The organism is Rhizobium freirei PRF 81, from assembly GCF_000359745.1.
Lineage (GTDB): Bacteria > Pseudomonadota > Alphaproteobacteria > Rhizobiales > Rhizobiaceae > Rhizobium > Rhizobium freirei.
The window spans coordinates 1-56,867 of record NZ_AQHN01000054.1; the positions used below are offsets into that span (position 1 = coordinate 1).

General features: G+C 60.2%; 56 protein-coding genes (1 of these 56 running past the window's edge). 39 read left to right on the top strand and 17 right to left on the bottom strand.

What is annotated here, in order from left to right:
* Positions 1-394 precede the first annotated feature (394 nt).
* The 6 genes from RHSP_RS08710 to RHSP_RS08735 form a co-directional block, all read right to left on the bottom strand.
* Entirely contained in the window at positions 395-817 is a 423-nt protein-coding gene (locus RHSP_RS08710; RefSeq protein ID WP_200863247.1) for a DoxX family protein, read from the bottom strand.
* A gap of 278 nt (positions 818-1,095) precedes the next feature.
* On the bottom strand, positions 1,096-2,370 hold the full coding sequence (locus tag RHSP_RS08715; RefSeq protein WP_004115007.1) for a D-tagatose-bisphosphate aldolase, class II, non-catalytic subunit: 1,275 nt from the start codon (positions 2,368-2,370) through the stop codon (positions 1,096-1,098).
* Positions 2,367-3,323: a tagatose kinase gene (locus tag RHSP_RS08720; RefSeq protein ID WP_004115009.1), complete on the bottom strand. Its 957-nt coding sequence runs from the start codon at positions 3,321-3,323 to the stop codon at positions 2,367-2,369. Before RHSP_RS08720 ends, RHSP_RS08715 begins: the two co-directional genes overlap by 4 nt.
* Before the next feature lie 2 nt (positions 3,324-3,325).
* Positions 3,326-4,249, bottom strand: coding sequence for an ABC transporter permease (locus RHSP_RS08725; protein WP_240535401.1), 924 nt, complete (start codon positions 4,247-4,249; stop codon positions 3,326-3,328).
* A 68-nt stretch (positions 4,250-4,317) separates the two neighbouring features.
* Complete coding sequence (locus tag RHSP_RS08730) at positions 4,318-5,862, bottom strand: sugar ABC transporter ATP-binding protein (protein ID WP_004115012.1); 1,545 nt, start codon at positions 5,860-5,862, stop codon at positions 4,318-4,320.
* A 143-nt stretch (positions 5,863-6,005) separates the two neighbouring features.
* Positions 6,006-6,908 (bottom strand): substrate-binding domain-containing protein, encoded by a 903-nt coding sequence (locus RHSP_RS08735; protein WP_037150703.1) that lies wholly within the window; start codon positions 6,906-6,908, stop codon positions 6,006-6,008.
* 355 nt (positions 6,909-7,263) lie between these two features.
* Between RHSP_RS08735 and RHSP_RS08740 the strand changes: the two genes are divergently transcribed.
* Complete coding sequence (locus RHSP_RS08740) at positions 7,264-8,292, top strand: LacI family DNA-binding transcriptional regulator (protein ID WP_037150860.1); 1,029 nt, start codon at positions 7,264-7,266, stop codon at positions 8,290-8,292.
* A gap of 37 nt (positions 8,293-8,329) precedes the next feature.
* On the opposite strand, the gene RHSP_RS08745 is transcribed toward RHSP_RS08740, so the two are convergent.
* From RHSP_RS08745 to RHSP_RS08760, 4 genes are all read right to left on the bottom strand, one after another.
* Positions 8,330-9,181 (bottom strand): sigma-70 family RNA polymerase sigma factor, encoded by an 852-nt coding sequence (locus RHSP_RS08745; protein WP_037150866.1) that lies wholly within the window; start codon positions 9,179-9,181, stop codon positions 8,330-8,332.
* 85 nt (positions 9,182-9,266) lie between these two features.
* The gene (locus RHSP_RS08750; RefSeq protein WP_004115026.1) at positions 9,267-10,079 is read right to left on the bottom strand and encodes an alpha/beta fold hydrolase; all 813 of its coding nucleotides are present in this window, start codon (positions 10,077-10,079) and stop codon (positions 9,267-9,269) included.
* Between the two features lie 95 nt (positions 10,080-10,174).
* Positions 10,175-10,837: an EthD family reductase gene (locus RHSP_RS35955; protein ID WP_167332646.1), complete on the bottom strand. Its 663-nt coding sequence runs from the start codon at positions 10,835-10,837 to the stop codon at positions 10,175-10,177.
* Positions 10,838-10,994: 157 nt separating this feature from the next.
* Positions 10,995-11,807 carry a helix-turn-helix transcriptional regulator gene (locus RHSP_RS08760; RefSeq protein WP_004115032.1) on the bottom strand — a complete coding sequence of 271 codons (813 nt, stop codon included), beginning with the start codon at positions 11,805-11,807 and terminating at the stop codon, positions 10,995-10,997.
* 151 nt (positions 11,808-11,958) lie between these two features.
* Between RHSP_RS08760 and RHSP_RS08765 the strand changes: the two genes are divergently transcribed.
* The 7 genes from RHSP_RS08765 to RHSP_RS08795 all read left to right on the top strand — a co-directional run bounded on the left by RHSP_RS08765 (position 11,959) and on the right by RHSP_RS08795 (position 18,908).
* Positions 11,959-13,083 carry an ABC transporter ATP-binding protein gene (locus RHSP_RS08765; RefSeq protein ID WP_004115033.1) on the top strand — a complete coding sequence of 375 codons (1,125 nt, stop codon included), beginning with the start codon at positions 11,959-11,961 and terminating at the stop codon, positions 13,081-13,083.
* Positions 13,084-13,105: 22 nt separating this feature from the next.
* Positions 13,106-14,269 carry an ABC transporter substrate-binding protein gene (locus tag RHSP_RS08770; RefSeq protein ID WP_037150705.1) on the top strand — a complete coding sequence of 388 codons (1,164 nt, stop codon included), beginning with the start codon at positions 13,106-13,108 and terminating at the stop codon, positions 14,267-14,269.
* A gap of 86 nt (positions 14,270-14,355) precedes the next feature.
* Positions 14,356-15,222: an ABC transporter permease gene (locus tag RHSP_RS08775; RefSeq protein WP_037150707.1), complete on the top strand. Its 867-nt coding sequence runs from the start codon at positions 14,356-14,358 to the stop codon at positions 15,220-15,222.
* Positions 15,222-16,034, top strand: a complete 813-nt coding sequence (locus RHSP_RS08780) for an ABC transporter permease (RefSeq protein WP_037150709.1) — start codon at positions 15,222-15,224, stop codon at positions 16,032-16,034. Before RHSP_RS08775 ends, RHSP_RS08780 begins: the two co-directional genes overlap by 1 nt.
* A gap of 13 nt (positions 16,035-16,047) precedes the next feature.
* On the top strand, positions 16,048-16,809 hold the full coding sequence (locus RHSP_RS08785; protein ID WP_037150712.1) for an SDR family NAD(P)-dependent oxidoreductase: 762 nt from the start codon (positions 16,048-16,050) through the stop codon (positions 16,807-16,809).
* A gap of 342 nt (positions 16,810-17,151) precedes the next feature.
* A complete protein-coding gene (hmpA, locus tag RHSP_RS08790) occupies positions 17,152-18,360 on the top strand; it encodes an NO-inducible flavohemoprotein (protein WP_004115039.1) in 1,209 nt (402 codons plus the stop codon).
* A 74-nt stretch (positions 18,361-18,434) separates the two neighbouring features.
* Complete coding sequence (locus tag RHSP_RS08795; RefSeq protein WP_004115041.1) at positions 18,435-18,908, top strand: RrF2 family transcriptional regulator; 474 nt, start codon at positions 18,435-18,437, stop codon at positions 18,906-18,908.
* Between the two features lie 41 nt (positions 18,909-18,949).
* On the opposite strand, the gene RHSP_RS08800 is transcribed toward RHSP_RS08795, so the two are convergent.
* From RHSP_RS08800 to RHSP_RS08810, 3 genes are read right to left on the bottom strand one after another with little or no spacing between them, the layout of a single operon-like run.
* On the bottom strand, positions 18,950-19,573 hold the full coding sequence (locus RHSP_RS08800; RefSeq protein WP_037150872.1) for a glutathione S-transferase family protein: 624 nt from the start codon (positions 19,571-19,573) through the stop codon (positions 18,950-18,952).
* A 13-nt stretch (positions 19,574-19,586) separates the two neighbouring features.
* Entirely contained in the window at positions 19,587-20,066 is a 480-nt protein-coding gene (locus RHSP_RS08805; protein WP_004115046.1) for an SRPBCC family protein, read from the bottom strand.
* Entirely contained in the window at positions 20,063-20,392 is a 330-nt protein-coding gene (locus tag RHSP_RS08810) for an ArsR/SmtB family transcription factor (protein WP_004115048.1), read from the bottom strand. The genes RHSP_RS08805 and RHSP_RS08810 overlap by 4 nt, the downstream gene beginning before the upstream one ends.
* Positions 20,393-20,902: 510 nt before the next feature.
* On the opposite strand from RHSP_RS08810, the gene ctlX reads away from it, so the two are divergent.
* From ctlX to RHSP_RS08845, 7 genes are all read left to right on the top strand, one after another.
* Positions 20,903-21,865, top strand: coding sequence for a citrulline utilization hydrolase CtlX (gene ctlX / locus RHSP_RS08815; protein WP_004115050.1), 963 nt, complete (start codon positions 20,903-20,905; stop codon positions 21,863-21,865).
* Between the two features lie 41 nt (positions 21,866-21,906).
* Entirely contained in the window at positions 21,907-22,710 is an 804-nt protein-coding gene (locus RHSP_RS34600) for a dimethylarginine dimethylaminohydrolase family protein (RefSeq protein WP_037150715.1), read from the top strand.
* A 29-nt stretch (positions 22,711-22,739) separates the two neighbouring features.
* Complete coding sequence (locus RHSP_RS08825) at positions 22,740-23,540, top strand: transporter substrate-binding domain-containing protein (RefSeq protein ID WP_037150717.1); 801 nt, start codon at positions 22,740-22,742, stop codon at positions 23,538-23,540.
* Positions 23,541-23,724: 184 nt separating this feature from the next.
* Positions 23,725-24,438, top strand: coding sequence for an ABC transporter permease (locus RHSP_RS08830; RefSeq protein ID WP_004115054.1), 714 nt, complete (start codon positions 23,725-23,727; stop codon positions 24,436-24,438).
* A complete protein-coding gene (locus tag RHSP_RS08835) occupies positions 24,438-25,139 on the top strand; it encodes an ABC transporter permease (protein ID WP_004115055.1) in 702 nt (233 codons plus the stop codon). Before RHSP_RS08830 ends, RHSP_RS08835 begins: the two co-directional genes overlap by 1 nt.
* Before the next feature lie 26 nt (positions 25,140-25,165).
* Positions 25,166-25,930: an ABC transporter ATP-binding protein gene (locus RHSP_RS08840; protein WP_004115058.1), complete on the top strand. Its 765-nt coding sequence runs from the start codon at positions 25,166-25,168 to the stop codon at positions 25,928-25,930.
* 8 nt (positions 25,931-25,938) lie between these two features.
* The gene (locus tag RHSP_RS08845) at positions 25,939-27,090 is read left to right on the top strand and encodes a M20 aminoacylase family protein (RefSeq protein ID WP_037150720.1); all 1,152 of its coding nucleotides are present in this window, start codon (positions 25,939-25,941) and stop codon (positions 27,088-27,090) included.
* Between the two features lie 92 nt (positions 27,091-27,182).
* Here RHSP_RS08845 and RHSP_RS08850 read toward each other — a convergent pair whose 3' ends face one another.
* Positions 27,183-27,641 (bottom strand): MarR family winged helix-turn-helix transcriptional regulator, encoded by a 459-nt coding sequence (locus RHSP_RS08850; protein ID WP_037150723.1) that lies wholly within the window; start codon positions 27,639-27,641, stop codon positions 27,183-27,185.
* 81 nt (positions 27,642-27,722) lie between these two features.
* Here RHSP_RS08850 and RHSP_RS08855 point away from each other — a divergent pair, with 81 nt between their 5' ends.
* The 12 genes from RHSP_RS08855 to RHSP_RS08910 all read left to right on the top strand — a co-directional run bounded on the left by RHSP_RS08855 (position 27,723) and on the right by RHSP_RS08910 (position 39,415).
* Positions 27,723-28,133, top strand: a complete 411-nt coding sequence (locus tag RHSP_RS08855; RefSeq protein WP_004115066.1) for a DoxX family protein — start codon at positions 27,723-27,725, stop codon at positions 28,131-28,133.
* 23 nt (positions 28,134-28,156) lie between these two features.
* Positions 28,157-28,840 (top strand): glutathione S-transferase family protein, encoded by a 684-nt coding sequence (locus RHSP_RS08860; RefSeq protein ID WP_004115067.1) that lies wholly within the window; start codon positions 28,157-28,159, stop codon positions 28,838-28,840.
* A gap of 547 nt (positions 28,841-29,387) precedes the next feature.
* A complete protein-coding gene (locus RHSP_RS08865) occupies positions 29,388-29,915 on the top strand; it encodes a GNAT family N-acetyltransferase (RefSeq protein ID WP_004115070.1) in 528 nt (175 codons plus the stop codon).
* Between the two features lie 131 nt (positions 29,916-30,046).
* Positions 30,047-30,868: a DeoR/GlpR family DNA-binding transcription regulator gene (locus tag RHSP_RS08870; RefSeq protein WP_004115073.1), complete on the top strand. Its 822-nt coding sequence runs from the start codon at positions 30,047-30,049 to the stop codon at positions 30,866-30,868.
* Positions 30,861-32,396 (top strand): alkaline phosphatase family protein, encoded by a 1,536-nt coding sequence (locus RHSP_RS08875; protein WP_037150726.1) that lies wholly within the window; start codon positions 30,861-30,863, stop codon positions 32,394-32,396. Before RHSP_RS08870 ends, RHSP_RS08875 begins: the two co-directional genes overlap by 8 nt.
* Positions 32,397-32,530: 134 nt before the next feature.
* The gene (locus tag RHSP_RS08880; protein WP_037150729.1) at positions 32,531-34,171 is read left to right on the top strand and encodes an ABC transporter substrate-binding protein; all 1,641 of its coding nucleotides are present in this window, start codon (positions 32,531-32,533) and stop codon (positions 34,169-34,171) included.
* Positions 34,172-34,238: 67 nt separating this feature from the next.
* The gene (locus RHSP_RS08885; RefSeq protein ID WP_004115102.1) at positions 34,239-35,102 is read left to right on the top strand and encodes a metallophosphoesterase; all 864 of its coding nucleotides are present in this window, start codon (positions 34,239-34,241) and stop codon (positions 35,100-35,102) included.
* Positions 35,095-36,111 (top strand): ABC transporter ATP-binding protein, encoded by a 1,017-nt coding sequence (locus RHSP_RS08890; protein ID WP_004115104.1) that lies wholly within the window; start codon positions 35,095-35,097, stop codon positions 36,109-36,111. The genes RHSP_RS08885 and RHSP_RS08890 overlap by 8 nt, the downstream gene beginning before the upstream one ends.
* Entirely contained in the window at positions 36,108-37,103 is a 996-nt protein-coding gene (locus tag RHSP_RS08895) for an ABC transporter ATP-binding protein (protein WP_004115107.1), read from the top strand. The genes RHSP_RS08890 and RHSP_RS08895 overlap by 4 nt, the downstream gene beginning before the upstream one ends.
* 2 nt (positions 37,104-37,105) lie before the next feature.
* Entirely contained in the window at positions 37,106-38,041 is a 936-nt protein-coding gene (locus tag RHSP_RS08900) for an ABC transporter permease (protein ID WP_004115110.1), read from the top strand.
* Positions 38,042-38,052: 11 nt separating this feature from the next.
* On the top strand, positions 38,053-38,949 hold the full coding sequence (locus RHSP_RS08905) for an ABC transporter permease (RefSeq protein WP_004115113.1): 897 nt from the start codon (positions 38,053-38,055) through the stop codon (positions 38,947-38,949).
* A 46-nt stretch (positions 38,950-38,995) separates the two neighbouring features.
* Complete coding sequence (locus RHSP_RS08910) at positions 38,996-39,415, top strand: hypothetical protein (protein WP_157385327.1); 420 nt, start codon at positions 38,996-38,998, stop codon at positions 39,413-39,415.
* A 283-nt stretch (positions 39,416-39,698) separates the two neighbouring features.
* Here the strand turns inward: RHSP_RS08910 and RHSP_RS08915 are convergent, their stop codons facing one another.
* Complete coding sequence (locus RHSP_RS08915) at positions 39,699-41,465, bottom strand: methyl-accepting chemotaxis protein (RefSeq protein ID WP_004115119.1); 1,767 nt, start codon at positions 41,463-41,465, stop codon at positions 39,699-39,701.
* A gap of 513 nt (positions 41,466-41,978) precedes the next feature.
* Here RHSP_RS08915 and RHSP_RS08920 point away from each other — a divergent pair.
* The 5 genes from RHSP_RS08920 (at position 41,979) to RHSP_RS08940 (ending at position 48,482) form a co-directional block, all read left to right on the top strand.
* On the top strand, positions 41,979-42,977 hold the full coding sequence (locus tag RHSP_RS08920; protein WP_004115122.1) for a LacI family DNA-binding transcriptional regulator: 999 nt from the start codon (positions 41,979-41,981) through the stop codon (positions 42,975-42,977).
* A complete protein-coding gene (locus RHSP_RS08925) occupies positions 42,967-44,748 on the top strand; it encodes an adenine deaminase (protein WP_004115125.1) in 1,782 nt (593 codons plus the stop codon). The genes RHSP_RS08920 and RHSP_RS08925 overlap by 11 nt, the downstream gene beginning before the upstream one ends.
* 257 nt (positions 44,749-45,005) lie before the next feature.
* A complete protein-coding gene (locus RHSP_RS08930) occupies positions 45,006-46,532 on the top strand; it encodes an HAL/PAL/TAL family ammonia-lyase (RefSeq protein WP_004115128.1) in 1,527 nt (508 codons plus the stop codon).
* Between the two features lie 120 nt (positions 46,533-46,652).
* The gene (locus tag RHSP_RS08935) at positions 46,653-47,657 is read left to right on the top strand and encodes an ornithine cyclodeaminase family protein (protein ID WP_004115130.1); all 1,005 of its coding nucleotides are present in this window, start codon (positions 46,653-46,655) and stop codon (positions 47,655-47,657) included.
* Positions 47,658-47,663: 6 nt separating this feature from the next.
* On the top strand, positions 47,664-48,482 hold the full coding sequence (locus RHSP_RS08940; RefSeq protein ID WP_240535399.1) for a phosphate/phosphite/phosphonate ABC transporter substrate-binding protein: 819 nt from the start codon (positions 47,664-47,666) through the stop codon (positions 48,480-48,482).
* Between the two features lie 64 nt (positions 48,483-48,546).
* Here the strand turns inward: RHSP_RS08940 and RHSP_RS08945 are convergent, their stop codons facing one another.
* Entirely contained in the window at positions 48,547-49,128 is a 582-nt protein-coding gene (locus RHSP_RS08945; protein ID WP_037150740.1) for a nucleoside 2-deoxyribosyltransferase, read from the bottom strand.
* Positions 49,129-49,337: 209 nt separating this feature from the next.
* Between RHSP_RS08945 and RHSP_RS08950 the strand changes: the two genes are divergently transcribed.
* From RHSP_RS08950 to pepT, 3 genes are all read left to right on the top strand, one after another.
* Positions 49,338-50,585, top strand: a complete 1,248-nt coding sequence (locus RHSP_RS08950) for an adenylate/guanylate cyclase domain-containing protein (RefSeq protein WP_037150891.1) — start codon at positions 49,338-49,340, stop codon at positions 50,583-50,585.
* Between the two features lie 250 nt (positions 50,586-50,835).
* A complete protein-coding gene (locus RHSP_RS08955; RefSeq protein WP_004115139.1) occupies positions 50,836-51,360 on the top strand; it encodes a DUF992 domain-containing protein in 525 nt (174 codons plus the stop codon).
* A 247-nt stretch (positions 51,361-51,607) separates the two neighbouring features.
* Positions 51,608-52,840, top strand: coding sequence for a peptidase T (gene pepT, locus RHSP_RS08960; RefSeq protein WP_037150745.1), 1,233 nt, complete (start codon positions 51,608-51,610; stop codon positions 52,838-52,840).
* Positions 52,841-52,922: 82 nt separating this feature from the next.
* Here the strand turns inward: pepT and RHSP_RS08965 are convergent, their stop codons facing one another.
* A complete protein-coding gene (locus RHSP_RS08965) occupies positions 52,923-53,537 on the bottom strand; it encodes a hypothetical protein (RefSeq protein ID WP_004115144.1) in 615 nt (204 codons plus the stop codon).
* Between the two features lie 284 nt (positions 53,538-53,821).
* Between RHSP_RS08965 and RHSP_RS08970 the strand changes: the two genes are divergently transcribed.
* From RHSP_RS08970 to RHSP_RS08985, 4 genes are all read left to right on the top strand, one after another.
* Positions 53,822-54,727 carry a hypothetical protein gene (locus RHSP_RS08970; protein ID WP_240535402.1) on the top strand — a complete coding sequence of 302 codons (906 nt, stop codon included), beginning with the start codon at positions 53,822-53,824 and terminating at the stop codon, positions 54,725-54,727.
* Positions 54,728-55,154: 427 nt separating this feature from the next.
* Entirely contained in the window at positions 55,155-55,652 is a 498-nt protein-coding gene (locus tag RHSP_RS08975) for a Csu type fimbrial protein (protein WP_004115148.1), read from the top strand.
* Positions 55,653-55,778: 126 nt separating this feature from the next.
* Positions 55,779-56,498, top strand: a complete 720-nt coding sequence (locus RHSP_RS08980; RefSeq protein WP_004115151.1) for a fimbrial biogenesis chaperone — start codon at positions 55,779-55,781, stop codon at positions 56,496-56,498.
* A protein-coding gene (locus RHSP_RS08985) for a fimbria/pilus outer membrane usher protein (protein ID WP_004115152.1) crosses the window boundary here: on the top strand, positions 56,470-56,867 show its start. 2,017 nt of this gene lie beyond the right edge of the window; 398 of the gene's 2,415 nt are visible here — the first part of the coding sequence; it begins with the start codon at positions 56,470-56,472; its stop codon lies beyond the right edge, outside the window. Before RHSP_RS08980 ends, RHSP_RS08985 begins: the two co-directional genes overlap by 29 nt.

The window sequence follows — 56,867 nt, forward strand, 5'->3', positions numbered from 1 at the left end:
GGTACTTCCGTCTTGAGGTCAATGGCCCACTTTTGAAAAAGTGCGAAAATCTTATAAGCTTATGAAAAGGTTATGATTTTCTATGTATGAACGATTTAGCCGCATCTGAGCTGCCTTCTCGGCGTCGCCATAGCTCGGTGCAGCCGTGAAAAGATTGTGCGTCTCGGCATACAGGGGCCGTTCGAACACGCTTTCGACCGATCCGGCCTCAACGATAGCCCTCCCCTTTGCGACAATGATCCGGCGGCCGTTGCGCTCGACCGCCTTCCAAATCATCCGAAGTGAGTGCCATCGGCACGCCGACCAGGTTCATCAGCCGGGCAATATTTTCGTGGCGGGCAAGTCCGTCCAGCTCGCTAGAGAGCCGCAAGAGCTGTTCCACGGAGCTGAGCGCTCACGCCAGGCCCGGCCGGCCCAGCCTGACGGCCAGCACATTGCCCGGTCCGTGCACGGCGGCGAAGAGCAGACCAGCCAGGAAAGTGAAATGGTCGACAAAGAAGCCGAATTCGGCCTGGTTGCCTGCCCAATGCGCCGGACCGTGGAACGAGAAGCCGAGGAAGATGACGTAGACGGCAGCGACGATCGCTGCTGGGCTGAAGAAGGCGCCGCTCAGGAAGGCGAAGACCAGCAGCGCTTCGAGGATCGCCGCGCACCAGGCCAAAAACAGCGGGAACGGAAAACCGGCGGCGGCGATGTAGCCAGCCGTTGCGCTCATATCCATGAACTTGAACGAAACGGCCATCAGGAAGACAGCGGCGAAGATCAGGCGGGCGATGAGAATGGCGGCAGTCTGCCAGATTGATTGAGTGTTTTCCACGATGTCCCTCCGGGTTGAAGCGGTTGATGCTCCAAGGACGGCCAGCACGGGGAGATTCCGACAGAGAGGTTGCGATTTTTTTAAGGAGGCAATCACGCGCATCGCATGACGCGGTCGATCCCGGATTTTTCCGATCGCCCTGCCCTACTGCAGAGTTAGTTGCGGTCTTTGCCAATGTGGCACGTCGGCTTCTGCTTTTCCCATGGGAGATTACCGCCGGCCTTCTCGCGTCGCTGGCCGGCGGCTCCCATCTGGCAAGCCTAGTGCTGGCGTAGACGCTAGAGTGCCGCCTGGTAATAGGTGCGAATGACGCTGCGGACGGCTTCCAGCACCAGCGCACGCGCCTTTGCTTCTACTCTACCGGCCGCGACGGCCGGATAGAGGGCGCCGAGATACTGGCTGACCAGGGTCTCCGGCAGTTCTCGTGCGCCGAGCCGTTCGAACAGGCGCTCGACCAGGGCGGCAGCGTCGTGATGCGGCCAGTAATAGCGGATACGGTCGCTATAGGAGAAATGCCGCTGTACGCGCAGCTCCCCCTCGTTGCCGTGATAATATTTTTGCCAGTTCTTGGGCTCTGCGAGCAGCAGCGCTTCCATGCCCTGGCGCAAGGTCTCCGGGCTGCCGTCGAGAAATGCAGCGATCTGGTCGAGACCGTAGAGCGCTTCGCGAAGCGCGAAGGTCAAGCCCGGGCCGACCTTCAGAATGGCAAAGCCGTCTTCGACGAGCGCCCGCAATGCGGAGGCCGGCTGATAATCGGTCGAATGCGCTTCGAAGACGAATTGCGGCATGTGGCGCAGAACGCCGCTGAGATCGCGAGCGGCCATACGGTCGTAGACCACGACGTTTTCGTTGCCGAACTCGACGCCTGGCTGCACCACGACGCCAATGGCACGGGCAAAAGCGCTTTCGAGACCAAGGGCGGCAAAGGCGCGGCGGTGCACCTCGACGGTTTCCAGAGCTGCCGCCGGGCTGGTCAGTTCCAGGTGGTCAAGCGCTTCCATGGCGCCGCCGGGGATCGGCACTTCCGTACCGATAATATAGACGGGCAGATCATAGTCCGAGCCCGCCGCTGCCTTTTCGGCCACCAGCGCAAGCCGCGCGGCGCGTTCGGCGGTGATGTCATCCGACAAGGCCACCGGCTCGCCTGCGCAGCCCATCGAAGTATCGAGGTGGATTTTCGTGAAGCCGGCGCGAACGAAGGCGTCCATCATCACTTCCGAGCGCTGCATCGCCTCCTCTGCCGGCAGATGCTTCCAGGGGTTGGGGCCGAGATGGTCGCCACCGAGGATCAGCCGGCGCTTGTCGAAGCCGACGCGGGCGGCGATTTCTTCTACGAAACGGCGGAAATCGGCAGGTGTCATGCCGGTATAGCCGCCCTCCTGGTTGACCTGGTTGCAAGTGGCCTCGATCAGCACGTCCGTATCGGTCGCAAGTCCCTCCAGGAAGGCGGCTTCGATGACGAGCGGATGAGCCGAGCAAATGGAAGCAATGCCGCGCCGTTCGCCGGCCGCGTAGCGCGCAGGAAGCGTGCCGAGGGTCTTGGTGCTGCTCATGACGATACTCCGGAAAGATTACGGGCGGCGAGGAAGGCTTCGATTTCGGCCATGCTGGAGGTGCCTTCCATCGGCCCCTTGACGCCCACGGCGCGCGCGCCCGTGGCATTGGCGATGACGAGGGCCTTGTCTGCGGCCATGCCGCGCAGCCAGCAGGTGACGAATGCCGCACCGAAACTGTCGCCGGCGCCGGTCGGGTCGACCTCTTCCACCTTGAAGGCCGGAGCCAGCGTCGCGCCGGAGGCGTCGAAATAGCTGGCACCTTCGGCGCCGCGCTTGATCACGACAGCCTTGATACCGCGCGCCAGCAATTCCGCGACAGCAACCTTTTCGTCGGTGGCTTTGGTAAACAGGAAGATTTCCGCGCCGCTCGGCATAAAGAGGTCGGTATTCTCAAGCGCATGGCCGAGCGCCTCGCGCATGCCCGGCAGCTCCAGCATTTCCTTGCGGATGTTGGGATCGAAGGAGACCGTGCCGCCCTTCGCCTTGATGCGTCGCGTCGCCTCATGAATAGCGGCGACGATGCCGTCGGAGAAAAGGGCCGAGCCCATGATATGCAAGTGATCGGCAGTTTCGACCAGCGCCTCGGCTGCAGGCGTCAGACCAATGGCCGAGCAGGCGCTGTGCTTGATATTGAAGATGAAGTCCCGGTTGCCGTCCTGCCGGTAGCGCACGAAGGCGCTGCCGGTCGCCGCCGTCGGATGCACCGCAATAGCCGAGACATCCGCGCCATCATTCCTTAGGCGCTCGACATTGAGCGCGCCGAAATCGTCATTGCCGACGGTGCTGACGATGCCGCAGGGCTGGCCGAGCTTGGCTGCCTGGTCGATGAAGATCGCCGGAGCGCCGGAGGCAAAGGGGCCGATCAGCGGGATGGCAGAACGGAAACCATTACCGGTCTCGACCGCCATGATCTCGACGACGATCTCGCCGATGGTGATGATCTTCTTCATGCTCACGTCCGTACCGCCTTGCTGCGCACGTCGAGCCAGACGGCGATGAGGATGACGAGGCCTTTGACGATGAGCTGATAGAAATACGGCACCGACAGCATATTCATGCCGTTATTGATGACGCCGATGATCAATGCGCCGAGGATGGTGCCGACCATCGTGCCGACGCCGCCGGCAAGCGAGGTGCCGCCGAGCACGACCGCCGCGATGGCGTCAAGCTCGTAGCCCATGCCGGAATTGGTCTGCGCCGAGGACAGGCGCGAAGAGAGCAGGATGCCGCTGATCGCAGCCATCACGCCTGATATCATGAAGACGATGATCTTGATGCGATCGACGCGGATGCCGGAATAAACGGCCGCTTCGCGGTTGCCGCCGGAAAGGTAGACCTGCCGGCCGAAGATCGACTTGGACAGGACGATGTGGTTGATCGCAAAGAGCACGCCCATGATCCAGATGATGATCGGAAGCCCGAGGAAACTATCGGAGCCGATGGCGAGCCAAGCATCATTGTCGATCATGGCCGGTGCGCCATTGGTCGGCAGGCTGACGATGCCGCGGAAAATGCCCATGGTCGCAACCGTGACAATGAAGGATGGCAGCATCAGCTTCGCAGAGAGCGCTCCGTTCAGCCCGCCCATGATAACGCCTGCCGCGAGCGTCAGGAGAATGGTCGGCAGAAAGCCGAAGCCCATGGCAAAGGCCTGCGCCGCCACCATGCCGGCAACCGCGATGATCGAGCCGATCGAAAGGTCGATCTCGCCAAGCAGAATGACATAGGTCATGCCGTAGGCCGCAACGGCGACCACCGCCACCTGCTGCATGATGTTCATGAAGTTATTGAGGGCGAGGAAGCGCGGGCTCAACACCGAGAAGACGATGCAGAGCACGGCGAGCGAAATGATGATGCCGCCATACTGGCGCACCATCGGCGAGCGGAAGAATGACTGGCGGACTTCGGCGTCCGCTACCTTACTCTGCGTAGTATGGACATTGCTCATGCGTGCATCCCCGCTGCATAGGTCATAACGGTTTCGGGCGTGAGGCCTTCGGCATCGAGCACGGCCGCCAGGCTCCTGTTGTGCATCACTGCGACGCGATCGCTGAGGCCAAGCACTTCTGGCAGTTCCGAGGAGACCATCAGGATCGCCGCGCCCTCGGCGGCGAGCTCGCGGATGATGCGATAGATCTCGAATTTCGCGCCGACGTCGACGCCGCGCGTCGGTTCGTCGAGGATCAGAACGCGCGGCCTGATCTGCAGCCACTTGGCAAGCACGATCTTCTGCTGGTTGCCGCCGCTGAGAGAGCCGGTGCTGGTGTCGATCGAGGCTGCCTTGATGGCAAGGCGCAACACTTCCGCCTTGGCGGCGGCGCGCTCGGCACTGCCGCGCATCAGGCCGAACGGGCCGGCAAGCTGCTTCAGCGCCACCATGTTGACGTTGCGCTCGACGCTGTGCGCAAGCACGAGACCTTCTTCCTTGCGGTTCTCAGTCACGAAGGCGATGCCGTGACGGATCGCGTCCGAGGGCGAGGCAAGCGTCAGCGGCTTGCCGTCGAGGAAGATCTGTCCTTCCGGACGCTCCATGCCAAAGAGCGCCTTCATGATGTCGGACCGGCCGGAACCGATCAGGCCGAAAAGGCCAACGACCTCGCCGGGCTTCACATCAATGGAGACCTCATGGAATTTCCCCGGCACCGTCAGGTTTTTCGTCGCCAGGACAGGCGCCGTGCTCTCGGCCGGCCGTGGAGCGACGCGCGGCGGATAGATATCCTGCATTTCGCGGCCGACCATCAGCGCGATCAGTTTGTCGATACTGGTCTCGCTCTTTTCCGTCGTTGTCACATATTCGCCGTCGCGAATGACGGTAATGTCGTCGGAAAGCCGCATGATTTCTTCCATGCGGTGCGAAATATAGATGATCGCCTTGCCGCGTGCCTTCAGCCGCTCGATGATCGAGAACAGGATTTCCGCCTCGCTATCGGAAAGCGACGATGTCGGTTCGTCCAGGATGATCACATCCGCAGGCAGGCTAAGCCCCTTGGCGATCTCGACGAGCTGGCGCTGGGCAATGGAGAGATCGCCCACCTTAGCGTGAACGTTGACCGGCAGGCCGAGATCTTCGATCAGCGCTTCGGCCTTGGCGACAAGTACGCGATCGCGGACGAAACCAAAGCGGCTCGGCTCGTGGCTGGCGAAAATGTTCTGCGCGACCGAAAGGTTCCGGCAGAGGCTGAGTTCCTGGAAAACGATGGAAATGCCGTGCCCGCGGGCGTCGCGCGGGTTTTGCGGCTGATACGCCTTGCCGGCGAGCAGGATTTCGCCGGAGGTCGGCTTGTAGACCCCCGCGAGGATCTTCATCAGCGTCGACTTGCCCGCACCGTTTTCACCCAGCAGCGTGTGCACACGACCGCGGCGAACCTTAAGATTCATGCGCTTCAACGCCTGCACGACACCGAAGGACTTGGCGACATCACGGATCTCCAGCACCGTCGCAGCGTCTCGCGATGTCTCTTCCTTTATGGCTGCATTGTTCTGTGTCACGCACGCTCCTCCCCGGCCGCGCACTCGGCGGCGGCAAGCCCGGCTGTTGGCGAATGAAACGGACCGCAGTCCGCGCGACGGATGGCAGATGGCCGCCCGTACAACATGATGGCGGCGGCCCTGCGGCCGCCGCCATATGCAGATTACTTGGTCTCGCCGGCCTTGGTCACGACGCCGGGTACGATCGGCTGCTTGGCCGGAACGGACTCGCCCTTGATGACCTTGACGGCGGTTTCGACGGCAACCTTGCCCATCTGGTCCGGATACTGGGCGATGACGCCGACCATGACCGGATCGTTCTTAACGGCGTTACGCGCCTCTTCCATGCCGTCGAAGCCGATGACTTTGACCTGACTTTCCAGCTTGGCGGCCTTCACGGCGGAAGCCGCAGCAAGAGCGGCATCGTCACCGAAGCCGAAGATGCCGACGATGTCGGGGTTTGCCTGCAGCATGTTCTGTGCAGCAGCCAGAGCTTCCGGACGGGTGATACCCGTCTGGATGGCAGCGATCTTGATGTCCGGATACTTTTCCAGACCCTTCTTGAAGCCTTCGACGCGATCAACGACCGACTGCACGGTCGGATAGTCGATGACGGCTACCTTGCCCTTGCCGCCGACGCTCTTTGCCATCAACTCGGCCGCGCGCTCGCCGCCGGCGAAATTGTCCGTGCCGACGAAGGAGGTGACATCGGCATCGACAGCCGGGACGTCGACGGTGATGACCTTGATACCGGCCTTCTCAGCCTTCTTGATCGCCGCGCGCACGCCCTTGCTATCGACCGGCGAAATGACGATCACGTTGACACCCTTGGTGATAAAGTCCTCGACGTCGGCGAGCTGCTTGGAAAGGTCCTGATTGGCGATAGCCACTTCCAGCGGAACCTTCTCCGCTTGAGCTTCCTTCTTCATCGCATTCGCGAGCGAAATGTAGAACGGGTGCTGCTGCGTCAGGAGCGACGCGCCAATACCTTCCGCGGACGCAACTCCCGCCATCAAGGCAAGGGCCGCGCCGGAAAGAAGAATACGACCGAGCGTTTTGCGAAGCATGATTTCCTCCAATGGCCGGCCTTGCCGGCTGCTGTGATGAATGCGTGAAGCCTTCCCTGCCAGCTTGCGGCCAAGGCCGCCTTCCTCTCCTGCGCAGGACCGATCCACCCGTATCGGGCGACGTTCGTATGCCACCGATTAAACATCGCGTCAATCAATTTTTTTACGCGTGATAAATTTTAAGACCGATGGAAATTTGCTGGTAACGTTGGATTTGGCGGCTATATATGCGATGAGGAGGTATAACGGCCGGGAATCAGGCACCGATCGCGCTGATAGGCATAAAGAATTATTTTTACACATGATAATTGGACGCGGAAATGCGTCGAAACCGTTGCGAATCTCGGAAGCGATCATGAGCGAAAGCAAAATCAGGACGATGGAGGAGTTCGCCGCGGCAAGCGGGCTTTCCCGCCCGACCGTCTCGAAATATTTCGACAATCCCGAGAGCGTGAAGCCCTCCACTCGTGCCCGCATCGAAAAGGCGCTGAAGGACTACGATTATCGGCCCAACATCTTCGCCGTCAGCCTCAACCGCAAGAATCCGAAAAACATCGGGCTGATCGTCCCGCATATTTCGGATCCCTTCTATGCCGAGATCGTCAGACAGATCGAGATGCGCTGCTTTGCGGAAGGCTATTGGACGATCGTGCTGTCATCGCATGGGGAGCGGAAGCTGGAGGCACGGGCCATGCGCACCCTGCTCTCTCTGAACATTGCCGGCGTCCTGATGGCGCCGCTCGGCTTCGAGACCGATGCGCGCCTGCTCGAAAACCTCGCCAACGCCATGCCGACGGTCTTCCTCGACAACAGCATTGGCGACCGGCCCTTTGTCGGCACGGACAACCGCAAGAGCATCGGCAACATCACCGAATATCTGTGCAGGACCGGTGAACATCCCTGTTTCCTGGAAATGCCGGCGGTCAACCAGAATGCTCTCGAACGGCGCAGCGCCTATATTGCAACCATGGAGCGCCTGGGGCTGGAGCCCGTTACATTGCCGATACCGGCCAAGGACTGGAATTTCGAGCAATTGGGCTACGAGGCCGCCGGGCGCATGCTTGATGGTTCCGGCTTTCCGACGCGCACTGTGCTCTGCGCCAACGACCGGCTCGCCTTCGGCGTCATCGCGGCCGCCTTCGAGCGACGCCGGCGCGTCGGGCACGACAGCGATTGCGACCTGCGCGTGGCCGGCCATGACGACCATCCGCTCAGCCGGTTCACCTGTCCGCCGCTGACCACCATGGCCCAGGACTACCAGGGTATCGCCGCCGCTGGCATCGACATGCTGTTTTCAAGGATCGGCGGATTGCCGGAACGGTCCAGCGACCAGGGCAAGGCGACGCATCTGGAGGCGCGGCTCATCATGCGACAGTCTGCTTGAGACTGCCTATGCTCAACACTCCGACGGCGTCGCCTGTTTATCCCAACCGTACCCAATCCATGGCCTCGAGCACATAGGGTGCGAATAGGAAATCCCGGATCTCGGTAATCCGGTTTTCCGACCATTCGATAAGGACAAAATGTGCCGGCCTTTCCATCGAGCCGGTGCCGTCGAAGACCAGCATGGCAGGCCGTCCTTCGACCGCGCCGAGGGCGAACCGCCATTTCGCCACTTCGGCGTAGCGGGTGAAATAAGGGGCAATCTTTTCGCGCCCTTGCAATTGCAGCCGATTCACCAGCTCCAGCTTCACATCATCGGCAAGCATGGCGCGGATAGCGTCGAAATCCCCGCTGCGAAACATATCGACATAGGCGGAGATCTTCCGACGATCCAGATCGGACATCAGCGGCAACCTCGGATCTTCAGGTTCGCGCGCAAGCTGCCTGAGCGTCGTGCGCCCCCGCTGGAGCGCAGATTTGGCTGCCGCCGGCGAGCATTCGGCGATGCTTGCGATCTCCTCGACCGAATGCCCCAGAACATCCTTGAGGATCACCGCGCAGCGCTGGAGTTCAGGCAGCCGCAGAAACCTCTGAAAGCCGATCGCGACGATATCCGCCTCGGGCATAGGCTCGGCTTCGATGTCCTCGGTGAGTGGCACAACGGTATTTCGCGACCTGCCGCGAAGGAAGTCCAGGCTGGCATTATGGGCGATGCGAAACAGCCAGCCCTCAAGATTATCTACCTCCGCACCCTGGTTTCGCGCATGGAGCGCTTTGACGAGGGCATCCTGCAGCACATCCTCGCCATTGACGGCCGATCCGGTCATACGTGCGCAGTAGCGGTGAAGGCGTGGCCGCAGCGCTTGCAGGCGATCTTCAAAACCGTCCATGTCCATCCACCTACCGTACTTCCGCGCTCAGCTCTGCCAGAGATCGGACACCGATGTCGATGAGGATCTTCGACAGGTTAGCCGGCTACGAGAGGAATGGCGAGTGGCTGCTTTCCAATGTGTGGGTCATTGTCTTGCCGCCGATCGTATCATCAACCGCTGCAATCATATGATCCTGGCCGGCCAGCGGAACCGCGCGGTCTTGGGTGCAACGAATATAGTGGCGCCGCACCGTGCCAAATCTCGCCGGCGTAATCTGCGATGGAGCGAGAGCCCCGGCGTTCGATTCGTCGCAATGAAGCTGCGAGGCCGCATATGCGAATTCGTTCTCCGGCACATCGGCATAGAACGAAGCCTTGAGAAGCGATCGATAGGCCCTGTCGGTCGATCCGGCATGGATCCTTGTCGCGCCGATGGCAATGGGGTCACCTATGAACAGCTGCGGTGACAGGGCCGAAGACATGGTTTCATGCTGAAGCATGGCAAGCAACGGCATGCCGTTCGGCACCAAGAACCCGGCAAGATAAACAACCGCGATAAGCAGGCCTGGCACCCTTTCTGCGACAGCCGAAATCGTCATCCCGCCGGCCGAGTGCCCTACAAGAATGACCCTGCCGTCAGTCCGTGACGCAGCCTCTTCTACCAATGCTACCACCGCCTGCGTCCGCTCCTCCTGCGTCACGTCCGCGACAGGTGAGCGTTCGGTGGCGAAGGCCGCGGCGTCGAATGGGCGGCGATTGAGCGATATTGGCGCTATTGCATTTACGCCGGCGCCGGGAAGATCGAGCGTCAAGGCGGCAAAGCCGCTCGCTTCAAGGATTGGCGTGATCCTGTTCCACACCGAACGATTGTGCCAACCGCCATGAACCAGGACGAAAACTGCCTTGGCTGCTGTCATTGCTGAGTCCTCTCTATCTAATGCCGTCATTTGGCGGTCGGCGGCCATTCCGCCGCCGACCCCATTTCCTCGCCCGATTGGCGTGCGATGGAGTGTCAGACCGTCCTGTTGTCAAAGAGGTACATTTGGACGCCCGACGCGTCAGGCGCGTAGATTCGGCGATCCGCAGCAGCGGCCTGCCCCTCCGGGCTCGCGAAGGCGGTCTTGATGGCCGCAAGGTCGTCGAAATGCAGCGTCCCGATCCGATAGACATCGGGCGAGCCCACCGGCGCTGTGATGGGACCGTGGCTGACGTCGTAACTTCTGAGCCCTGGAAGCTTCTTGGCAAGGGGTATGTGGGTCTCGAAATAATGCCGGTCAAATGCCTCCGGGTCCTTCGGCGTCCGGTAGATCACGACCATCTGGGCCATTCCGGCTTTCGTATGGTTGTTCTGCGCAGCCGTGGCTACGTGTTCCGGAGCCGCACTCGCCACCATAGAGCCCATGAGCGAATCCAGGCTTGCCAGTTCGGCGATCCTCGGGAAATAGGCCTTCATGCGCGGATCGTTGCGCATCGCCTCGACAGCTGCGGGCGTCTCCCATTCGGAGTAGATGACGACGCCGGCGCCGTCCTCGGAGGTGATCAGCCGGGTTGTCTTCCAGCCGGGCAGCGTGCGGATCACGGTATCTATATTCTCTTTCAGGAGCGCGATCAGCGTATCCTGCTTCCCCGGTTTGACCCGCAGGAGATTGACCAAAATAACGGGCTCGTCGGACATGGCATGTTCCCTTCTGTTTCGGATATGCCAAGGACGATCCGAAGGGTGGAAACGGATCGCGACCCAGAAGATTTTTTTGGAGAGCGCCCCGAACCGGGCGATATTCAAAAAAACGTGCGGGTTGGCGATCAGCCGTAAAGGGCCATTCGCGACACCGCTATGCGAGGTTCTTGAGGTAGAGCGAGAGCAGCTGGGTCTGGGAGGAAATACCGAGCTTGCGATAGACATTGCGCCGGTGAACCTTCACCGTACCGGTGGAGATATTGAGCCGCAGGCCGATCGATTCCGACGAATGCCCCTGCAGGACGAGCTCGACGATCGCAGTCTCGCGGCTTGTCAGATTGAGATCGCGCCAAACCGCTTCGGCTGGCGCGATGTTCTCGTTCTGACCTTGCCGGCGCTTGCTTTTGCTGCCGGCGGCCAATTGCGCATCGAAGCGCGAAGCGAGACCGGACCAATAGTGCCTTACCATGCTTGCGACGAGCGGCTCGACCTTCTTGAGCGTCATGAACTCGGCTGGCGGGAAAACCCCGGTCGTCTCGCGTCGCATCAGCGATAGGACGATGGTGATGTCTTCGTCGGCATTGACGAAGAAGCCTATCTCCTCGGCAAGCCCGGTCTGGACGTAGTAGGTTCGGTAATATTCGCTGGAAAAGAAGCGATCCGGCGCCAGCTCCCGCATCCTCAGCACCCCTTCACGCCGTTCGCGAGCCGTATGATAGAACGGATCCAGCAGATAGGGTCCGGCCTGATAAAGTGTGACGAAGACGATATGCTCGTCGCGGTCGAAGGTGCTGTAGAGATCGATCGGCCGCTCCTTGCCGCGATAGGCGAAGACAACAACGTAATCGAACCGTACCAGCGCCGCCATCATCTGGCGGAAGGTCTCGCCGAACTCGGCATCCGCCATCGTCGATCTGCCGATCGTGGCGTTGAAGGCGGAAAACAGTCCTTCAAGGTCGGTGCTCATGTGACGGATCCCCGCTGCCACTCTGCGCATTCAGCGCAGCCCTATATACACCTTCCATGAAGCCTTGCGCGCCGAAATACCTCTTTCGGGGTATATACCTCGCAAGAGGCGCAGGCTTACTCTTTCTTTAACGACGGTGGCAATAAGGCAGATGAAGACTGCCGACCAACCGCAGGGAACAGACGTGGCATCCGCTTCAACGAACGACATCGAATTCCGTTCGGTCACAAAAGCCTATGGCGCCGTGACCGCCGTAACGGACATCAATCTCAATGTGCCCAAGGGCGCATTCCTGGCGCTTCTCGGACCTTCCGGCTGCGGCAAGACAACTTGCTTGCGCATGATCGGCGGCTTCGAGCAGCCGAGCGAGGGCACCGTGCTGATCGACGGACGCGAGATGAACGGCGTCCCGGCTTATAGGCGTCCCGTGAACATGGTGTTCCAGCACTATGCGCTCTTTCCGCATTTCAATGTCGCGCAGAACGTTGCCTACGGTCTGAAGCAGATGCGGCCGAAGGTCGGCACGGCTGAGATCGACCGGCGCGTCGCCGAAGCGCTCGAGATGGTCCGTCTCAGCGGCTTTGCCAAGCGACGTATCCACGAAATGTCGGGCGGGCAGCAGCAGCGCGTTGCGCTGGCGCGCGCCATCGTCAATCGCCCTTCGGTCCTGCTGCTCGACGAGCCGCTCGCAGCACTCGACAAGAAGCTGCGCTCGGCCATGCAGATCGAGCTTCAGACGCTGCAGCGCGACCTCGGCATCACCTTCGTTCTCGTTACCCATGACCAGGAGGAAGCACTGTCGATGGCCGATGTCGTCTGCGTCATGAGCGCCGGCCGCATCCGGCAACTCGGCACGCCGCAGGAAGTCTATGACCGCCCGGCCGATCTTTTCGTCGCAGATTTCGTCGGCAAGACGAACCGCATAGAGGCGGTGATGGAAGCAGACGGCGAAACGCTGCGTCTCGCCGATGGCTCGGCGCTTTCGGCCGGCAAGCGGCTCGCGCCTGGTGCGGCGATCGCAGCGTTGCGCCCCGAGGCGATCCATCTGAGCCGCGACATGGCGGCATCAGGCATGTCCTTCAAGGGAACGGTAACGCATCGCATCTTCCTGGGCTCATCGGCGGAATACGCGGTCACCGTCCCCGGATTGGGTGATTTTCTTATCACCTCGGATCGCCGCAGCATGAGCGAAAGCGATCTCGTCGGTCCGGGCGAACAGATTTTCCTCGGCTTCGACCCCAAAGCCTTACATGTCTTTCCAGCATCGAATGCATAAGCCAAAACAAGGGAACAGCATCATGAGCAAGGATTACAACGACAATCTCCCCATTTCAGCCGAAGGCTTCATGGATGAATTCATGCGCCTGAAGCGCGGCTCCGTCAGCCGCCGTCATTTCCTGGGCGTTACCGGTCTCGGCCTTGCGACAGCGGTCCTGTCGCGCTTTCCGGGCGCGCTTTCGACGCCCGCCTATGCGGCAGGCGAACTCGGCACGCAGATGTCGATCGCCACCTGGCCGAACTATCATGACCCCGCAACCTTCGAGAACTTCAAGGCGGCGACCGGTGTCGCCGTCGAGGTCAATGTGTTCGGCTCGAACGAGGAAATGCTCGCGAAACTGCAGGCCGGCGCCTCCGGCTGGTCGCTGTTCGTGCCGACCAATTACACGATCTCGACCCATCACAAGCTTGGCCTTATCGAAGAACTCGATCTGTCGAAGATCCCGAACTTCAGCCAGACAACCGAAAGCCCGCGCTTCACCAAGGAAGGGCAGATCGGCGGAAAGACCTACGCCGTGCCGAAGAACTGGGGCACGACGGGCTTTTCCGTGAACACCAACAAGATCAAGAGGAAGCTCTCAAGCTGGAAGGACTTCTTCGAGGTCGCTCAAACGGAAGCCGACGGCCGCGCAATGGTGCACGACTATCAGCTGACGACGATCGGCAGCGCGCTGGTTTCTCTCGGCTACGACTTCAATTCGATCAAACCGGAAGAGCTCGCCAAGGCCGAAGAATTGCTGATCAAGGTCAAGCCGCATCTCTTTGCCATCAATTCCGATTATCAACCGTCCATGCGTTCGACGGATGCCTGGCTGACCATGTGCTGGACCAATGACGGCGCGCAGCTCAACCGCGATATGCCCGAGCTTGCCTATGTGCTCGGCAAGGACGGCGGCGAGATCTGGACAGACTATTATGCGATCCCGAAGGATGCCCCGAACAAGGCGGCCGGCTATGCCCTGCTCAACTATCTCATGGATCCGAAGAACGCGGCGAAGGAGCACATCGCCAACGGCGCGCCGACCACCGACAGCCGTGTCATCGCCCTTCTGCCGAAGGACATCACATCGAACAAGATCGTCTATCCGGACGAGGCCGCGCTGACGCCGCTGGAATTCGGCGCCGCCGTGACCCTCACCGATCCGAGCCGCGCCGAACTGATGGCACGCTTCAAGTCGGCCTGATCGTCCTCGCCCAACTCCGGCCCCTACTGTCGTCGCGGCAAGGGGCCGGACCCATGTCCCGAACCGGCATATAAAAGAATCCCTCGATGCCCCTTAGCCCCGCCACCAAACGGCGCCTCGTCACCGTTGCCCTTGTCGGTCCGGCAAGCGCCTGGCTGTTCGTCTTCCTGGTGCTGCCCTTCATCGCCATCATCGTCTTTGCCTTTGGCGAGCGTGCGCCAGAAGGCGGCTATCAGGCAGCCTTTACCTTCGCGCAATTCGCCAATCTCGGCTCGCGCTCGGCAGCCTTCATCAATACGCTGATTCTTGCGCCGATCGGCGCGGCCGCCTGCCTGCTGGTCGCCTATCCGGTCGCCTATTATCTGGCGGTGAAGGCGAGCCCGCAGCGCCGGCTGCTGCTCGTCTCGCTGGTCGTCGTTCCCTTCTGGACGAGCCTTCTCGTGCGCACCTATGCCTGGATGTATCTGCTCGGCGCGCGCGGTATTCCACATCTGCTCGAATATGTCGGGATCGAGAATATCAGGCTCATCAACACGCCCGGCGCTGTGCTGCTCGGCATCGTCTATGGCTACCTGCCGCTGATGATCATGCCGATCTATGTCAGTCTTGAAAAGCTTGATCGCCGGCTGCTGGAGGCGTCTGCCGATCTCGGCGCCAAGCCCATCTCGACCTTCTTAGGCATTACGCTGCCTCTTTCGTTGCCGGGTGTCATGACCGGCGTGGCGCTGGTGACGATCCTGTTGCTCGGCGAATATCTGATCCCGCAGCTGCTCGGCGGCGGCAAGGTGTTCTTCATCGGCAATGCGCTCGTCGATCTCTTCCTGCAGTCGCGCAACTGGCCATTCGGATCGGCGATCGCCGTGACGCTCGTTGCCGTCGTCGTCATCGTGCTCTTGGTTGCCATGCGGATTGCCTGGCGCGTGGCCGGCACCCGCCAGGTGGATCTCGTCTGATGCGCGCACTCGTCACTTTCGTCTATCTCTTCCTTTATACGCCGATCGCGCTCGTCGTGCTGTTTTCCTTCAATGCCGGCCGCAATGCGAGCGAGTTCACCGGCTTCTCGACGCAATGGTATGGACGGGCGCTGTCCAACACCTTCCTCATGGAAGCGCTGCAGAACAGCCTCTTCATCGCCTTTACCAGCGCGGCACTTGCCGCAATCTTCGGCACGATGGCAGCGATCGGTCTGGAGCGGCTCGGCCCCGGCATGCGCGCCATTTTCGATGGGCTCTTTGCCGCCGCGATCGTCGTTCCGGGCGTCGTCATCGGCATTGCGACGCTGGTGGCGCTGGTCGAGGTCTTCGGCATCATCAATCCGCTGATCGCAGCCGTCTGGCCGGGCGACCAGCAGCCGAAGTTCGCGCTCGGCTATGGCTCGATCATCGCGGCACACGGCCTCTTCACCATGGCGCTGGTGACGATGATCGTGAAAGCGCGCATTGCAAGTCTCGGACGCGATATCGTCGAGGCCTCCAGCGATCTCTATGCCACGCCGCTGACGACGTTCCGGCAAATCGTCCTGCCGCAGATCATGCCGTCGATCCTCGCCGGCTTCCTGCTCGCCTTCACCTTTTCCTTCGACGATTTCATCATCGCCTTCTTCGTCGCGGGATCGAATACGACCTTGCCCATCTATGTCTTCGCCTCGATCCGCCGCGGCGTCACGCCGGAGATCAACGCGATCGCGACCATGGTGCTGATCGCATCGCTCGTCCTCATTCTCCTCGCGCGCTTTCTGATGCGCGAAAAGACAACGACAAACTGACCAGGGAAATATCATGATACTCAAGGATCGGGTCGCAATCGTCACCGGAGCCGGCTCCGGTATCGGCCGCGCCGGTGCGCTGATCATGGCGCGCGAGGGTGCGCATGTGATCGTCGCCGATATCGATTTGGCGAATGCCGAGGAGACCGTGAGCCTGATCGCCGAGGCAGGCGGCAGCGCCGAGAGCATGGTCGTCGACGTCATGGACGATCAGGCCCTTGGGGCCGGCATCGCAAGGATCGCGACGCAGCGTGGCCGCATCGATATCCTGCACAATCATGCAGGCGCTCAGGTTGCGGGAAACCTGGAAGAGGTTGCCGTTTCCGGATTCGATACGTCCTGGAACCTGAACGTGCGCGCACATTTCATGGCCTCGCGCTTCGTCATGCCGATCATGAAGAAGGCCGGCAAAGGCGTCATTCTTAACACCTCGTCCTCGTCGGGCGTGCTCTATGACCGCGAGATGATCGCCTATACCACCTCCAAACATGCCGTCATCGCCATGACCCGGCAGATAGCGGGTGACTATGCCCGCTTCGGCATCCGCGTCAACGCGCTCTGCCCCGGCTGGGTCGACACGCCGTTCAACGCTCCGTTCATCACACAGATGGGCGGACGCAGCGCCATCGAAGGCTATATCGCCGAAAAGGTGCCGCTCGGGCGATGGGCCGACGTTGCGGAAATTGCCGAACCCATCCTCTTCCTCGTTTCCGATCGCTCCTCCTACATGACCGGACAGATACTCGTCGTCGATGGCGGCGAAACGGTCGTTTAAGCCGCGGAAACGTTCGAATAGACGGCCGTGAAGTGCTATCAGGGAGGTCTTCCCTGCTCTTTCAGCCGTTCGTTCATGCCGCCGATTGCCAGCAAAAACATCACCGCTGACTAAGATTGCAGCGCCGCTATTTGCATTTACGAGCAGCCCATCGGCTCGTGATGGCCATGTCTGTGCTCAGATCTCCTTGCAATCAACACTGTTGGATTTGGCTCCCGTCCCCCATGGACCCCACCTGTGACAGAACCGCACAGGACGACCTCAAAGCCAAAAGATATATTGTGGATATATGTTTTAAGACATACATCGATGCCGTCACCAACAAAATCATGGAGATCCGAAATGGCTAGAGAACTGAGCGCGGCAACCAAGGCAATCGTGCGGGCCACCGTACCCGCGCTTGCGGCCCACGGCACAGAGATCACCGCCGCCATGTACCTACTGCTTTTCAAGGACGAGGAGGTCCGCAACCTCTTCAACCAGTCCCACCAGGGCGAAGGCGGCGGGCAGGCGAAGGCGTTGGCGCAGGCGATCCTCGCCTATGCGCAAAATATCGACAACCTCGCCGTCCTCGGGCCTGCGGTCGAGCGGATCGCACAAAAGCATGTCGGCCTTCAGATCCAGGAGCATCATTATCCGCACGTCGCCAATGCCCTGCTCGCAGCCATCAAGCAGGTGCTGGGCGATGCCGCAACCGACGAAGTGCTTGCGGCTTGGGGCGAGGCCTACTGGTTCCTGGCGGATATCCTGATCGGCAGGGAAAAGCAGGTCTATGATGAGCTAAGCGCTGCGGAGGGCGGATGGAGCGGCTGGCGCCGCTTCCGCATTGCCGAAAAGCGCCGCGAGAGCGACGTCATCACCTCTTTCGTTCTGAAGCCGGAAGACGGCAGGTCGGTCGCGGATCATCTCCCCGGCCAGTATCTGACCTTCAGGATCGTCGTGCCCGGAAAGGGTGAATTCCGCCGCAATTACAGCATCTCCTCCGCTCCGAACGGTGAGACCTACAGAATTTCGGTCAAGCGCGAGCCCTCGGGTGTGATTTCGAATTATCTGCACGACAAGCTGGTCGTCGGCGATGTGCTCGAGGTTGCGCCGCCGGCAGGCGATTTCTTCCTCAAGGAGAATACCGCGCGGCCGGTCATATTGTTGAGCGGTGGCGTTGGCCTGACGCCGATGGTCAGCATGCTGGAAACCATCGCGGCAAAAGAGAACAATGCGAACGTCTACTACGTTCACGGTGCCGAGGACGGCAAGGTTCATGCGATGGGTGAACATGTTCGCAAGCTCATCTTCGGTCGCGATGGGATGAGGTCGACGATCTTCTATCGCGCGCCGCACTCCGACGACCGGAAAGGCGTTCATTACGATCAGGAAGGCTTTGTGACCCTTGAGTGGCTCGCCGAGAACACACCGCTGAAGGAGGCCGACATCTATCTGTGTGGGCCAAAGCCGTTCCTCGCGACCTTCGTCAATGGACTGGATAGAGCCGGCATCCCGAAAGACAGGATCCACTACGAGTTCTTCGGTCCAGCCGACGATCTGGCGGCATAAGACGAGCATCAGGCGGCCGAGTTCGCTCCGCCGCCTGATTGCTATTATGCTGCGATGGAATCGGGAGAGAATTCATGCGGCTGACAGTTTACTCCGACTATGCGTTACGGCTGATGATGTATCTCGGCCTCCGCAAGGGCGGCAGCTTGTCGACGATCGACGACGTGGCAGCCGCTTACGGCATCTCCAAAGCTCACCTGATGAAGATCACCAACGAACTCGGGAGGAAGGGCCTGATCGAGACCATACGGGGTCGTCAGGGAGGAATGCGCCTCGCCCGTGAAGCATCGGCGATCAGGGTCGGGGATATTGTCCGAGCCTGCGAGCCGGACTTCGCGCTGGTCCCCTGCATGGAAGCTGAAGGCGGCAACGCCTGCGTAGTGCTGCCGGCCTGCGTGCTCAAGCGGGCGCTTGCAACCGCAGCTGCAGCTTTTCTCGAAGTCCTGGACGGCTACACGCTGCAGGATCTGGTCGGGCCAACCGTGGCGCTGCGCCAGCTTCTCGGCATAGAGAACTCTGACGCGGTGCCGAAGACGGTAACAAGCTAACAGCGGTACTCGTCTATGTCTTCAACTGTCGACGGAGACGTTTATCCGATCCTGTTGGTGTTCGATGGAAATGGATTATGCCAGGCGTCGATCCGATCAAGTGCCTCGTACCACCGGGACAGATGAGGAAACTGACTGAAATCGAATCCCATGGCGCCGGCATAAGGAAGTGCGGCACCGATTGCGAAATCGGCCGCGGTTGCCGCAGTTCCAACGGTCCATGTCCGATCGGCGAGATGTTCGTCGATGATCCGGCAGCTCACCAGGAGGCTTGAACGCGCCTCTTCGATAATCCGCTCGTCCTCCTGCAGCCCCAGCAGCGGCTTGATCAATCTCTCGAACCATATTGTCGCGCCATGGCGGGTAAAATGGGCGGCGTCCCAGCTCATCCAGCGTGTAAGGTCGAACCGCCGCGCATCTCCAGGCCAAAAATCCGACCCTGCCCGATCCGACAGGAAGTACATGATCGCGTTGGCTTCCCATAGCCGCAAATCGCCGTCGGTTAGAACCGGAACCTTCCCGTTCGGGTTGAGCGCCAGAAAATCGGGCGTTCTCTGCTCGCCACGCGCCAGATCCACGCGAATGAACTCGACGTCCAGGCCGAGATAACGGGCTGCCGCGCAGGCCTTTCGCGGATTCAGAGTCTCACAATAATAGAGTTTCATCGGCTGCCCCATGTCACCGGTCCTTTTCGATCTGGCGCTCAAGCAGAAGTGCCAATCGCTCGAAGGTCTGCTGCCAGCCACCGGTATGGCCATCGCGCGACGCTTCGCTGCTGAACGGCCCCTGGTGAAACGTCATTTCCGTCGAACCGCCCAATGCGACCAAGTCGACGGTAACGATCGTCTCGGGGCTTATGCCGCCGTCGCTTTGCTCCCAATGATGGGTGAAGCGCAGGCGCGATGGCGGGTCGATCTCCAAATAGCGTCCGGCCACCCAATGGTTCTCGCCGTCGGGCGATATGAGGCAAGCGCGGTGAGCACCGCCAACGCGCAGCTCAAGCTTGTCCGGAACGCACCGGAAGCCTTTCGGCCCCATCCACTCCACCATGATTTCGGGATCGGTCCACGCCTTGAAAATCACTTCGGGCGTTGCGGCGAACACTCTCACCATCCGGATTTCGCTCGGGACGAGCGTATGTAATTGATCGGAATTCATTTTTCGTTTCCTCCTGTCTTCTCGATGTAGGCATCCAGGCGATCGAAGCTTTCTCGCCAGAAGTGGCGGTAGTCTTCGAGCCAGTCGGCAATCCCCTTCAATGCAATGGGGCACAGCTCGCGGGGACGTGACTGCGCCTGCCGCCTCGTGGCGATGAGCCCCGCTTCCTCTAAGACTTTCAAATGTTTGGAAATTGTGGGCTGCGCCAGATCGAATGGATCGGCAAGCTCGGCGACGGTGGCGGCGCCCCGGCTCAGCCTGGCGACGATCGCCCGCCGCGTCGGATCGGACAGCGCCGAGAAGATTGCATCAAGATTTTGCTCCATATATCACCTTTTAGCTATATAGCTATATAGCTATATAGCTATATAGCAATATAATTGAGCGGCCGTCAAGCACTGCGATGCGCCAAATGTGCACTTAGTTTCTCTCCACACGGCGTATCTTCGCCACCCTCCCGTTCGTATAGCAATTCGCTACGGGAGTGCTGCGGATCGAAGCTGAGCACTCTGTCCAGATCGGAGAACGCAGTCCGTCAAACCTCCGACTAAGAGGAAATCGCGCATCAATCGGCACACCATAAAAGCGCACTGAACAATTTGAACAGGACGATTGAGCAATATGCGTATTTTTCTGTCAAAATTTCTATAATTCTGAAATTTCAACTAACGCTATGCCTACCTACGCTGCCCTCATCAAACTTCCTGAGGGAGCTGAAACACGTGGTTGATTATGTAGGCGGCGGCAATGTCGCTAGATTGGTTCGATCAGTCGGCATGAAGGCACTCTTGCCTGGTCAGACAGCATCCGTGCTGCGACGGAGCGATGTCTGAGCAATGAGCAAGCTTTCCGTACAAGCGCCGAAGTCCGTCGTCATGATCCGGCCGCATCACTTCACGCCGAATCCGATGACCGCCAACGACAACTCGTTCCAGTCGAATGACGAGAAGCGGGCGGCTGCGGCCATAGCCAGTACCGCCTTCGACGAGGTGACGCGCATGGCCGAGGGGCTGGCCACGGCCGGCGTGACCGTGCATGTCTTCGAAGACAAGACAGCCGCAACGCCCGACTCCGTCTTTCCGAACAACTGGTTTTCCACGCACTCGGGCGGCCATGTCGCCATCTATCCGATGTATTCGGCGAGCCGCCAGTCCGAACGGCGCAGCGACGTTATCGAGATGCTGAAAACAGACTATCGGGTCCAGGATGTCATCGACTATTCGGGCCTCGAGAAGGATCACGTCTATCTCGAAGGCACCGGCGCCATGGTGCTCGACCATATCGGCCGCGTTGCCTATGCCGTCCGCTCCAACCGCACCAATGAGGTGGCACTGGAACGATTCTGCACGCATTTCAATTTCGAGCCGATGGTCTTCGACGCGGTCGATCGCAACGGCAAGGCGATCTATCACACGAACGTGCTGATGTGCATCGGAACCGACTTTGCCCTTCTCGGATCACAGATGATCCCGGATGTCGCCCGCAGACGCGAAATCATCGCACGCCTGGAGGAGACCGGCCGCAAGGTCATCGACCTGTCGATCGAGCAGATCGAGAACTTTGCCGGCAACGCCATCGAGCTGGACGGCAAGGACGGCAGGCTGGTTGTACTCTCCGCCAGGGCTTACGCAGCGCTTGATGCGGCCCAGATCGAAGACATCGAACAGTCGGCAAAATTGCTGCCATTCGACGTCTCGACCATCGAGCTTGCCGGCGGATCGGTCCGCTGCATGCTCGCCGGCATTCACCTATCGCGGCGCGAGCCGGCAGCCACACAATTGCTTTACGCCGCCGGTTGAGCCGGCTAGAGAAGCCCGCACAAAAGTAAAGGTACCTGCAAATGTCGCAAGCAAGATCAGTCTATCACTTCAATTCCGTCATCGTCCGCGAGCCTTCGCGCTCCGTCGTCAACGGCCTTCGCGCCGACGACCGGGGCAACCCGACCTATGAAGGCGTCAAGGCCGAGCACGACGCCTATATCGCCGCTATGCGTGATGCCGGCGTCGAAGTGACGATCCTGCCAGCGCTCGAAGCATTCCCGGACTCGATCTTCGTTGAAGATCCCGCGCTTGTCTTTACCGAAGGTGCAATCCTGCTCCGTCCAGGCGCGGTCAGCCGCGTCGGTGAAACGGCCGAAATTACCCCGACATTGCGCGGCATGTTCGAAACCGTGCTTGACCTGCCGACCCCGGGCTTTGCCGACGGCGGCGACGTGCTGACGACGCCGAAGAGCGTCATGATCGGTCTTTCCGCACGCACCGACAAGGTCGGCGCTGAAGCCCTTTCCGCCTGCATCGCCAAGCTCGGCCGCAAGGCAGAGATCGTCGCGACCCCGGAAGGCGTTCTGCACTTCAAGACCGATTGCTCGCTTCTCGACGACGAAAACGTGCTGTCGACCGCCCGCCTCGCCCGCTCCGGCGTTTTCAAGGATTTCAAGCAGATCATCATTCCGGAAGGCGAAGAGCCTGCTGCGAATGCCCTGCGCGTCAACGACGTCGTCATGGTCGGTTCCGACTTCCCGCGCACGATCGAGATGCTCGACAAGCTCGGCTACAAGGTCGTGCCGATGAAGACGACCGAGATCGGAAAGATCGATGCCGGCCTGTCCTGCATGTCGCTGCGCTGGTATCGCAACGGCCGATAAGCAAACTCAAGAACAAACGGGAGAACAGAATGCACAGCTTCAAATCGAAAATCATCGTCGGTGTCGCACTGATACTGTCCGCTGGCCTTGCTCATGCCGAGGACACCATCCGTCTCGGCATGACGCCCGAGCCCTACATGCCGTTTACGCAGGTCAGTTCCGCCGGCGAATGGGAAGGTCTCGAGGCCGATCTTTCCCGCGCCGTGTGCACGAAAATGCAGATCAAGTGCGATATGAAGCAGATGGCCTGGGACGGCCTGATCCCGTCGCTGAACGAAAAGAAGGTCGACTTCATCATCGGCGCCTTCTCGATTACCGATGACCGCCGCAAGGTCGTCGATTTCAGCACGCCCTACTACACCGAGGGAACGTCCTTCGTCGGCGCCAAGTCCGACAGCACGAAGATCACCACGATCGATGCGCCCGACGGCGCAGGCAAGATTCTGGACCCGTCGATCGTATCAGGCAAGATCATTGGCGTGCAGACCTCCAGCGTCCAGGCCGCCTACGTCGCTAAGTACCTGAAGGGCGCGGAAGCCAAGAGCTACGACACGGCCGACAACTCCGTCGCCGATCTCGTTGCTGGCCGCGTCGACTATGTTCTTATCCCGGATCTCTACATCCAGACGTTCCTGAAGTCGCCCGCAGGTGCCGACTACGAGGTGAAGCTCGAAGTCCCGAAGAACACCACACTTGGCGAAGGCGTAGCCTTTGCCATCCGCAAGGGCGATGTCGACACACTGGCCAAGGTCAACAAGGCCCTTGCAGAACTCGACAAGGACGGCACGACGCAGAAGCTCGTCGACAAGTGGATCTTCGACAAGAAGTAATTGCGTGACGCCGGGCGTGGCCTCGACCGCGCCCGGCAGCGCCCCCTCCTGCTCGCGTCGAGACATCGCTTCCATAGCCTCATCGCAGCTTTAAAGAGCAGGCGGCGCCTGGTTCCGCATATCGGCAACATGAGGCCGTTCGGCTGACCGCCACAGGCGAGGCCGCATAGAGCAGGTAGAACGCATGGACACATATTGGCACTTGCTCGGCTGGGGGCCGGAAGGCTGGGGCGCAAATTTTGCCTGGGGCTTGCTGATGACCCTCCAGGTATCGATCGTCTCCTACATAGTAGCCGTGATTTTCGGCTTCCTGGGAGCGGCCGGCAAGCTCTCGCACCACCGGTCGCTTCGCATCATCGCCGGAATCTATACGACGGTCGTACGCTCGCTGCCGGAACTGCTGGTCATTCTTCTGCTCTATTTTTCCGTCGCGAGCGGCGCCGAGCGCTTCCTGAAATATGCCGGCCTCGTCGACGCTGGGTTTCAGTTCAGCCCCTTCTGGGCGGCCATCATCGCGCTCGCCTTCGTCTCCGGCGCCTTCATGACCGAGGTTCTCCGCTCCGCCTATCTTGCGGTGCCCCCCGGCCAGATCGAGGCGGCCGTGTCGATCGGTATGCGGCAGCGCAAGATCCTGACCCGCGTCGTCCTTCCGCAAATGATGCGCCATGCGGTTCCCGGAATGGGCAATCTCTGGCTGTCCATCACCAAGGAAAGCGCCATCATCTCGGTGCTCGGCTCGTTTAGCGAGTTGCTCTATACCGGCTACCGCGCGGCCGCCAGCACCAAGCAATACATTCTCTTCTATGGCCTGACGGCCGTGCTCTTCCTGCTTATCACGCTGGTTTCCGTTTTCGTCATCAGCCGCATCGAAAAGCACCTGAACCGGGGGCACCGCTGATGGAAACGATCGCCAGCGTCTTTTCCTTCCTGCCCGCCCTCATCAAGGCAATGCCGCTGACGCTGCTGCTGACGGTCACGGCAGGCATCTTCGGCCTCGTCATCGGCACGCTGACCGCGCTTGCCCGCCTGTCGAAGCACAGGGTGCTGGCCTGGCCCGCCTTCGCCTTCACCTTCACCTTCCGCGGCACCCCTTTGCTGGTGCAGATCTATCTCATCTATTACGGCCTCGGTCAGGTTCTGCCCGGCACCTGGGTTCGTCACAGCTTCCTCTGGCCCTATCTGCGTGACGGCCTTTGGTACGCGATCGCCGCACTCAGCCTGAATCAGGCATCCTATAATGCCGAAGTCATCCGCGGCGCGATCCAGGCGATCCCCCGCGGCCAGATCGAGGCGGCTCTTTCTGTGGGCATGAGGCCTTGGACGATCCTTCGTCGCGTCACCCTGCCGCAAGCATTCCGCCATTGCATGCCGGTTCTGACGAGCGATCTCATCATCCTTTTGAAGACGACGTCGCTCGCCTCGACGATCACCATTCTTGAGGTGATGGGAACCGCGCGGATGCTGCAGCGCCAGTCGCTGCTGATCTTCGAACCGCTGATTGCCGCCGGCATCATCTATTTCGCCGTGGTCTTCATCCTGACCCGGATCATGAACGTCGTCGAGCTCCGCATGACGCGCTATCGCGCCGCTCGCAAGTGAGCTTGAAAGCCTCGGGAGGAATTGAAATGGTCGAGACTGCACTCTCGGTGAAGGACATCCACAAGAGCTTCGGCAATGTCGAGGTGTTGAAGGGCATCTCCTTCGAAGCCCGCAAGGGCGATGTGATCTCGCTGATCGGCAGCAGCGGCTCGGGCAAGAGCACCCTGCTTCGCTGCATCAACTATCTCGAAACGCCGGACAGGGGCGAAATCTCGGTGGCGGGTGAAGCCATCCGCACGGCTCCGGGGCGGGGCGGCAAGATGCATGCGGCCGACCCCCGCCAGCTGGAGCACATTCGCACCCGGCTCGGCATGGTCTTCCAAAGCTTCAATCTCTGGTCCCACCGGACGATCCTCGAAAACATCATCGAGGGGCCGATCCATGTTCTCGGCACGTCGCGCAAGGACGCAATCGCCGAAGCCGAGATCTTGATGGAAAAGGTCGGCATTACGCCGAAGCGTGACCAATATCCGGCGCAGCTCTCCGGCGGGCAGCAGCAGCGCGCGGCAATCGCCCGTGCACTCGCCATGAAGCCGGAAGTGATGCTGTTCGACGAGCCTACCTCCGCGCTCGATCCCGAACTCGTCAATGAAGTGCTGCAGGTCATTAAGAAGCTCGCCGAAGAGGGCCGGACCATGGTCATGGTCACCCATGAGATGGCTTTGGCCCGCGACATATCGAGCGAGGTCATCTTCCTTCACAAGGGACTGGTCGAAGAGCGCGGTGCTCCTGACAACGTCATGAGGAACCCGCAATCCGAACGGCTTCGTCAATTTCTCCGGATGGGATGAGGACTGAAATGAGCGACATCAATTTCCAGAATTTCCTGCCGGAGCTTGTCGAGATCCGGCACCGGCTGCACCAGATGCCGGAGATCGGGCTTTCCGAGTTCAAGACTTCGGATTTCATTGCTGCTCAACTCGAAAAATGGGGTTTTGAGATCACGCGCGGCCTCGGCAAGACCGGCATCGTCGCCACCCTTCGCGCCGGCAGCAGCAATCGCGCCATCGGCTTTCGCGCCGATTTCGACGCGCTGCCGATGCAGGAGGAAACCAACCTGCCCTATGCCAGTCAGCATCCCGGCGCCATGCATGCCTGCGGCCATGACGGCCACACGAGCATGCTTCTCGGTGCGGCCTGGGCGCTGTCGCGGGACAAGAGCTTCTCCGGCACAGTGCATTTCATCTTCCAGCCGGCCGAAGAGAATTTCGGCGGCGGCAAGCTGATGATCGAGGATGGTTTGCTCGAGCGCTTCCCATGTGACCAGGTGTTCGCCCTGCATAACTGGCCGGGCATTCCAACCGGCACCTTCACGACCCGCGCCGGACCGATCGCAGCCTCGATCGACGTGGTGACGGTGACCGTCAAGGGCAAGGGCGGCCATGGTGCGCAGCCGGAACTGACCATTGATCCGGTGGTCGTCGGCTCCAGCATCGTCATGGCGCTCCAGACGCTGGTGTCGCGAAACATCTCGCCTCACCAGCCTGCGGTCGTCACCGTCGGCGCCTTCCTGGCCGGTTCGGCCTCCAACATCATTCCTGACACTGCCGTGCTCGAGATCAGCATGCGGGCGATGAACCCGAAGGTGCGCGAGGAGATCCGCGAGCGCGTGGAACAGATCGCAACATTTCAGGCCAAGAGCTATGGTGCCGATATCTCTTTCGACTGGCATGTCGGCTATCCCGCGACCATCAACGACAGGCGGGCCGTGGAAGCGGCAAAATCCATGATCGTACAGCGCTTCGGCGAGGACGCATTCGTCGATCTTGACCTTCCATTGATGGGAAGCGAGGATTTCTCCTTCCTGCTCGAAAAGGTTCCAGGCGCCTATGTGCTGATCGGCAACGGCGACAGCGCCGGCCTGCACACCACGACCTACGATTTCAACGACGACATCCTCGAGCGCGGTACGATGTACTTCTACTATCTGGCCAAGGATCGACTGGCATAGATCTCCAGACAAAGCGACACTGATGGACTTGGGGGCATGGCAAACTGTGCCCCTGCCCCCAGAGAGTTACCGATCCCGTTTCACCTGCGAGATCACGGATTGCGCGACAGCTTAGCCAATAGATCGGCCAGTTGATCGGCCTCAGCGATGTCCAGCTTATCACCGAGATGACGCTGGATCGCCGGCGCATAGACATTCCACATGCGCTTCTGCATGGCTCGGCCGTCGTCGGTGAGGATGACCCAGCGACCGCGGCCGTCTTCTGAGAACACCTCCCTCTGAACGAGCCCAGCTTTTTCCATCCGGTCGAGAAGGCGAGACAGATTATGCTGCGCCAGCAGCGTACGTTGCTCGATCTCGTAAGGCCGCAGCCTACCGCCCTCGGCCCGCGACAACTCCAGAAGCACGTCGTACCACCCAAGCGGCGGGAGGGAGGCCGCCTTCAGATCCTGCTCGACCGCGTCCAGAACAATCTGCTGAGCGCGCATGAGGCGCACCCATGCACGGGTGACGGACGGATGAAGTTGCGATGTATCTGAACATTCCGACATAGATGCAATTACATCTATATTGACCGAAAGCGCAAGACTCAATATAGATGCAGTTACATCTATATTGAGTGGAGCCTCCCTATGTCTCATGATCGCCTGACCGACTACGCCGTCACGCTGCTACGTGTCAGCCTCGGCGTAATGTATCTCGCCCATTCCATCGTGCTCAAACTTTTCACCTTCGGCCTTCCCGGTACGGCGAGCTATTTCGAATCCATTGGCCTGCCGGGATGGCTGGCATACCTCACCTTTTCGGCTGAAGCCGTCGGCGGCATGATGCTGGTTCTCGGCATCTATGCCCGTTGGGTCGCCATAGCCCTGCTTCCGGCGCTTCTCGGCGCGATCATCTGGGCGCATAGCGGCAATGGCTGGGTGTTCAACGCGCCGGGCGGCGGCTGGGAATATCCGCTCTATCTCGTCGTGCTGTCCGTAGCTCAATTCCTGCTTGGCGACGGTCGCTATGCGCTCCGCCCAACTCTTGCCCCACGCTGAAACCAACAAACGGAGAACTCGCCATGACCGAGGCAAAATTGATCCTCGTCAGTCACCATTTATGCCCCTACGTCCAGCGCGCGGCTATCGCCCTTGCTGAAAAGAACGTTCCTTTCGAGCGCCGTTATATCGATCTGTCGGCAAAGCCCGATTGGTTCCTTGCCATCTCGCCACTCGGCAAGGTGCCGCTGCTGATCGTCAGGCAGGTAGATGGAACGGAGGTGGTGTTATTCGAAAGCGCAGTGATCTGCGAGTATCTGGAGGAAACGCAAGCCGGCGCCCCGCTCCACCCCGCCGACCCATTAGAACGGGCGTTGCACCGGGGATGGATCGAGTTTGGCTCCTCCATCCTTTCAGACCTATGGGGCTTCGAGACCGCCAAGGATGCCGCCACCTATGAGATCAAGCGCCTGGCCCTTATCGACAAGTTTGGCCGGGTCGAGGCCGAATTAGGTGCCGGGCCATTTTTCGCCGGTGAAGCGTTCAGTCTGGTCGACGCGGTCTTTGCGCCGATCTTCCGTTATTTCGACGTGTTCGATACGCTCACGCCGACCGGGGTCTTCGATCGACTGCCGCGCGTCAAAACATGGCGAACGGCCTTGGCGAAGCGCGAGAGCGTCCGCGGAGCTGTTAGCGACGACTACGGCAACCGCCTGACGACCTTCCTCAGGCACCATGATGCATGGCTATTGAAGCTTGTGGCATGAGCCGGAATCCTCGGCACGGATGGCATCGGCTCGGCTTGCCGCGCGCATGTCTCATTATTTCCCGCACATCGCCTCGGCGGTGATCTTGGCGAGCGGTGAAATCACGATCTTGATGCTGTAGATCTTCTGCTAGAGTATTTCCGCTTTTCCTTGAATCGCGGAAACGCTCTATCTTCTTGTTTTCCGACGCATTCCGGACGGAAAACCGCTGCGCACTTTTCTGGAAATACTCCAGTTGGTGTCCGGACGCCGCAAAGTCGTGATGCTCGTTATGACATCACGCCGAGCCGGGGTTTTAGGGCATAGAGCTGCCTCCTGCTCCCTGTGGCCCTTTATGGATAAGTGTCATCCTGTATGCCAAGGCACACAAACTTCAAACAAATGTCACGCAACCGTAATTTTGAGCGTCTAGCTCTCCTGTAAAACCAAACAGATATGACGAAGGGCGGGTAATGACTTCCCTGTGGTCCCAAGGGTCGTGCTCAATGGTATTGGCGCATCGATTTTTCATCACCTTCCTATCAACGGCAGCCAGCGGGCATCGCGCATGACACGTCCAACCTCCTCTACTCTGACCATACGCCCATGGATGGAAACCGACTCCATAAGCGAAATGACCGCATTGCTGCATCGCGCATATAGTGGCTTGGCGAGAATGGGTCTGCGCTTCATGGCAACCCATCAGGGCGATGAGGTTACCGCGAAGCGCATTGCCGAAGGTCAGTGTTTCGTCGGCCTGTTAGACGGGCGAATCTGCGGTACGATCCTCTTCAAGAATGCAAGCCAGACCAAGGGCTGCGCCTGGTACGACCAGCCGGAGGTGTCGAGCATCGCTCAATTCGGCGTCGAGCCCGACCTGCAGGCCAAGGGGCTAGGCCGTCAGTTGATCGCCTTTGCAGAGCAAGCGGCGATTGCCAGCGGCGCAGGGGAATTGTCGCTCGATACGGCTGAGCCCGCCACGCATCTGGTCGATTGGTACACCCGGCTTGGCTATCGTTTCATTGGCCACGAACAATGGTCCCACACCAATTATCGCAGCGTCATGCTGAGCAAGGCGCTATCGCGAGGTCTGTAGGCGCAGCGCAGCGATGTTGGACTTTGTGCGATAATGTTGATCGCCTCAACTGCGTTACACAAACTTCAATTACGTGTCACGCGACTGTAATTTTGAACCTCTAAGTCTCTCTGCGAACCAAGGAGAGACCTTTGTCGAAACTTCCCGCAGCCGGTCGACATCAGAACATTGTCAGCCTCGTCAACGGCGGCCATGGCATGTCGATCGCCGCCATGGCCGAGGCATTCGGGGTTTCGACCGAGACGGTGCGCCGCGACCTGGTGGCGCTGGAGCGCAACGGAGCGTTGCGACGCGTCTACGGCGGCGCCATCCCATCGGATCGCAAGGCGCCGCTCGAAGACCGCGTGCTGATGGAGCGAGCCGGAAAGCAGGCTATCGGCCGCAAGGTCTCCTCCCTCATCGAAGCCGATCAGTGGATATTCATGACGGGCGGCTCCTCGGTGCTTGCCGTAGCGGAGGCGATGCGCGACGGCCCGACCGTTTCGGTGATGACCAATATGCCTGCCATCGGCGAAGCGCTGCAGGCGGGCCAGCGTCACCGTGTCCACTTCACCGGCGGCGAATATAATGCCTCAAGCAAGATGCTGATCGGCGACGAGGTTTTCGACGCCATCGCAACCTGCAGCTTCGATCTCTCCATAGTCGGCGTCTACGGACTGGACGAACGCTTCGGCCTCGTGGAGGAAACCCGCCACAACATGCGGCTCAAGCTGCAGATCGTCAGCCAGTCACGCGACGCCATCTATGTGGCCGACCATACAAAGATCGGGGCGCCCGGCCGCTATCAGTCCATCCCCTTCAAGGACATCAGCACCTTCGTCACCGACGAACAGCTCGCCCCCCGCTTTACCGCCCTTCTCACCGAGGCCGGCGCCAGCATCCTTTACCCGGATACAGCGGACGACGCCACATTCCACGTTTCCTCCGCAGCAGAGAACCCGGACCATGAGTGAAATCGCCCACGTTATCATTCTCGGCGTCGACGGCCTTCGGCCGGACCAGATCAACGCTGTGACCATGCCGAACCTTCACGCCCTGAAGCAAAGGGGCGTCGTCAGCAGCGATCATCGCACGGTGTTTCCGAGCGAAACGCGGGGCGCATTGTCGGCACTGGCCAATGGCGCCAAGCCCGAGAGCACGGGCATTTTGGGCAACGATTTCTATGCCCGCGACGGCGGCAACAGACTTGCGGGCACCGACACCATCCATGATTGGCGTCACGGTGAAGCCCAATATGCGGACGGCATGGTGCATACGGTCAACCTCAGCGAAACCCTTGCCAAAGCCGGCAGGTCCTTTGCCGTCGTTACCTCCAGCGGTCAGGGCTCGTTCACAGCACTCAATTGGAAGGGTGCGGAACTCGGACAGACCGGCTTCAACGTCCGCCATCCGCAGCTGGCCTTCCCGCACGATCTCGCCATCGACATCACGGCACGCCACAAAGTCCCAAGCACAGGCTTCGAGCGCGGCGCCGAGGCAAAGGCAGTCGACATCTTTGTCAATTCCGTCTGGCCGGCCAAGAAGCCGAGCGCCTCGATCATCTGGCTGACCGAAGTCGACAGCGCTTCCCATCTCCATGGTCTCGGCACTGAAGGGCAGATTGAAAGCCTGATCCAGTGTGATGCGGCCATTGGCACCCTTCTCGACTGGCGCGAGCATCAGCCCGAGCGCGATGCGATCGCTGTTTTCATCACCTCCGACCATGGCCACTCGACCTCGACCCGCTTCATCAACGTCGGCGATGCGTTCAAAGCCGCCGGCATCCGCGCCGCAACGCGCTTCGACGATGATGTCGACATCATCTTCCGTCGCGGCCGCGCGCCGGGCCTGTGGTTGCGCCGGTACGACAAGGGGCTCCTGCAGGCCGCCTTTGATGCCATCGTGGCACAGGATTGGTATGGCGCGACCTTCACCCGCGCCATCGAACCCGGTTCGCCCTATGGCAGGATCGAAGGTACGCTGGCGATGGAACTGACCGGGGCGGCTCATTTCCGCGCACCCGATCTCTATATCAACCTCGCCGGCGACAATGCGCCCAATGAATTCGGCGTGCCGGGCACCTCAACCTGCGATGTCGGCAATTACAAGATCGATGTCGGCGGCGGCACGCATGGCGGCTTGCATCTGGCCGAATTGACGGCCGTGCTGATTGCCGACGGTGCCGGCCTCAAGGCGGGCGGGCAGGTCATCACCACCCGCACCGGTATCACGGATTTGGCGCCGACGTGCCTGCACATGCTGGGCATTGCTGCGCCGGACACCATGACTGGGCGTGTCATGCACGAATTGCTGGAGAGCGGTGAGGCCACCGCCGCCCCGGTCTGCGAAGAGTTTACGGCCACGGCTCAGGGCAAGACTTCGCAGCTGCGCTTTGGCCGTGTGGGGAGCCAAAGCTATATCGATGAGGCCTGGGCTTCGCCGGCGGCGGCGGTCCCATCGGTCAGCCACGAGGCAATCGTGGTCAAGGCGCCAGCCGAGTAACGAGCGCCACATCTAGAGCTTTTCCCGCTGCGGGGCGATCTCGCGGCGTCCATCAATCACGCAGTCTGCCGAATGCTCTTCGGCGGATCACGGTCGAGCCATGCCGCGAACAGGCGGCCTCACGGGAGACGTATATGCAAACGACCCTCAAGACCTTTACCAAAGCTGCTCTGATGAGCAGCTTGTTCCTCGGCTTCGCCTCCTTCGCGATGGCTAAGGGCACCACCATCAACGTTGCGGTCCAATCCATGGGCAATGCCGGTTCGATCGAAACCGTCGAGTATAGCAGCACGGCAGCTCGCAAGTTCCAGAACTCGGTGTTCGAACAGCTTATCGCGCTGGATCTGCAGGACCCCAACCTTGCCTTCAAGCCGGGGCTCGCCACCGAATGGAAGTGGATCGACGACAAGACGCTCGAATTCAAGCTGCGTCCGAGCGTCAAGTTCCACAACGGCGACACCATGACCGCGGAAGACGTCGCCTTCTCGTTCTCGGACGAACGCTTCGGCCTGCTGCCCGAACAGACTGCCGCCCGCGAAAAGGGTGAAACCACCTTCGCCCGCGCCGATGGCAGCAAGGGCATTGTGCCGCCGGCAACCGTCGCGGCCAGCCGTGCCTCCGAATGGCCGCTGCTCGACCATGTCGAAGCCGTCAATGACCTCACCGTCCGCTTCGTCATGAAGAAGGCGACGCTCGATACCGAAGCCCGCCTCGCCCGCGTCAACTATGCCGCCATCATCTCCAAGCGCGGTTTTATGAAAACCGCCAGCTGGAACGCCTGGGCGGCCAAGCCGATCGCCACCGGCCCCTACAAGGTCGAAAACATCGAGCCCGGCTCGGCCATCCACATGGTCGCCAATTCCGATTACTGGGGCGGCAAGCCGCCGATCGACAAGCTTAACATCCTCGTCGTGCCGGAAGCTGCCAGCCGCGTGAACGGCCTGATGTCGGGCGAGTACGATATCATCTCGGATGTCGGACCCGATCAGGTTCCGATGATCGAAGGCTCGTCCGACTTCCGTGTCGTCGGCGGTCCCGTCGCCAACGTGCGCTTCATCGCACTCGACGAGAACAACGGGCCCCTCAAGAACATCAAGGTACGCCAGGCCTTGAGCCACGCCATCGACCGCCAGACCATCGTCAAGGCACTCTGGGGCGGCCGTACCGCAATGTCGCAAGGCTTCCAGCATCCGCTGTTCGGAGATCTCTTCGCCACCGATCACCAGACCGCGGAATACAATCCGCAGCTGGCCAAGCAGCTCCTGGCCGAATCCGGCTACAAGGGCGAGCCGATCACCTACCGCGCGCACAACAACTATTATCCCAACGAGCTGACCATCGCGCAGTACAATCTCGAAAATCTGCGTGCCATCGGCTTCAACATCAACTTTTCGGTCGTCGATAATCCCAATGATCCGAGCCCCGATCGCATGATGCAGGACCTGTCAAACACCGCTTATTTCGCCTTCCCGGCAGCGCTTTTGGCCAACAACTGCCCGAATGGCACCTATAACACCAAGACCAATCCAAAATCCGGGATGTGGCAGAACGACGAGTTCGACCGGCTGTGCGACGTACTGAACAAGTCGACCGATCGCGCCGAGGTCAAAAAGGCCTTCACGCGCGCCCTCGACATCATCGAGAACGAGGATCCGGGCATGATCGTCCTGCACCAGAACGCCATTCTCTACGGCAAGCGATCGAACATCGAATGGGCTCCGTCGGCGATGTTCGCCATGGATTTCACGCCGGGTCATTTCGCCATCAAGAACTAAAGACACCGAGCGGGCGCGCGTTTCAACGCTCGTCCGCCGCCTTCCTCGACGTTGCAGGACGAACTTCGTGACCACCTCCCTTATGCGGCAACCTCTGCTGATCGACATGAACGGCAGCAACTGGAGCCATTTCCGCGATGTGCCGCCGGCCGACACGGAAGGCGTGCGCATTTACGCCGTTGGTGATATCCACGGCCATCTCGATCATCTGCTGGCCATGCAGGCAGCCATCGCCGCCGATCGGGCGCAGCACCCCGTCGAGCGCGTGATGATCGTCTATCTCGGCGACCTGATCGACCGCGGCCTGCATTCCCGTTCGGTCATCGAGCGCGTCATCGCTGAGCAGAATGCCGCCGATGAGACGACGAAAATCATCTGCCTTACTGGCAATCATGATGCCTGGCTCGGCGAGTTCCTGGCCGACGCCGCTGTTTTGCCACTCTGGGGCCGCAAGGGCGGGCTTGAGACCTTGGCATCCTACGACTTCTCTCCCGAGGAGATCCTGCGCGCGATGGCCGATCCGATAGCGGCCGAAGTCATGCGGCTGGCTCTCGTCGCACGCATACCGCAGCGTCACAAGGAATTCATCGCCACTCTGTTACTGTCGTACCAGCAGGGCGACTACTTCTTCGCCCATGCGGGCGTGAACCCAGATCGATCCCTCATGGAACAGCGCAAGGAAGACCTGACATGGATCCGCGACCGGTTCCTATGTTCAGGGAAAGACTTTGGAAAGGTCGTGGTGCATGGCCACACCTCGGGCCCTCGTGTCGAGAGCCTGCCGAACCGCATCAATGTCGACACGGGCATCTATGCCACCGGGGTCCTGAGCTGCGTAGTGCTTGAGGGAGCAAGGCGTCATCTCATTACCGTCGATCGCGGCACCTTGCGCGCATTGCGCGAACAGCAGATGGAAACGCAACATGGCTGAAGCTGCCCCGCTCGTCCAGATTTCCGACCTTTGCGTGGATTTCAGCAGTCGCCACCAGACGGCGCGTGCTCTGCACGGCGTCAATCTCTCCATCCACCGCGGCGAGACGCTCGGCATCGTCGGCGAAAGCGGCTGCGGCAAGTCGATTACCTGGATGGCAAGCCTTGGTCTACTTAGCGCCAATGCCCGAGTTGGCGGCTCGGTGACGCTCGACGGCCGCGAAATCCTTGGCTTGCCCGAACCACGGCTCAACGCCATCCGCGGCGGCCGAGTGGCCATGATCTTCCAGGACCCGACCAGTTCGCTGAACCCGCTGCACCAGATCGGCTGGCAATTGACGGAGGCCTTGGCACTGCACAGGAATCTGCATGGAGCGGAAGCGCGCAAAGAGGCGGAGCGCCTGCTTGATCGCGTCGGAATCGCCAGTGCCCGCCGCCGCTTGGGCGAATATCCACATGAATTCTCCGGCGGCATGAACCAACGCGTGATGATCGCCATGGCCCTGGCCGGCGATCCCGAACTGCTCGTCGCCGACGAGCCGACGACGGCGCTGGATGCCACCATCCAAGCGCAGATTCTCGATCTCCTCGATGACCTGCGGCGCGAGCGCAACATGGCGCTCGTCCTGATCTCGCATGATCTCGGCATGGTATCGGAAATGACCGAGCGCGTCGTCGTCATGTATTGCGGCCGCGTGGTCGAGGACACGCCGACGAGTGCGCTGTTCTCCAGGCCTGCCCATCCCTATACGCGCGGGCTGATTGCCGCGCTGCCGGATCTCGATGGCCCTCGCCGCAGGCTGATCGCAATCCCCGGCACGGTGCCGCCACCCGACAAGCTGCCGCCCGGCTGCCCTTTCACTCCGCGCTGCCCCACGGCCACGGCAACGTGCGCGCAGGCCGTGCCGGCGCTGCGCATGGTGGACGGCGAGGTGACGCACCGCGCCGCCTGCATGCACATGTCTCCGTTAGTAGTGTCCGGCGATGCCCTGGCGGGAGCCATGCAATGAAGGGCGCGCTGGAAGTCAAAAACCTGAGCCGCGTCTTCAAGGTGCGCGAACGCGGCCTGCTGTTCTCCTCCACCAGGCTCCTGAAGGCCGTTGACGGAATTTCCTTCAATGTCGCACCCGGGGAAATGCTCGGCATCGTGGGTGAGAGCGGCAGCGGCAAATCAACGACCGCCAGGTTGCTGCTTGGTCATATACCGGCCAGCGGCGGCGAAATCCGCTTCGGTGGCGAAAAAGTCAGCGCCAAGCTGGACGCCGATTGGCGCCGCATGCGCCGGCGCATGCAGATGATCTACCAGGACCCGCTCGGAGCGCTCGACCCGCGCATTCCCGTAGGGCAGCAGATCGAAGAGCCGCTTATCGTCCATCGACCGGAGCTTTCCGCTGCCCAACGTCGCGCCCATGTTGCCGATATGATGGGTCAGATCGGCCTTCTTGCCCACCACGGCACCCGCTATCCGCATGAAATGTCGGGCGGCCAACGCCAGCGCGTCATCATCGCCCGTGCGCTCATCATCGATCCGGAACTGCTGGTCTGCGACGAGCCCGTATCGGCGCTCGACGTTTCCGTGCAGGCACAGGTGCTCAACGTATTCGAAGATATCCGCACCCGCGCCGGCTTCACCGGCGTCTTCGTGAGCCACGACCTCAAGGTCGTGCGTCAGGTCGCCGAGCGCGTTGCCGTCATGTATCTGGGGCGGATCGTCGAGATCGGCGATGTCGGCGAAGTCTTCGCCAATCCGGCTCATCCCTATACCCAGGCGCTGGTTTCCGCCGTGCCGGTGCCGGGACGCAGCAGGCGCAGCCGCATCGTTCTGAAGGGCGATCCACCGAGCGCGGTCAACGTGCCTGCCGGCTGCCCCTTTCACACCCGCTGCCCGGAAGTGCGCTCAGCCTGCCGCTCGATCCGCCCCGAGCTCGTCGAAAAGGGTCGTCGCGCGGTGGCTTGCCACCTCGTCAACAATCCCTCGCTATCCGGCATGGAGGCAGCCTGAGCATGATCCAGTTCATCCTCTCGCGACTCCTGCGGGCGCTGATGACGCTGTTCATCATCGTTAGCTTTGCCTTCTTCGTGATGCGCCTGTCGGGCGATCCGCTCAGCCGGTTCTTCGACGTTGGCAATACGCCGCCTGAAGTCATCGAGGCCTTCCGCCGCCAATGGGGTCTCGACCAGCCGATCTGGGTGCAGTTCTATAAGTATCTGGTCGCGGTGCTGCACGGCGATCTCGGCAATTCCATGCGCGAGAACCGCCCCGCTCTCGATGTCGTGCTCGACCGGCTCCCGGCGACTCTCGCCATCATGGCACCTACGCTGCTGTTGAAGACGGCGCTCGGTCTCCTTGCGGGCATTACCGCCGCCCTGCATCGCAATTCGGTGTTCGACCGGCTGATCATGTCGATCTCAGTGCTGGGCTTTACAGTGCCCACCTTCGTACTCGCCCTGGTGCTGGCGCTGATCTTTGCGGTGCAGTTGCGCTGGCTGCCGTCAGGCGGTTACTCGAGCCCGCTCCACATGGTACTGCCCATCGTGACCCTCTCCATCGCCGGGGCGGCGGTTATCGCGCGCTACGCGCGCTCGGCGATGGTCGAAGTGCTCGGCCAGCCGTTCGTGCGGACCGCCCACGCCAAGGGCGTACCGTGGACCAAAATCGTCATCCGCCACGTATTGCCCAATGCCGCCGTGCCTATCGTGACCATCTTCGGCTTCATGCTCGGCTCGATGGTTGGCGGCGCCGTCATCGTGGAAAGCGTCTTCTCCTGGCCCGGAATCGGTCGTCTGCTGATCTCCTCGGTCACGTCCCGCGATCTGGCCGTGGTGCAGGTCATCCTGCTGCTCATCGGCGCGATGATGGTGGTGTCCAATCTCCTGGTCGATCTTCTCTACGGTGTGATCGACCCGCGCATGCGCATGCCGCACCCGGCTAAAGCGTAGGAGCATATCCGATGACAGCTAAAGCCGAAAAAGCGCCTGCCTTCGGTGGCGTCATCCAGCGTAAAGGCGGCTTTAAGGCCTTCTTCGCCGCGTGGCCGCCGCTGGTGCTGATCTCCCTTGCCTGGCTCGGGCTGATGATCCTTGTCGCGCTCTTGGCCCATTGGCTCGCGCCCTATGATTTCATGGCCACCAACGTCCTGGCGCGCCTTCGCCCGCCCGCCTTCTTCGGCGGCACGTTCGAGCATCTGCTCGGCACCGATCAGCTCGGACGCGACGTCTTCTCCCGCGTCATCGCTTCGATCCGCATCTCAATCACCATCGCCCTTGCAGCAACCGTCATCACCACCATCATCGGTGTGACGCTGGGGTTCCTTGCCGCCTATTTTCGCGGCTGGGTCGATCAGCTGATCCTGATGATGGTCGACGCTCAGCTGGCCATGCCGTTCATGATCATCGCCATTGCCGTGCTGGCGTTCCTCGGCAACTCTCTCGTCATCTTCGTGCTGCTGCTCGGCCTCAACGGCTGGGAGATCATCACCCGCATGGCGCGGGGGCTCGCGATCTCCGCGAATGCCCAGGGCTATGCGGTTGCCGCCCGCGATATCGGCGCTTCGCCGGCCCGTGTTTATCTGAGGCATATCCTGCCCAATATCTCCACCACGATCGTCGTCGCCATGACGCTCAACATCCCTGGCGTCATCCTGCTCGAATCCAGCCTGTCCTTTCTCGGCATCGGCTTGCAGCCGCCACAGACGAGCCTCGGCAACATGGTCGGCTATGGCCGCGACTATATCCAGTCGGCGCCGTGGATCATGCTGACGCCCGCCGCCATCATCGTTTTCACGACACTTTCGATATCGATCGTCGGGGACTGGCTGCGCGACAGGCTGGACCCCACCCTACGCTGAAGGAGGTTATCTTAAGCCCGGGGGCTTTGCCGGTGCCGCAACCGTCATGCCCGGCAGGGTGCGGATTAGCCTTGCATTAACCAAGGCCATGCAATGCTCACGCAAATTTTTCAAAGGGCAACGCTCCATGGTTTCTGCTATCTCCTCATCTGCCGCTGCAACGGTAGTTGCCGATGCGTCATCGTCTGCCGCCACCGAGTCTCAGCTTCAGGCCGCAATCAAGGAAAAGACGAAAGAGCTGGATAAGGCAACGGACGAAAAGACGAAGGCCTCCCTGCAAAAGCAGATCAGCAAGCTTCAAGCGCAGCTTCAAAAGCTGCAGAATGCCGACAAGGCGAACGCCGCCGCAAATGCTGAAAATCAAGGCAGCAAATCGGGCTCGGCGCTTTCCGGCGAAAGCGATCGCATCGGAACCAAGAATTTCGACGCGTCCACCGACTTTGGCGCGCGGGAAGCGTACGTCTGACCTGACGGCAGATGCCGCCTGGCGAGATCCAATTATCTTGCAAGGTGCTGCTAGGCTCATACCGAAAATGTGAGCGACTGCCGCGCGGCGCCGTATTATCCGATGCGTGGCAGCAAGCTGCTGTTTGACGAAAGCAACGCTCCAGCCTCGGGCTGAACCGTCGCTTCCGGAAATGATCGAATGAACGCCGATCGCTCTTAACCCAATTGCTCGTGAGGGCTGCACAGGTCCTTTTGCGGATTCGACATCGAACCTTTCCATCCGCCGGGACCTGTGCGCCTCCTCATCGACCTCTCGCCGCCGAATTGGACGACAGGCGTACGATTTTCTTCGGCTCGCTGAACGGCGCGAATGCATCCTCATCTGTCGACATGGCCGTGGATTGACCCGCGCCGACATAGCTCGACTGCCCCGGCAGCCTGAAGCGCGTAATCATCTGCCGCAGTTTTTCGGCCTCTTGGGCGAGCGTCATGCTCGAGGCCGTTGCCTCCTCCACCATTGCCGCGTTCTGCTGCGTCACCTGGTCCATCTGGTTGACGGCGGAGTTGACTTCGGACAAGCCGGTCGATTGCTCGTTTGCGGAGACCGCTATGGCCTGCATGTGCTCGTTGACGGCGGCGATGTTGTCCTGGATCGTCTTGAGCGCGTCGCCGGTCTCATGGACGAGCTTCACACCATGCTTGACCTCCTCCGAGGAGTTTCGGATCAGCTCCTTGATTTCCTTGGCAGCTTTGGCCGAACGCTGGGCAAGTTCACGCACTTCCTGAGCGACAACGGCAAATCCCTTGCCTGCTTCGCCGGCGCGCGCGGCCTCCACGCCGGCATTGAGCGCCAAAAGGTTCGTCTGGAAGGCGATCTCATCGATGACGCCGATGATGTTGGCGATGCTATTGGAGGACTCCTCGATACGCGCCATTGCGCCGACAGCATCGGCAACGATCTGTCCGGAGCGGTATGCGCTGTCATTGGCTGTCGCGGCGGCCTGGCGCGCCTCATTGGCCCGCTTTGAAGCACTGCCGACATTGACGGTGATTTCATCAAGGGCGGCTGCCGTTTCCTCCAGTGCCGCGGCTTGTTGCTCGGTGCGTCGCGACAAATTGCTGGCGCCATCGCTGATTTCGCGTGCGCCATCGTCGATCAATCCGGTCGAGCGCGAAACAGAGGCAAGCGTCTCGCCGAGTTGCTGCATGGCCGAGTTCATATTCTCCCGCAAGGCCTCGAAGTCCTTTGCGAAGTGTCGATTAAGAGAGAAACTCAAATCGCCGAGTGCGAGTTTCGACAAGGCGTCGCCGACCGTGCGCACCGCGAATACGCGTTCGCTGACGTCGGTGGCGAATTTGACGACTTTTACGATTTTTCCAGCATCATTCGTGATCGGATTGTAGGACGCATTCAGATAGATGGCCTTTCCACCTTTGCCGTATCGTACAATGTCCCCAATATGCGGCTTGTTGGCGCGAAGATCCGTCCAAAGCTCTTCAAACTGACGATCCCCCGCCTCGCCTTCCTCAAGGAACATACGGTGATTCTGCCCCTTGATTTCGGCGAGCGTATAGCCGACTGCCGCCAGGAAATTATCGTTGGCGCTGACGATCTCGCCGGCGGGTGTGAACTCTATGACCGCTTGCACGCGGTTGATCGCCAACAGCTGATTACGATAATCGGTATTCTGGATTCTTGCTCTCGCATCGGCCCATTCGACGACGAAGCCTATGATCCTTTCTCCTCGCGTAAGCGGCGTCACGATCAAATCGAACTTGCGATGGCCAACGGATATCGTGGCTTTGTGTTGTTTCTTCAAAGCTGCGAGCATCGAGCGCTGATGTGCCGGATTCTTGTGAAAGATATCGATGTTTGACCCGACCAGGGTCGCCATGCTGAACCGCTGCAGCTCCTTCTTGAGGTCGCTTTCTGCCTCCTGCAGCAATTCGCGCGTTGCCGGATTAATATAGACAATGTTGAGTTTGGCGTCGGCGATCATGATATTGGCGCTCATCGCATCCAACGCACCGGTTTTCATCGTTCCAGCAGCACCATGGATTCCTAACATCGTCGTGATATCCCTTCCGGCTCATTCAACTAGAAATTCAGTCGACGAAGGATTTAGTTCCTTCGAATTTATAAAATTAGCATGTTCAACTTTAATAAATCATAATGCTTAACGAAATCTTTATGACGTGAATTCGCGCGTTCATTACTTCAAATTGAGGATTTAATACGCTGGAGCGATAGACTATCTCTCACATATGATAGTCTATATATATGATTTACATATATTCATATACTTCCTATAGATTTTCCCTTTTTAAGCAGGAAGGTGAAAAATGGCGGATCAAATCCATTGCTGCGCTTGGCGATGGCTTCAGTTGCCGATGGCGAACCACAATCCATGCGTTTACCCCTGAACCAATCAAGCGATGAGGCTGGGGGTGCTTCACGCATAGATGCGGACAGACCGTTATCGGCAGACCGCGGGTAAAGCACATCCGCTGAAAATAAGGACTTGTAAAAATATGCTGCTTTGATTAATCGTTTAATCGCAGGAGATCGAGGCCATTCCCAAATGAGCGAAACACGCCCTTCTTCCATCCGCGAGATCGCAGAAAGGCTGGGTGTCTCCACGGCAACCGTTTCCAATGCCTTGCGTGGCAAAGGACGGGTTTCGCCGGCCCTCGCCATGCAGATTCAGGCAGAGGCGGAAACGCTCGGCTATGTCCCGGATCATGCGGCTCGCGCGCTGCGCACGGGGAAGAGCAACACGGTCGGCTTGCTGGTTCCCAATATCGGCCAGCCTCTGTTTCCTGCCTTTGCCCAGGCCATCGAACGCGCCGCCAAGCAGCGGGGCCTTGCCGTCTTGATCGGCGACAGCGAGGGCGATCCGGCGCAGCAGGATTTCGAGATCAGAAACATGATCGCTCGCGGCGTCGATGCTCTGATCGTCATACCGACGCGCGGCACGAGCGTTTCGCCGCAGAGCGTCTCGGTTCCGGTTGCCGTCATCGACAGCGCAGCCACCGCCGGCAATGTTGCAGCAAGCGATCACCGCGAGGGCGGACGCAAGATTGCCCGGCATCTGCTCGAGCTCGGTCACGACAAGCTACTTGTCCTTGCCGGCCCCGAAAATTCGCTTGTCGCACGCGAGCGTGTCGATGGAATGTGCGAGATCTTTGCTTCGGCCGGAATCGAGCCGACACTGAAATATAGCGACGCGACCTTCGAAGCGGGCGGCCTCCTCGGCCGCGAACTCGATCTCAGCCGCTTTACGGCTTGCGCTGCGGCCTATGATGCGCTCGCCATAGGCTTTGCTCTCGCTGTCCAAAACCGGGGTTACCGCATACCGGAAGACATATCGCTCACGGGTTTCGATGACCTGATGTGGGCACAGATCGTCTCGCCGCCTCTCACGACAGTCCGCCAGGATCTGGAGGCGGTAGCCACCCATGCGCTCTCCTTCGTCACAGGCGAAGCTGATACAAGCAGAATTTTCCCGACCGATCTGGTCGTCAGGCAATCCACCGCCCGCCCATCGGCCTTCTCTCAGGGAGACAAAAATGCCGAATGAACCACACGACCTCAACTCGTCGGACCTGCGCGACCGCGCCGTCCGGGCGGCCCGCGGTCTTGAGCCGTTCGATGTGCTGATCGTCGGCGGAACACTCGTCGACGTCGCGACCTCGGAGATGCGGCTCGCCGATATCGGTCTTGTCGGCCCCTTGATTGCGAGCGTTCTTCCTGCAGCAAGCAGGGCGGACGCCGAGCAGACCATCGATGCCTCGGGATGTTTTGTCACGCCCGGATTTATCGACACGCACATGCATGTCGAAAGCTCGATGGTAACGCCGAGGCGATATGCGGAAGCCGTCGTCCCGCAGGGAACGACAACCGTGTGCTGGGATCCTCACGAAGTCGGCAATGTCGCCGGTCTCGACGGCATTCGATGGGCGCTGGAAGAAACGAAACAGCTGCCGCTGCGCTTTTTGACCTTGGCGCCATCCTGCGTCCCTTCGGCACCAGGCCTGGAACTCGCCGGCGCCGAGTTCCGGTCAGGCGAAATGGCAACCATGCTGAGCTGGCCGGACATTTCCGGCGTTGCCGAAGTGATGAACATGCGCGGCGTGCTGGAGCGAAGCGAGCCGATGCGCGGCGTGGTCGAAGCCGGGCTTGCCAGCGGCAAGCGCGTCTGTGGTCATGCCCGCGGCCTCGAAGGCGCGGATTTGCAGGCCTTTGTCGCGGCGGGCATTCAATCGGATCACGAGATCACATCGGGCGAAGACCTGCTGGCGAAGTTGCGCGCCGGCCTTACCGTCGAGTTGCGCGGCTCTCATGACTATGTCCTGCCCGGCGTGATCGAAGCACTGAAGACACTGCCGCATCTGCCGCAGACGCTGACGATCTGCACCGACGATGTCTTCCCGGATGACCTGGTGAACGACGGGGCGATGTCATCCGTTCTCAGGCGCCTCATTGGCTATGGCATGAAACCGGTCGACGCCGTCCGTGCCGCCACACTCAACGCCGCCATGTGGCTCGATCGCTACGATCTCGGCCTGATCGCCCCCGGCCGCCGCGCCGATATCGTCATCCTGTCCGATCTCGAAAAGATCGTGGTTGACCGCGTCTATGCATCGGGACGCGAGGTCGCAAGAAATGGCGAACTCGCCGTAGCCGGTGACAGCGTCTCCACAGCACACGCATACCGCGACACGGTGAAGCTTCAAAGGCTTTCCGCCGCCGATTTTGACATCAAGCTCCCGGGCATGACGGAAGCACGCGTCAACACCGTCGTCAGCCCGCGCTTCACGAAATGGGGAGAGGCCGCCGTCGTGGTGAGCGGCGACAAGCTCGTGCTGCCTGACAACATGCTCCTGATGGCCGTCATCCACCGCCATGGGAAAAAGGACACCTCGCCCGTCATCGGCATTCTGGAAGATTGGGGCCATTGGCGCGGTGCCTTGGCAACCACGATATCGCATGACAGCCACAACCTCACCGTCTTCGGCCGCGATCCGGCGGATATGGCGGCGGCAGCCAATGCCGTCATCGATGTCGGCGGCGGCATGGCAACGGCGGCGGACGGCAAGGTTACGGCCGTGCTTGCCCTACCCGTCTGCGGGCTGTTGTCGGATGCTCCCGCAAGGCAAGTTGCCGACGACTTCGCCAAGCTGCGCACGGCTGCCGATGCGATCGCCGACTGGGTGCCGCCGATTCGTACCTTCAAGGCAATCGTTGGGGCGAGCCTTGCATGCAACCCCGGCCCGCACGTCACCGACCTTGGACTGACTGACGGAACGACCCAGGAAATCAGACCGCTTCTGGCTGCAAGCCGAAATTGACGTCACCGCCGCACGGCAGCGTTTGCCGACTTGGGAGATATACGCAATGGCCTCAGATATGAATGTCTCGGGCAGGCGGGATGCGCTGCCCGATCCCGCGGAGCGAGGATATAGAGTGTTCTCCAATCGGTATGACTGTCGCCACCCCTATGCCGTGATATGTGTGTGCTGATCTATTCCGACGACAAATTTCGGCGGGAGGCGCATTCCGGCGAAGATCGCAGGAAACCGATCGCACTTCTTGGAGGCAGGCAGGAATGAGCAACGCGGACAACATCATATCCTTCACCGGAAAGCCGCCAACGGTGAGCGATATCGCCGCGATCGCGCGGCGGAACGCCAGGATTGAGATTTCGCCTGATGTCGAGGGGAAAATCACCGCGGCGCGTGCCGTCGTGGAACGCTATTTAGCGGACGACCGGCCGGTCTATGGTTTGACCACCGGGCTGGGAGCAGGCGTCGACACCAGGCTTGTCGCGGATGATCTTGTCGCTTTCCAGATGCGCGTGCCGCAGGCGCGTGCGGTCGGCGTCGGAGCAGCTCTGCCGCAGGACGCCGTGCGGGCGATGATGGCGGCGCGTATTGCCGGCATGGCGGCCGGCGGCTCCGGCGTGTCGCTGCCGGTATTCTCCGGTCTGGTGGCGGCACTGAATGCCGGCTTCCATCCCGTTGTGCCCTCGCTGGGCTCCATCGGCGCCGCCGATCTCGCCCCGCTTGCGCATATGGGCCGGGCGTTGTTGGGAGATGGTGAGGCTGAAGTCGGCGGTGTCGTGATGACCGCCAGAGAAGCGCTCGAGAAGGCCCGGCTGAAACCGTTGCCGTTAGGGCCGAAGGACGGCCATGCTCTTGTCGTCGCCAACAGCCTCTCCGTCGGCAAGGCTTGCCTTTGCCTCGAAGATGTCGAGCGACTGTTCGATTGGTCGCTCTCAGCCATCGCACTGAATTTCGAAGCCTTCCGCGCCAACGTATCCGCCTTCGACGACCGGGCATTGGCGGCAAGGCCCGCCTTCGGGCAGCGCGAGGCCGCGTCGAAGCTCCGCGGACTGCTTTCCGGAAGCTTGTTGCTCTCCGAAGGCGCGGCGCGGCGATTGCAGGACCCCTTGAGCTATCGCTGTGCGCCGCAGGTTTGGGGAGCGCTTCTCCATGCGATCGGCGAGGCCCGCGAGGCAACGGAGATCGAAATCGCCAGCTCCGGCGACAACCCTGTGGTGTTGGCGGACGCGGGCCTCATCCTTTCGCACGGCAATTTCGACATGACGGCTTTCGTGCTCGCCTGGGAGCGCCTCGGCCAGGCATTGGCACATTGCGCAGCCGCGACCGCCTACCGCACGATGAAGATCATGTCGGCTGCGATGTCGGAACTGCCGCGGTTCCTCACGCCACTCGGACAAAGCCGCACGGGCTTCGCGACCGTGCAGAAAACCGTCTCGGCACTCGAAATCGAGATACGCCATTTCGCTGCGCCGATCTCCCTCACGCCCCTTCCCGCCGCCGATGGTGTTGAGGACCAAGCGTCGATGGCGCCAAGCGTTCTGGCAAAGACCGAGGCGATCATCGAGCGGCTGCGCTATCTCGTTGCCATCGAACTCATCGCTTCGGCGCAGGCCGTCGAACTTCGCGGCGTGCAGGGCGAACTCGGCACGGGCACGGGGCAAGCCTACCGGCACGTTCGGGCTCTTGTGCCGCCGCTCGACGAGGACCGCGCCCAGGGACCGGACTTTCAGAGACTATCGGACTTCATGGAAAGCGCACCCGGGGATGAAAATGCAGCCCTCCATCCGTGACGAGATCGGGGACGGCTGCACCAAAAGCGGAGCGTCAGCTGACTGAAGCTTTCCGGCGGGCCGTTCGCGGCCTCCTTTCTTGATAAGCCGGCATGACCGGAACTGACATGGAGAATGGCAATGCAGGAAATCTGGATCGACTATCTGAACGCCATCGATGCGAAGGCGCTTGCGCTTTCCAACGATGAGATTCTTGACGCCGTTACCAAGGCACTCGATGCGCAGGGGCGCGGCGAGACCGTGATCGAGCCGCGTGTCCATCTCGTCCCGGAAAGCTCAGATAAGGGTCATTTCAATGTGTTGCGCGGTTATGTGAAACCACTTGATTATGCCGGCGTCAAAGTCGTCGGCGACTTCGTCGACAATTACAAGCAGGGCCTGCCCTCTGAAATGGCTGTGCTCAACCTGTTCGATCCGCATACCGGCGTGCCGAAGGCGATCATCGATGCGACTGCCATCACCGATATGCGCACCGGCGCCGTCACGGCGATCGGCGCCCGGCATCTCGCCCGCAAGGACAGCAAGATCCTCGGCCATATCGGCGCACGCGGCACCTCCTATTGGAATGTGCGCCTGCTCGATCACCTCTTCGATTTCGACGAGATCCGCGTGCATTCGCGCCGTCCGGAAAGCCGCGACGCCTTCGCTGCGCGATTGGAGAAGGACCTGGGCAAAAAGATCATAGTGACAGACAATTGGGAGGATTGCCTCAAGGGCGCCGACATCATGATCGAGGCAAGCCGCCTGCCGGAACCGACGCCACTCTTCAAGACTGCCTGGGTCAAGAAGGGTGCCTTTGTCGTCCCCTATGGCACGATGAGTGCGCTCGAATTCGACCTGACCGACATCATGGACAAGGTGGTGGTCGACGATTGGGGCCAATGCGGGCCTGGTCGTCCCTTTGGTGCACTGCGCCGCCACGTCGACGAAGGCAAGGTCACGGCGGAGACGCTGCATGCCGAAATCGGCCAGATCGTCTGCGGCGCCAAGCCCGGCCGCGAAAGCGACGACGAGACCATCCTCTTCTGGCATCGGGGACTGAGCACAACCGACGTCGCGCTCGGCGCGACGATGGTCGACAAGGCCAGGCGGATGAATATCGGCCAGCGCCTCCGTTTCGCGTGACCGGCCATGAAGACACACCTCTCCCAAGCCATCGCCTGTTCGCGCATGTACAATCTCAGCCCGAGGATTTCGGGACTATGGGATCACCTCTTCCATTGGCTGTCCAGCCAGTCCGGCGTCGATCTTGAGGTCATTCCGCATGCCCCACCCGCTCCCCTTTCTGAGCTCTGGTCGCGGCCGGACATGGGTGCGGTCTTCATGTGCGGCTTTCCGTTTTCGAAGCTTGCGGCCACAGAACGACCTGTGCCGCTGGTAGCACCTGTTTCACTGGCGGACTGGGCAAAAGGGCAGCCGGTCTATGCGAGCCATATCGTCGCCGCGCGTGAGAAGCCGTTCGCGGAGGCCGATCTTGCGACCTTGCGCTGGGGCTGGACTGTCAGGGACTCGCAGTCCGGCTACAATGCCCCGCGGGAATTTTTCGCCGAGATCGCAAACGGACACTCTGCGCACGAAGCCATCGGCCCGCTGCTCAATCCGCGCGGCGTTGTCGAGGCAATCCGCGCGGGGGCGATCGATGTCGGTGCAATCGACGCCTATGCCTATCAGCTGCTGGAACTGCACGAGCCGGACTTGATTGCCCCTTTGCGCGTCATCGCAACGACAAGGCCCGCGCCCTTTCCGCTTTTCGTCGCCGCCAGACAACAGCCTTCCGAGAGGATCGATGCACTTCAAGCTGCCCTTCTCGACGCACATCGAAGCCCGGAGGCGAGCGATATTCTAAGCTCGCTCGGCCTTGCCGGTTTCGCCAAACCGGATATCGCAGCTTATGACCGGCTCCCGGCAAGAGCTCAAGCCATCGATGACGCTCTGGGAGGGCGGTGGTGAAGCTCCGCTTCCCATGCTGCGTCCAATTGATCGACTTCGAAACGAAGCGGACGCTCGCCTGAAGTCACAGGCGAATAGCCGGTTTCAGCAATCTTTCGGCAGCCAGCCTCAGGCAGTCTTCGAAGGCTGTCAGGTCGAGAAAGAGCTGGTCCGGGGCCACCCTGCGCGTCATTATTGCGCCGCTGCGGACCGCGATGCCGCCGTCCAGCATCAGATTCTCGGTCATGTCGAAATTTTCCAGCGCCATGCCATCCGGCCCGCGGTGGCGTCCGTCCGGGCCGAGATGCACGTTCCCGCCATAGAGATCGCTCACCCGCTCGAAATGGTTTTGACTGCAATTGGAGAAGGCAAAGGCAGGGCAGCCGCGGGCGCACATGAAGCCCAGCTCGAAGACCGTGCCGACATCGGCCGAAACGCCGCGAAACGGCGTCAGATTGGCGATGATCAGGTCCGCACTCGTCATCAGGCTTTCATTGATGGCGCTGATGGCAAGGCCGCGCTGATGCCTTGTTTCCGTTTCGGGAACGGTGAGGTCGCCGGGCGATACCGGCGTAAAACCATAGCTGCGCGCCAAGGCAATCTTGCGATCCAGAACCTCTCTGGCATTGGGAAGGAATACCTCGGGGCCTGCCAAATATGCTCTCAACTCTGTGCCCTTCCAACAAAATGTTTGCCGCATGGAGGCTGCGCAACCATATCAGGCATATGACCGATTCAGCGCTGCCGCGCCAGACCGGAAGAGTGGCTTGTAAATCCTCGAGTTCGGGCGTGAATACCGTTCCCGGCGAATGGCGAGGAAGATATAGTCACACTGCGAGAGCCGATGGCAGGCGAAGGAATTTATGGGGTATGGAAATGCAATCTTCTATTGAGACAATGGCCGGCTCAGAAATCGACGACCGTGGCAGCTGGCCGACAAAGCAGAGCAAGATTCTCGATTGGCTGATGAATGATGTTCGCGATCAACGCTTCATCGACAACATCCTCGTCGAGTTGTGCGAGAAGATGCGGGCGATCGGAGTTCCGGTCGGACGATCGACGATGCATTTCAGGACGCTGCATCCGCAGTGGCTCGGCGCGCGGATCCTTTGGCGCACTGGCATGAAGGAAGGCGACATCGCCACATTCAGCTATGGTGTCGAGAACACGCCGCAGTTTCTGGCCAGCCCCATCAACGAAATCTTCAACGGCGCGACCGAGGTTCGGCAAAACCTGGAGATTTCGCATAAGGATGAGCTGACTTACCCGCTCTACAAGGAGATGCATGCGGAGGGGCTGACCGATTACATCGCCTGGCCGATCTACCACACGCTCGGCAAGCGCCATATCGTCACCTTTGCCTCGGATGCGCCGGGCGGCTTCACCGACGCGCATATCACCTTCCTGAAGGATCTGCTCCCGGCTCTGACGATGGTGACCGAAATCAGGCTGAAGAACATCATGGCCCGCACAATGCTGCGCACCTATGTCGGGCCGCATGCCAGCGAGAAGATCCTGGCGGGTGCGACCACGCGCGGCAGTGGCACCACGGTCGGCGCGGCGATCCTGATCTGTGACCTTCGCGACTTCACCTCGATCTCAGACATGTGGCCGCGCGACGACGTTATCGAGCTGCTCAACGGCTATTTCGACGCGATGGTGGAGCCGATCGAAAAGCACGGCGGCGAAATCCTCAAATTCATGGGCGACGGGCTGCTGGCGATTTTTCCGCTCAGCGATCCCGAGGCTTGCCACAATCTCCTCATCTCGATCAGCGAGGCGCAGGCTGCGGTTACGGCGCTCAACGAGGAAAATCGCAAGAATGGCCGCGAGGTGCTGCGTTACGGCGTCGGCGTGCATGTCGGCGACGTGATGTACGGCAATATCGGCTCGCGCACCCGTCTCGACTTCACCGTCATCGGTCCGGCCGTCAACATTGCCTCCCGACTGGAATCGCTGACCAAGCAGGTGAAGCGGCCTGTGCTGCTATCCAAGGCATTCGTCGATATGGCCGGTTGCCAGCGCGATATGGAAAGCCTCGGCTCTTTTCCGCTGAAAGGCCTTGGCGAGCCGGTCGATGTCTTCGCCTTCACCGCGAAGGAAAAGCTGCTGGAAGACGCGTGATCGGCCAAGCCCCTCGATTCTGCGCTCCTGCGCGGCCGATTTGACGCGGCGCGATTCAGTCGGTTGCAAAATGTGAAAGAGCAAGGGGCTGCCGCCATCGGCTTAGCGCTCTATATTGTCAGGCGGATCATGACGATAGCCGCCTTATTTTTGGGATCGTTCTGCGGCTACAGACGTTAATTGAGGGTTGATTCTATCGCCTCGCCTGAGGGTGCCCCGCACCCATAATGCTCTGACAAGGAGAAAACAGATGAGAAAAATTCTGACACTGGCATTTTCTGCGGCATCGCTGATCGTCGTTGGCACGGCGGTGGCGCGTGCGGCGGATCTGACGACGACCTATCGCGAAGAGGAATCCGATCAGCGCAACGGCGTTAAGATCGGCTATCTCGATTGCGATATCGGCGGCGGCGTCGGCTATGTGCTCGGATCGGCCAAGGAGGTGGATTGCACCTTCCATTCGACGGTCGGACGCGAGCGCATCGATCACTATACCGGTGCGATCAGAAAGATGGGTGTCGACCTCGGCTTCACCACCCGCAGCCGTCTCCTCTGGGCAGTCTTCGCGCCGACAGCCGGCTATCATCATGGCTCGCTGAGCGGCCTCTATCAGGGCGCTACCGTTGAGGCGACCGTCGGCGCCGGCGTCGGCACGAACATTCTCGTCGGCGGCACCGCCGGCTCGATCCATCTGCAGACCGTGAGCGTGACCGGCCAGCTCGGCCTGAACCTGGCCGCGACCGGCACCTCCGTCACGCTGACTCCGGCGAACTAAGATTATATGCCGTTGTAAAGCGGCATGATTTTACGGCCGCCCTGGTTCCGGCTGGGGCGGCCGTTTCGTGGTCGGGGCCATCGCCCGGCCGCTCGCTGAGCCCAGGTCGGCAACCCCCTCCGCTTTCTATGGCCCCGGCACTTATTTTCCTGTTATTCGGCATCTTCGTTCTGCGCGAAACGGATTCACGCTAGGGCGGCAGAGCTCTATAGCTATGCAACGCAGAAAACCAATTGGAGCCAAGCTCATGACCGATACCGTCACCGATCGCTTCCTTCGCTATGTCGTCGTCGACACCCAGTCGGATCCGACCTCGAACACGCAGCCATCCACTGAGAAGCAGAGAAATCTGGGGCGGATCCTCGTCGAAGAACTGCTGGCGATCGGGCTCGCCGACGCGCATCTGGACGAGCACGGCTACGTCTATGCGACCATCCCCTCCAATGTCGACAAGCCGGTTCCGGTGATCTGCTTCTGCTCCCACATGGATACCGCTCCGGATTTCACCGGCACGAACGTCAAGCCGCAGGTTCTACGGGATTACCGCGGCGGCGATATTCGGCTTAGCGGCGATCCGCAGCAGGTCATTCGCGTCGATGAGCACCCCGCCCTGCGCGATCAGATCGGCAACGACATCATCACCTCCGACGGCACGACATTGCTTGGCGCGGACGATAAGGCAGGCCTCGCCGAGATCGTCACGGCGGCCCGGTATCTCGTCGACAATCCGGATATCCGCCACGGCACGATCAAGCTCCTGTTCACGACCGACGAAGAGATCGGTCGCGGTGTCGACAAGGTGGATCTGAAGAAGCTCGGGGCGCAATTTGCCTATACGGTCGATGGCGAAACCGCAGGCCACATAGAAGACGAGACGTTTTCAGCTGACGGCGTCGAGATCCAGATCCAGGGCGTTGCCATCCATCCAGGCTTTGCCCTCGGCAAGATGGAGAACGCCATCAAGATCGCCGGCGCGATCGTCGACAGGCTGCCGAAGGACATTGCGCCCGAAACGACGAGCGGCCGCGAAGGTTTCATCCATCCGACTGTGGTCAGCGGCTCGATGGACAAGGCCTCGCTCGGCTTCATCATCCGCGATTTCGATGAGGCCGGCCTCGCGGTCAAGGAGGCCATACTGGAAGGGATCGTCAAGGAGGTCATGGCAGCCTACCCCGGCTCGTCCTACACCTTCACGGTGAAACACCAGTACCGCAACATGAAGACCGTTCTCGACGGCCATCCGGAGATCGTCGATCATGCAGTGGAGGCGATCCGCCGCGCCGGCATGACACCCGTGCGCGGCAGCATTCGCGGCGGCACCGACGGCTCCCGGCTCTCGTTCAAGGGCTTGCCGTGCGCCAATCTCTTTGCCGGCGGCCACGCTTTTCACTCGCCGCTAGAATGGGTCAGCCGGCAGGATATGGAGAAGGCAGTTAAAACGATTGTTGAACTGGCGAAGATCTGGGCGGAGCGAGCATAGTCGTTTCTCCAGGCAGAATTAATCCAGGCGAAGCGCAGCCCTGTTACGAAGCAGGGCTGCTTTATAGCAGAGGCGCGGAGGCTCACCAGTCAATACGAGCGACATCGTCGAGCGCCTGCCGCCCGTGACGAAGCACGTTGCCGGGCACATCCGCCGCCTGGCTCAACAGCTTGCGAGCTCCCACCAGCGGACGGAACCCCACGCTTTCCCCTGCTACGGGAGCCGGATCGGTGCTGACCGACGGCACTTCAGCCTGGGCATATTGCGGATAGCCTGCAATCAAAGGATCGCGCGTTTCACATTGCGGCAGGCAGCGGTCGAACTGTTCGACGCCGCCGGCAGCCGCAACCTTGGTCTTCGCAACATCGGGACGAGACGCCACATGCTTTGCCGGAACCGTGGCTTTGACGGCGACAAGCGGCGATGGTGTCGGGATCGGCACGGACATTGACTGCAGGACCGGGCTCGCATCGATTGCGAGCTGCGGCCCATTCATCGCGACATGTTCGAAAGGCTCGGCGCTGGCGACCGCGATGCGGCCGCTTTCGTCGAAGAGCCGCATGGCCCGCTCGGTCGGGGCCGTTTCGACAATCAGATAGAGAGCACCGACCACGGTGCCGCATACTGCGAGCCCGGTGCCTAACCTCCGGGTAGTCTCGCTTTGGCCGTTCCACCATCTCAAAGGCTGCGTATCCATCGGTCGCTCCATCGGACAAAATCTAGCATGTCCATTCTCGCGAGAACTGTGGCGCGGATTTTACCGAAACATGGCTAATTGCAGACCTTGTGCAAGGAAATGTTGAAGAAAGCGCGGGCCTGCGATGGCTGGCGCCCAAGGAATACAGTCCGTTATTAAGCCTTATGCTTAAAGTTAATCGAGCGGAGCACGAGACAAACAACTGCTCTTGTGGTCTTATCATGCCGCGGCCAAGGATGGGCCAGTCACGATTCCATTATCAACTTAAGATAGTGATTTTTCGCATGGTATTCACTGCAAATGAGCTTGTCCGCAACGAAGATTTTCTATCTGCTATATTGCAGAGCGCGCATGAGCTTATGGCCATATACAGCGAGAATCCCCGCATAGCTTCCATTATGGCAGCGCAGCAGAGATGGCTTATGGCACATGCAGGTTTTTCGCTGTCGCTCGGCTATCCCGGCGAACCAACGCCCGGGCTTTACAGTAGCCGGTTCATCGATTTTGCCGTGAAGCACGGCATCGCCAGCCGCAATACGGCCGCAGCCTTCCTGAAGGAGATGCTGGCCTACAAGTTCATTCAGCCGGTGGAGCACAGTCCGGATCGCCGCATCACCTTGCTGGAGCCGACACCATTCACGCGCGACTATATGATGCGCTGGATCCACACCCATCTCATCGTACTCGATACGCTCGACGGTGGAAGCCGCATGGCAACGATCGCCCTTGACCCGGAAGCGACCTGGCGCATGCATCCCATCATCGCCAAGCGTATCATGGATAGCGCCGTTCTTCGCAATCCAGGGATGACCTACAGCCTGTTCAACTGGGCGACATCGGGCAGCGTTGTCATGGATTACCTCATCTCCCGTATAACCTCGATCGACTTTAGCGCGGACAAGGTGCTGATCGGTCGTGTTTCCATGAAGGTGATGCAGGATCAGTTCATGATTTCCAGAACGCATCTGAAGCGCCTGTTCAAGCGAGCCACCGAATTCGGCAGCGTCGGATGGGTTGGCGCGCCGGGTAAGAGCAGCTTCTGGCTGTCTCACACCTTCGTCTCCGAATACTGGAAGTATCAAGCCGAGAAATACGCGATCATTGATGCCGTGAGCTATATCGTGCTCAGCGCCTCTGAAGGAAGCAATGCGAGGTCGGGCGCTGCGGCTCTCGGGTTGATTACCGGCTGAGAAGCTGTGCTGACGTGTATTTAACGAGGATTCGAGCGGTCACTCGCTCGGCAAGGCGAGTATTGATGCTGGCCTCGCAGATACGCAGCGCGCACGAACTATGTCCCTCCCTCCATCGTGACCAACTCGAATCACCAATTGGCTTATGCCGGGAGCGAGGCCGAATGATACGATTGAAATTAAAAATAAATACTCTCTTTAATTGTATAAATCATAGCGGGCACATCGCCTGAACCTTAATCATAAGTTTCAGAAATTTCATTTATATGCCAGCATACGCTGAATAAATACGGCTTTTACTGCGACGCAGCATCCCTTAATACTCTAACAGCAAATGATGCCGCCCCTGCCTCATTGCCCGAATCAATAACATATGATTAGTTTCTTATATTCCGATGTTTCAGAGAACACGGTTAGGGGATGGCGAATGCAGAGAGTGCTGTGCGGTACCCTTCTCTTGGGTGCCGCTATGATCATAGCAGAACCGCCCGCCATGGCAGCCGTTGTGAACGGCAACATGACGGTCAGCATCACCATTCAGGCGCAGTGCCTGATCCAGACCAGTGGCAATCTTAATTTCGGCACCAACGGCGTCATCAGTGCCAATATTGATCAGACGAGTACCATCGGCGTTCAGTGTACAACGGGACAAACCTATAATGTGGGCCTGAGCGCCGGCGCGGGGACCGGCGCGACGGTGAATGTGCGCCTCATGACTGGACCTGGGGCGGCGACGATCAGCTACGGCCTCTACCAGGATTCCGCACGCAGCCAGGTCTGGGGGCCAACGATCGGCACCGACACCGAGACAGGCACGGGTAACGGCAACGTCCAGAACCTCACGGTTTATGGGCGGGTTCCGCCGCAGACGACCCCTGCCCCTGGCACCTATACCGACACCGTGGCGATCACCGTCACCTACTAGAGCAATTCCAGCAAAAGTGCGCAGCGGTTTTGCGCCGGGAATTGTGTGTAAACAAGAGTTAAAGCATTTCCGTCACTCCGTTTAAAACGGAAATGCTCTGGAAAACCTTACGCACAGGAGGCTGCCATGCAACGCATGTTGCCACGCATTGCCATGACCATGCTTTTGTTTTTGAGTACCTACGGCGTGAATGCAGCATCGCTGCGCGTGGCTCCCACCAGCCTGGAGCTCATTGCGCCATCCGGCACTGCTGTCCTCAATCTCGCCAATGACGGGGATCATCCCATCAATGTCCAGGTGCGCATCTTCAAATGGAGCCAAGCGGGTGGCGTAGAGCGGCTCGAGCCGACGAGAGATGTCGTTGCCAGCCCCCCTTCGGCGAAGATGAGTCCGAACGGCCAATATGTCGTTCGGGTCGTGCGCACGAGCAAGGCTCCGGTGAAAACGGAGGAGACATACCGCGCCATCGTCGACGAGCTGCCGGATCCGAAGCTTGCGCGGTCCGGAACCGTAACGCTGATCATGCGCCATTCCATTCCCATCTTTTTCAAAAGAGCAGATATCAAACCGGCCGAGGTCTCCTGGAACCTCAGCAAGCAAGGCAACGGCCTGCTTTTGACCGGCAGGAACAACGGCGGCGGTCGCTTCCGGCTGTCGAACCTCACGCTAACTCAGGGATCCGCGAAAATCGCCAGCCGCAGCGGCTTGGTCGGATACGTCCTCGGCGGAGCGACGATGCAATGGCCGATTGCCACGGCAAAATATCCCGCGGGCGGCACAATTACCTTGCAAGGCCAGAGCGATCTTGGGCCGTTCAATGCAAACGTCGTCGTCGCGAAAAACTAGAGCCGGCACCGTTTTTGTAAGCATATTTCTCTCGGTTTCGGCACTGCGTGCTCAGGAAGTTCCCGATCTGCCAGCCGCTGGTGCCACCGCCGACCAGCCTGCAGGCACGCGCGACGTCTACCTTGAAGTATTCATCAACAACGTCTCGACGAAAATGATCGGCAATTTCAGACAGCACCCCAACGGCTCGCTTGCAGCAACCGCCGAAGAGCTGCGCGAGGTCGGCATAAAACCCCCGGTAGGCAAGGAGGGCGACAAGCTCATTGAACTCGGTGCCCTGCCGGGCCTCTCATATCAAGTCGATGATCCGACCCAGCGGGTCTACGTTCAGGCAAATGACAAAGAACGTGCGCCTCATGTCATCAACGT

What these genes read in the sequence shown, in the direction of transcription:
- RHSP_RS08775 (WP_037150707.1), top strand. Translation starts at nt 14,356, where the DNA reads ATGCCCCTTAGCCCCGCCACCAAACGGCGCCTCGTCACCGTTGCCCTT.
- ctlX (WP_004115050.1), top strand. Translation starts at nt 20,903, where the DNA reads ATGAGCAAGCTTTCCGTACAAGCGCCGAAGTCCGTCGTCATGATCCGG.
- RHSP_RS08975 (WP_004115148.1), top strand. Translation starts at nt 55,155, where the DNA reads ATGCAGAGAGTGCTGTGCGGTACCCTTCTCTTGGGTGCCGCTATGATC.
- RHSP_RS08780 (WP_037150709.1), top strand. Translation starts at nt 15,222, where the DNA reads ATGCGCGCACTCGTCACTTTCGTCTATCTCTTCCTTTATACGCCGATC.
- RHSP_RS08735 (WP_037150703.1), bottom strand. Translation starts at nt 6,908, where the DNA reads ATGCTTCGCAAAACGCTCGGTCGTATTCTTCTTTCCGGCGCGGCCCTT.
- hmpA (WP_004115039.1), top strand. Translation starts at nt 17,152, where the DNA reads ATGGCTAGAGAACTGAGCGCGGCAACCAAGGCAATCGTGCGGGCCACC.
- RHSP_RS08860 (WP_004115067.1), top strand. Translation starts at nt 28,157, where the DNA reads ATGACCGAGGCAAAATTGATCCTCGTCAGTCACCATTTATGCCCCTAC.
- RHSP_RS08940 (WP_240535399.1), top strand. Translation starts at nt 47,664, where the DNA reads ATGAAGACACACCTCTCCCAAGCCATCGCCTGTTCGCGCATGTACAAT.
- RHSP_RS08970 (WP_240535402.1), top strand. Translation starts at nt 53,822, where the DNA reads ATGGTATTCACTGCAAATGAGCTTGTCCGCAACGAAGATTTTCTATCT.
- RHSP_RS08715 (WP_004115007.1), bottom strand. Translation starts at nt 2,370, where the DNA reads ATGAGCAGCACCAAGACCCTCGGCACGCTTCCTGCGCGCTACGCGGCC.
- RHSP_RS08840 (WP_004115058.1), top strand. Translation starts at nt 25,166, where the DNA reads ATGGTCGAGACTGCACTCTCGGTGAAGGACATCCACAAGAGCTTCGGC.
- RHSP_RS08915 (WP_004115119.1), bottom strand. Translation starts at nt 41,465, where the DNA reads ATGTTAGGAATCCATGGTGCTGCTGGAACGATGAAAACCGGTGCGTTG.
- RHSP_RS08880 (WP_037150729.1), top strand. Translation starts at nt 32,531, where the DNA reads ATGCAAACGACCCTCAAGACCTTTACCAAAGCTGCTCTGATGAGCAGC.
- RHSP_RS35955 (WP_167332646.1), bottom strand. Translation starts at nt 10,837, where the DNA reads ATGTCCGACGAGCCCGTTATTTTGGTCAATCTCCTGCGGGTCAAACCG.
- RHSP_RS08830 (WP_004115054.1), top strand. Translation starts at nt 23,725, where the DNA reads ATGGACACATATTGGCACTTGCTCGGCTGGGGGCCGGAAGGCTGGGGC.
- RHSP_RS08850 (WP_037150723.1), bottom strand. Translation starts at nt 27,641, where the DNA reads ATGTCGGAATGTTCAGATACATCGCAACTTCATCCGTCCGTCACCCGT.
- RHSP_RS08740 (WP_037150860.1), top strand. Translation starts at nt 7,264, where the DNA reads ATGAGCGAAAGCAAAATCAGGACGATGGAGGAGTTCGCCGCGGCAAGC.
- RHSP_RS08795 (WP_004115041.1), top strand. Translation starts at nt 18,435, where the DNA reads ATGCGGCTGACAGTTTACTCCGACTATGCGTTACGGCTGATGATGTAT.
- RHSP_RS34600 (WP_037150715.1), top strand. Translation starts at nt 21,907, where the DNA reads ATGTCGCAAGCAAGATCAGTCTATCACTTCAATTCCGTCATCGTCCGC.
- RHSP_RS08760 (WP_004115032.1), bottom strand. Translation starts at nt 11,807, where the DNA reads ATGAGCACCGACCTTGAAGGACTGTTTTCCGCCTTCAACGCCACGATC.
- RHSP_RS08875 (WP_037150726.1), top strand. Translation starts at nt 30,861, where the DNA reads ATGAGTGAAATCGCCCACGTTATCATTCTCGGCGTCGACGGCCTTCGG.
- RHSP_RS08930 (WP_004115128.1), top strand. Translation starts at nt 45,006, where the DNA reads ATGAGCAACGCGGACAACATCATATCCTTCACCGGAAAGCCGCCAACG.
- RHSP_RS08835 (WP_004115055.1), top strand. Translation starts at nt 24,438, where the DNA reads ATGGAAACGATCGCCAGCGTCTTTTCCTTCCTGCCCGCCCTCATCAAG.
- RHSP_RS08745 (WP_037150866.1), bottom strand. Translation starts at nt 9,181, where the DNA reads ATGGACGGTTTTGAAGATCGCCTGCAAGCGCTGCGGCCACGCCTTCAC.
- RHSP_RS08845 (WP_037150720.1), top strand. Translation starts at nt 25,939, where the DNA reads ATGAGCGACATCAATTTCCAGAATTTCCTGCCGGAGCTTGTCGAGATC.
- RHSP_RS08950 (WP_037150891.1), top strand. Translation starts at nt 49,338, where the DNA reads ATGCAATCTTCTATTGAGACAATGGCCGGCTCAGAAATCGACGACCGT.
- RHSP_RS08805 (WP_004115046.1), bottom strand. Translation starts at nt 20,066, where the DNA reads ATGAATTCCGATCAATTACATACGCTCGTCCCGAGCGAAATCCGGATG.
- RHSP_RS08825 (WP_037150717.1), top strand. Translation starts at nt 22,740, where the DNA reads ATGCACAGCTTCAAATCGAAAATCATCGTCGGTGTCGCACTGATACTG.
- RHSP_RS08955 (WP_004115139.1), top strand. Translation starts at nt 50,836, where the DNA reads ATGAGAAAAATTCTGACACTGGCATTTTCTGCGGCATCGCTGATCGTC.
- RHSP_RS08855 (WP_004115066.1), top strand. Translation starts at nt 27,723, where the DNA reads ATGTCTCATGATCGCCTGACCGACTACGCCGTCACGCTGCTACGTGTC.
- RHSP_RS08965 (WP_004115144.1), bottom strand. Translation starts at nt 53,537, where the DNA reads ATGGATACGCAGCCTTTGAGATGGTGGAACGGCCAAAGCGAGACTACC.
- RHSP_RS08720 (WP_004115009.1), bottom strand. Translation starts at nt 3,323, where the DNA reads ATGAAGAAGATCATCACCATCGGCGAGATCGTCGTCGAGATCATGGCG.
- RHSP_RS08865 (WP_004115070.1), top strand. Translation starts at nt 29,388, where the DNA reads ATGACACGTCCAACCTCCTCTACTCTGACCATACGCCCATGGATGGAA.
- RHSP_RS08935 (WP_004115130.1), top strand. Translation starts at nt 46,653, where the DNA reads ATGCAGGAAATCTGGATCGACTATCTGAACGCCATCGATGCGAAGGCG.
- RHSP_RS08765 (WP_004115033.1), top strand. Translation starts at nt 11,959, where the DNA reads ATGAAGACTGCCGACCAACCGCAGGGAACAGACGTGGCATCCGCTTCA.
- RHSP_RS08900 (WP_004115110.1), top strand. Translation starts at nt 37,106, where the DNA reads ATGATCCAGTTCATCCTCTCGCGACTCCTGCGGGCGCTGATGACGCTG.
- RHSP_RS08980 (WP_004115151.1), top strand. Translation starts at nt 55,779, where the DNA reads ATGCAACGCATGTTGCCACGCATTGCCATGACCATGCTTTTGTTTTTG.
- RHSP_RS08750 (WP_004115026.1), bottom strand. Translation starts at nt 10,079, where the DNA reads ATGACAGCAGCCAAGGCAGTTTTCGTCCTGGTTCATGGCGGTTGGCAC.
- RHSP_RS08910 (WP_157385327.1), top strand. Translation starts at nt 38,996, where the DNA reads ATGCCCGGCAGGGTGCGGATTAGCCTTGCATTAACCAAGGCCATGCAA.
- RHSP_RS08920 (WP_004115122.1), top strand. Translation starts at nt 41,979, where the DNA reads ATGAGCGAAACACGCCCTTCTTCCATCCGCGAGATCGCAGAAAGGCTG.
- RHSP_RS08925 (WP_004115125.1), top strand. Translation starts at nt 42,967, where the DNA reads ATGCCGAATGAACCACACGACCTCAACTCGTCGGACCTGCGCGACCGC.
- RHSP_RS08810 (WP_004115048.1), bottom strand. Translation starts at nt 20,392, where the DNA reads ATGGAGCAAAATCTTGATGCAATCTTCTCGGCGCTGTCCGATCCGACG.
- RHSP_RS08785 (WP_037150712.1), top strand. Translation starts at nt 16,048, where the DNA reads ATGATACTCAAGGATCGGGTCGCAATCGTCACCGGAGCCGGCTCCGGT.
- RHSP_RS08895 (WP_004115107.1), top strand. Translation starts at nt 36,108, where the DNA reads ATGAAGGGCGCGCTGGAAGTCAAAAACCTGAGCCGCGTCTTCAAGGTG.
- RHSP_RS08770 (WP_037150705.1), top strand. Translation starts at nt 13,106, where the DNA reads ATGAGCAAGGATTACAACGACAATCTCCCCATTTCAGCCGAAGGCTTC.
- RHSP_RS08890 (WP_004115104.1), top strand. Translation starts at nt 35,095, where the DNA reads ATGGCTGAAGCTGCCCCGCTCGTCCAGATTTCCGACCTTTGCGTGGAT.
- RHSP_RS08800 (WP_037150872.1), bottom strand. Translation starts at nt 19,573, where the DNA reads ATGAAACTCTATTATTGTGAGACTCTGAATCCGCGAAAGGCCTGCGCG.
- pepT (WP_037150745.1), top strand. Translation starts at nt 51,608, where the DNA reads ATGACCGATACCGTCACCGATCGCTTCCTTCGCTATGTCGTCGTCGAC.
- RHSP_RS08905 (WP_004115113.1), top strand. Translation starts at nt 38,053, where the DNA reads ATGACAGCTAAAGCCGAAAAAGCGCCTGCCTTCGGTGGCGTCATCCAG.
- RHSP_RS08725 (WP_240535401.1), bottom strand. Translation starts at nt 4,249, where the DNA reads ATGGTGCGCCAGTATGGCGGCATCATCATTTCGCTCGCCGTGCTCTGC.